Annotated in this window: 33 protein-coding genes (2 of these 33 cut by a window edge); 5 read left to right on the top strand and 28 right to left on the bottom strand. The window is 41.0% G+C overall.

The window, feature by feature from the left end:
• Positions 1-4,618, bottom strand: the 5' portion of a protein-coding gene (locus EZ444_RS04770; protein ID WP_165503529.1) for an MBG domain-containing protein. The gene continues 98 nt to the left of window position 1, outside the view; 4,618 of the gene's 4,716 nt are visible here — the first part of the coding sequence; the start codon lies at positions 4,616-4,618; the stop codon falls past the left edge of the window.
• Between the two features lie 87 nt (positions 4,619-4,705).
• Entirely contained in the window at positions 4,706-6,172 is a 1,467-nt protein-coding gene (locus tag EZ444_RS04765; RefSeq protein ID WP_131607574.1) for a tail fiber domain-containing protein, read from the bottom strand.
• 524 nt (positions 6,173-6,696) lie between these two features.
• Here EZ444_RS04765 and EZ444_RS04760 point away from each other — a divergent pair.
• Positions 6,697-8,301: a solute:sodium symporter family transporter gene (locus EZ444_RS04760; protein WP_131607573.1), complete on the top strand. Its 1,605-nt coding sequence runs from the start codon at positions 6,697-6,699 to the stop codon at positions 8,299-8,301.
• A 26-nt stretch (positions 8,302-8,327) separates the two neighbouring features.
• Here the strand turns inward: EZ444_RS04760 and EZ444_RS04755 are convergent, their stop codons facing one another.
• The 12 genes from EZ444_RS04755 to EZ444_RS04700 all read right to left on the bottom strand — a co-directional run bounded on the left by EZ444_RS04755 (position 8,328) and on the right by EZ444_RS04700 (position 30,005).
• On the bottom strand, positions 8,328-9,557 hold the full coding sequence (locus EZ444_RS04755; RefSeq protein WP_131607572.1) for a glycoside hydrolase family 27 protein: 1,230 nt from the start codon (positions 9,555-9,557) through the stop codon (positions 8,328-8,330).
• A 9-nt stretch (positions 9,558-9,566) separates the two neighbouring features.
• Entirely contained in the window at positions 9,567-11,576 is a 2,010-nt protein-coding gene (locus EZ444_RS04750; protein ID WP_225874637.1) for a sialate O-acetylesterase, read from the bottom strand.
• Between the two features lie 21 nt (positions 11,577-11,597).
• The gene (locus tag EZ444_RS04745; protein ID WP_131607571.1) at positions 11,598-13,808 is read right to left on the bottom strand and encodes an alpha-galactosidase; all 2,211 of its coding nucleotides are present in this window, start codon (positions 13,806-13,808) and stop codon (positions 11,598-11,600) included.
• A 28-nt stretch (positions 13,809-13,836) separates the two neighbouring features.
• Positions 13,837-15,852 (bottom strand): alpha-galactosidase, encoded by a 2,016-nt coding sequence (locus EZ444_RS04740; RefSeq protein WP_131607570.1) that lies wholly within the window; start codon positions 15,850-15,852, stop codon positions 13,837-13,839.
• 43 nt (positions 15,853-15,895) lie between these two features.
• Complete coding sequence (locus tag EZ444_RS04735; protein WP_131607569.1) at positions 15,896-18,235, bottom strand: glycoside hydrolase family 95 protein; 2,340 nt, start codon at positions 18,233-18,235, stop codon at positions 15,896-15,898.
• Positions 18,236-18,237: 2 nt separating this feature from the next.
• Positions 18,238-20,421: a glycoside hydrolase family 95 protein gene (locus tag EZ444_RS04730; RefSeq protein ID WP_165503528.1), complete on the bottom strand. Its 2,184-nt coding sequence runs from the start codon at positions 20,419-20,421 to the stop codon at positions 18,238-18,240.
• A gap of 7 nt (positions 20,422-20,428) precedes the next feature.
• Complete coding sequence (locus EZ444_RS04725) at positions 20,429-21,643, bottom strand: DUF4998 domain-containing protein (protein ID WP_131607567.1); 1,215 nt, start codon at positions 21,641-21,643, stop codon at positions 20,429-20,431.
• Between the two features lie 36 nt (positions 21,644-21,679).
• A complete protein-coding gene (locus tag EZ444_RS04720; protein WP_225874636.1) occupies positions 21,680-22,900 on the bottom strand; it encodes a DUF4959 domain-containing protein in 1,221 nt (406 codons plus the stop codon).
• A gap of 23 nt (positions 22,901-22,923) precedes the next feature.
• The gene (locus EZ444_RS04715) at positions 22,924-24,861 is read right to left on the bottom strand and encodes a RagB/SusD family nutrient uptake outer membrane protein (RefSeq protein ID WP_131607565.1); all 1,938 of its coding nucleotides are present in this window, start codon (positions 24,859-24,861) and stop codon (positions 22,924-22,926) included.
• Positions 24,862-24,881: 20 nt separating this feature from the next.
• Positions 24,882-28,070: a SusC/RagA family TonB-linked outer membrane protein gene (locus EZ444_RS04710; RefSeq protein ID WP_225874635.1), complete on the bottom strand. Its 3,189-nt coding sequence runs from the start codon at positions 28,068-28,070 to the stop codon at positions 24,882-24,884.
• A 488-nt stretch (positions 28,071-28,558) separates the two neighbouring features.
• On the bottom strand, positions 28,559-29,581 hold the full coding sequence (locus EZ444_RS04705) for a GntR family transcriptional regulator (RefSeq protein ID WP_131607563.1): 1,023 nt from the start codon (positions 29,579-29,581) through the stop codon (positions 28,559-28,561).
• Positions 29,582-29,783: 202 nt separating this feature from the next.
• Positions 29,784-30,005, bottom strand: a complete 222-nt coding sequence (locus EZ444_RS04700) for a hypothetical protein (RefSeq protein ID WP_131607562.1) — start codon at positions 30,003-30,005, stop codon at positions 29,784-29,786.
• Positions 30,006-30,296: 291 nt separating this feature from the next.
• Here EZ444_RS04700 and EZ444_RS04695 point away from each other — a divergent pair, with 291 nt between their 5' ends.
• Positions 30,297-30,824, top strand: a complete 528-nt coding sequence (locus tag EZ444_RS04695; protein ID WP_131607561.1) for a DinB family protein — start codon at positions 30,297-30,299, stop codon at positions 30,822-30,824.
• A gap of 37 nt (positions 30,825-30,861) precedes the next feature.
• Here the strand turns inward: EZ444_RS04695 and EZ444_RS04690 are convergent, their stop codons facing one another.
• Positions 30,862-32,097, bottom strand: a complete 1,236-nt coding sequence (locus tag EZ444_RS04690; protein WP_131607560.1) for a winged helix-turn-helix domain-containing protein — start codon at positions 32,095-32,097, stop codon at positions 30,862-30,864.
• Between the two features lie 20 nt (positions 32,098-32,117).
• Positions 32,118-32,243 (bottom strand): hypothetical protein, encoded by a 126-nt coding sequence (locus EZ444_RS27725; RefSeq protein WP_262711240.1) that lies wholly within the window; start codon positions 32,241-32,243, stop codon positions 32,118-32,120.
• Positions 32,244-32,429: 186 nt separating this feature from the next.
• Here EZ444_RS27725 and EZ444_RS04680 point away from each other — a divergent pair, with 186 nt between their 5' ends.
• From EZ444_RS04680 to EZ444_RS04670, 3 genes are all read left to right on the top strand, one after another.
• Positions 32,430-32,720 carry a helix-turn-helix domain-containing protein gene (locus EZ444_RS04680; protein WP_317130111.1) on the top strand — a complete coding sequence of 97 codons (291 nt, stop codon included), beginning with the start codon at positions 32,430-32,432 and terminating at the stop codon, positions 32,718-32,720.
• A gap of 114 nt (positions 32,721-32,834) precedes the next feature.
• The gene (locus tag EZ444_RS04675) at positions 32,835-33,296 is read left to right on the top strand and encodes a LemA family protein (RefSeq protein ID WP_225874634.1); all 462 of its coding nucleotides are present in this window, start codon (positions 32,835-32,837) and stop codon (positions 33,294-33,296) included.
• An 8-nt stretch (positions 33,297-33,304) separates the two neighbouring features.
• Positions 33,305-35,248: a DUF2207 domain-containing protein gene (locus EZ444_RS04670; protein WP_131607558.1), complete on the top strand. Its 1,944-nt coding sequence runs from the start codon at positions 33,305-33,307 to the stop codon at positions 35,246-35,248.
• Positions 35,249-35,253: 5 nt separating this feature from the next.
• Here the strand turns inward: EZ444_RS04670 and EZ444_RS04665 are convergent, their stop codons facing one another.
• From EZ444_RS04665 to EZ444_RS04610, 12 genes are all read right to left on the bottom strand, one after another.
• The gene (locus EZ444_RS04665; protein ID WP_131607557.1) at positions 35,254-37,674 is read right to left on the bottom strand and encodes a glycoside hydrolase family 3 N-terminal domain-containing protein; all 2,421 of its coding nucleotides are present in this window, start codon (positions 37,672-37,674) and stop codon (positions 35,254-35,256) included.
• Positions 37,675-37,694: 20 nt separating this feature from the next.
• Positions 37,695-38,933, bottom strand: a complete 1,239-nt coding sequence (locus EZ444_RS04660; protein ID WP_131607556.1) for an endo-1,4-beta-xylanase — start codon at positions 38,931-38,933, stop codon at positions 37,695-37,697.
• A gap of 73 nt (positions 38,934-39,006) precedes the next feature.
• Positions 39,007-40,557: a RagB/SusD family nutrient uptake outer membrane protein gene (locus tag EZ444_RS04655; protein WP_131607555.1), complete on the bottom strand. Its 1,551-nt coding sequence runs from the start codon at positions 40,555-40,557 to the stop codon at positions 39,007-39,009.
• 24 nt (positions 40,558-40,581) lie between these two features.
• Positions 40,582-43,722 (bottom strand): SusC/RagA family TonB-linked outer membrane protein, encoded by a 3,141-nt coding sequence (locus tag EZ444_RS04650; RefSeq protein WP_131607554.1) that lies wholly within the window; start codon positions 43,720-43,722, stop codon positions 40,582-40,584.
• Positions 43,723-43,838: 116 nt separating this feature from the next.
• A complete protein-coding gene (locus EZ444_RS04645) occupies positions 43,839-47,957 on the bottom strand; it encodes a hybrid sensor histidine kinase/response regulator transcription factor (RefSeq protein ID WP_131607553.1) in 4,119 nt (1,372 codons plus the stop codon).
• 160 nt (positions 47,958-48,117) lie between these two features.
• Positions 48,118-49,236, bottom strand: a complete 1,119-nt coding sequence (locus tag EZ444_RS04640) for a TlpA disulfide reductase family protein (protein ID WP_225874633.1) — start codon at positions 49,234-49,236, stop codon at positions 48,118-48,120.
• 34 nt (positions 49,237-49,270) lie between these two features.
• On the bottom strand, positions 49,271-50,743 hold the full coding sequence (locus EZ444_RS04635) for a RagB/SusD family nutrient uptake outer membrane protein (protein WP_131607551.1): 1,473 nt from the start codon (positions 50,741-50,743) through the stop codon (positions 49,271-49,273).
• Positions 50,744-50,753: 10 nt separating this feature from the next.
• Positions 50,754-54,125 (bottom strand): SusC/RagA family TonB-linked outer membrane protein, encoded by a 3,372-nt coding sequence (locus EZ444_RS04630; RefSeq protein WP_131607550.1) that lies wholly within the window; start codon positions 54,123-54,125, stop codon positions 50,754-50,756.
• Between the two features lie 116 nt (positions 54,126-54,241).
• Complete coding sequence (locus EZ444_RS04625; RefSeq protein WP_131607549.1) at positions 54,242-55,357, bottom strand: FecR family protein; 1,116 nt, start codon at positions 55,355-55,357, stop codon at positions 54,242-54,244.
• A gap of 74 nt (positions 55,358-55,431) precedes the next feature.
• The gene (locus EZ444_RS04620; protein WP_131607548.1) at positions 55,432-56,019 is read right to left on the bottom strand and encodes an RNA polymerase sigma factor; all 588 of its coding nucleotides are present in this window, start codon (positions 56,017-56,019) and stop codon (positions 55,432-55,434) included.
• Positions 56,020-56,124: 105 nt separating this feature from the next.
• Positions 56,125-57,165, bottom strand: a complete 1,041-nt coding sequence (locus EZ444_RS04615) for an aldo/keto reductase (protein ID WP_131607547.1) — start codon at positions 57,163-57,165, stop codon at positions 56,125-56,127.
• Between the two features lie 67 nt (positions 57,166-57,232).
• Positions 57,233-57,671 carry the 3' portion of a glycoside hydrolase domain-containing protein gene (locus EZ444_RS04610; protein ID WP_131607546.1) on the bottom strand. It continues 1,604 nt past the right edge of the window, so only the last 439 of its 2,043 coding nucleotides appear in the window; its start codon lies beyond the right edge, outside the window; the stop codon is at positions 57,233-57,235.

The raw sequence follows: 57,671 nt of genomic DNA, 5'->3' as shown, positions 1-57,671 counted from the left end.
ACATACCATCCCAGCTGTTGTCGTAGCTTTTCTTACTATAAATTTGTCTTCCGGATCGATCAAAGATTTTCACCTCATTATTTGGATAATAATCAAGGTTATCGATCAACCATTTGTCATTATAACCATCACCGTTTGGTGAAAGGATATTGAGTGCTTTAACCTTAGCATAATCATCCAGAATGGTAATGGTAAACTGCTGAACCTGCGTACAACCACTTACATTGCTTACCGTCAGGGTGTACGTCGTGGTTTGTGAAGGTCTGACCGTAAGGACCGCAGTGTTGTGCCCGCTAATAATTCCTGAGGCATTTGCCCATACATAGCTACTTCCTCCTGTCGCACTCAACACAGCGACTTCTCCCTTGCTCATCTGTGTCCCTTTATCACTGCTGATGGATGCAACCGGAAGAGGGTTGACGGTGATGACAAATGACCTGCTAAAGGTATCTGTTCCACCATTAGCCGTCCCACCACTGTCTTTTACCGTTACGGTTATGGTTGCCGTTCCGGACCCTACCCCCTCCTTAATGCGGTAGGTTAGGTTTCCTGTAGCTCCGTTACCGCTTACATTCAGATTTTCAAATAGCGAAGAATTACTGCTGACGCTTAAAGTCGTACTTTGATTGGTCTCAGGACCAGCAGAAATGCCGGTCAGTGGCAAGACTTGTGTAGTTGTGGCATAGCAAATCGCCTGACTGGCAATGGCAGCCAGCGTTGGTACTTCATTGACATCATTTAGGGTAATGCTAAGTTCCTTTTCCAACCATAATCCATAGACGGAGTTTGATCTTACCCTGATGTTGTAGTTGGATTTATTCTCGAAATCAAGACTGGCAACTGTGCTGATCTTGTTTCCGCTGATTGCAAACAAGCCATTGTCTGTATCACCAGTTCCAGCAACCAGGCTGAAGGTAAAGGTATCCATTGGATCTTCGGAAACACTACTAAAAGTACCTGCATCCGCTCCCGCAGACTGGTTTTCAAATAAAGGTATCGCAGCTAATGTAATCACATTTGGCGCAGCCGGTTTGATTTTCAGTACCCCAGGAGCATAAGTAATGCTATAGTTGGCAGCAGCAGCCCCTGAGACCGTAATGGCATAATCGCCAATTGGACTATTGGTTGTTGCGGTGGTACTTAACACTGGCTGAACCGAAAGTGACGAATTGTCCTCACCATTGGCAAACCCGGTATATCTGGCTGTTAAGATCGGATTGTCCCTCCCTGAAAATTTCGCTTTGTCTTCTGCTATAACGACAAGTGCCTTTTTTCCAATGCTAAGCACACCGTTGGTATAGGTGATGGCATAATTATCGAGGCCTATTCCGGTAGCTGCAGCGGGAGTAATGGAATATGCGGCTCCTGTTACACTCGCTGTAGCCGCTGCACCACCACTAGTTAAGGTAACTCCCGTAACGGTATTTCCGTTAACTAATCCTACCGGGATAAATTCAGTTCCTGTAAAGGTTACAGCATCACCATAAGTTTTACTTTGGTTATTTGCAATAATGGTCAGCACTTTTTGAGCTATAGTAAGGAGCCCATCTGCATTGGTTAAGGTATAATTGGCGAGTTTACTGTCCGGATCCGTCAGTGTGGCGACAATCGGATAGTTGGTTCCTGCAGTAGCATTAGCCGTAGCGCCTGTACTATTACGGGTTAAGCTGATATTGTCATTGTTCACTTGTCCGGTAATTGAACCGATAAAGTCAAGATTGGTCAGCACCTCACCATAGGCTTTTGAGCGATTGGTATTGACAACGCTGAGGGCTTTTTTATCCACATTTAGCACACCATTTACATAGGTAATGGCATAGTTTTCCAATCCCGTTCCTGTTGCGGCAGCCGGAACAATAGGATATGGGCCGGCGATCACAGTTGCGGTTGTGATGGCACCTGTACTGGTCAAGTTGACACCTGTAACGGTATTTCCGTTGATGAGTCCTGTGGTGGTAAATTCCGTAACTGTAAAGGTTACTGCATCACCATAAGTTTTACTTTGGTTAGTTGCAATAATGGTCAGCACTTTTTGATCTACAGTAAGGAGCCCGTCTGCATTGGTTAAGGTATAATTGGCGAGTTTACTGTCTGGATCTGTCATTGTGGCGACAATCGGATAGTTGGCTCCTGCAGTAGCATTGGCCATAGCGCCAGTACTATTACGGGTTGAGCTGATATTGTCATTGTTCACTAGTCCGGTGATTGAACCGATAAAGTCAGGATTGGTCAGCACCTCACCATAGGCTTTTGAGCGATTGGTATTGACAACGCTGAGGGCTTTTTTATCCACACTTAGCACACCATTTACATAAGTAATGACATAGTTTTCCAATCCCGTTCCTGTCGCGGCAGCCGGAACAATAGGATATGGGCCGACGGTCACAGTTGCAGTTGTGATGGCACCTGTACTGGTTAAGTTGACACCAGTAACGGCATTTCCATTGATGAGTCCTATGGTGGTAAATTCAGTTCCTGTAAAGGTTACTGCATCACCATAAGTTTTACTTTGGTTATTTGCAATAATGGTCAGCACTTTTTGAGCTACAGTAAGGAGCCCGTCTGCATTGGTTAAGGTATAATTGGCGAGTTTACTGTCCGGATCCGTCAGTGTGGCGACAATCGGATAGTTGGTTCCTGCAGTAGCATTGGCCGTAGCACCTGTACTATTACGGGTTAAGCTGATATTGTCATTGTTCACTAGTCCGGTGATTGAACCGATAAAGTCAAGATTGGTTAGCACCTCACCATAGGCTTTTGAGCGATTGGTATTGACAACGCTGAGGGCTTTTTTATCCACGCTTAGCGCACCATTTACATAGGTAATGGCATAGTTTTCCAATCCCGTTCCTGTTCCGGCAGCCGGAACAATAGGATATGGGTCGGCGGTCACAGTTGCGGTTGCGATGGCACCTGTACTGGTTAAGTTGACACCCGTAACGGTATTTCCGTTGATGAGCCCTATGGTGGTAAATTCCGTAACTGTAAAGGTTAGGGCATCACCGTAAGTTTTGCTGCGGTTATTTGCAACAATGGTCAGCGCTTTTGGGGTGATAGCAAGGTTTACAGCCTCATATGTTAACGCGTAGTTACTGCTCAAGGCCACTGTACCCTGTGTAATTGCATAGGTGTTGATGGTCTCGCCCGGGGTACGGGTCAGTGCACCCGTGAAGGCATCAGAACCAACTAATGAACCGATAGTAACCGCATAAGTCAATGCTGGGTCAGCATCACCATAGATCTTACTTTTCGCATCTGCTGTTATAGTAACGGGTTTTTTGCTGACAATAAGATTCTGTTCCACCAGACTGGCGGCATCATAATCAGCATCGCCAGCTTGACTAGCTGTTATTTTTGCTGTGCCTGCACTTTTTATCGTTACGGTATTTCCGCTTATGGTAGCAACTAATGTATTGTCAGATATATAGCTGATGGTTAGTCCGGAACTTGCAGTCGCAGGCAAAGTTATGTCAGCATCACCATATATAGTTGCCGAAGGTGCATTAAAGGTAATCGTTTGAGCAGCTAAACGAATTATCGATACCGTATAGGTTTTCGTCGTTGTACCGTCCTGGGCAGTGACCAACGTGGTCAGTGTATTACTGCCCACATTCAGCGCGATAGCACCCGATGCGCTGCCGCTTGTTGCCGCAGCCCCGTTCACCATAATGGTTGCATTAGCTTCCTCAAGAGCCGCGGTCACCGTAACCAAGGTTATACTATTGCCAACCGTAGCTGAATAGCTGGTGGTCCCGGAAACAAAAACCGGCGACAAAGTACCTTCGCTGAGCGACAGTGCAGATAGGTTGGCATTGGTAGAGGGCGCTGCCTTAGTTGTAAAGCTTAATACCAAGCCAGAGTTGTCTCCAACACTATTGGATCCATTAACTTTATAGTAATAAGTAGTAGATGCACTTAAGCCTGTTAAAGCCGCGGATACAATTGTATTACTTATTCCTGAAGCCGTACCAGGTGTAGCAGCTATAATTGTTCCTCCCCCGGCGGAAACCACAGATTCATCCGTACCATAGGCAAATGTTATGGTGGTATTCGCAGAATTAGCATTTACTGTTCCATTTAATGTTGCCTCTGTAATGGTAATCACAGTAGCAGCAGCAGTTGTAGTTATTGGTGCCGAAGCAGGAGGTACAAAAATTACCGGATCGGCTGCAGACAATGTAGAAAAAGTGGTACTGGTAAAGGTGTTTTCCAGATACTTATCAACAGTATTTATTGAAGTCCCCGTTGTAACGGTATAAGTAACGTCGGCTTCAGCGGATTTATAGAAAAGTTGCAGCAGGCTTTCAGTGTTGCTATTAAGTTCTGCTGTAAAATAACTAAAGCCCAGGCTTCCCGTAAAGGTTAGCGGGACACTAAATTTATAGCCCCTGTTTATTCCTGATCCCGCATCACCCGTAACAGGTGTGGCTGATTTCTCTAAACTCAGATCAATTAATGTAAGATCAGCTGAAGGCTTTAATCCCAAACCATCTGATGAGAACATCGATCCCGTTTTTATATATATGCCCTCTGTTCCTGCTTTTAACTGTGCTCGTGCGCCTGTTATAAAGGAGTGACTTAAGAGGACTAAAGCTATTATTTTATAATACTTTTTCATTCCCATATCATTACATAGTGATCAATTACTCATCTCAAATGAGCCATAGTATATATGGATTTTCAATAAGAGAGTTTGCTTTAAGTATTACCTCGCGGTAGCTATCATGACTTGCTCCAATGCGTCGAGACGCTGCTTGATCTTTCTTAATTCTGCAGCTTCGGCAGTTAACTGTGTAATTTTTTGAGATTGCTGATCAATTACTATGGTTTGATTTTGGATGATCTCTTTGAGTGCTTTTGGGTCGGCGCCTTTGGCAACCTTCTCCTGCAGTATTGAATTTTCCAGTTTCAGCCCGGCCATTTCTGAGGTCAATTGCCTGGTAAGCGTCAATTGTTCTGCAGAACGTTTCTCTAAGCCTTGCAGCATGATCATCATGATACCGTCCATATCGGCTGTATTCAAAGTCGTATCTGCTCCTATTGTACCTAACTTGTCTTTTCCGAACGCTGAGAAAATTTCCTGTGCCATCGGACCATAATGGCGTATGCTTTTATCCTGAACTTTATAGTTCCATGAACCGATGCGCAATTTGCCTAGCTTTGCTAAAAAATATTCATGATCTGGTTTACTGTAATTTTCCTTCCTGGTAGAATCTGAGACTGAAGCCCATGCATTTCCATTAGCCGCCAAACTAACGCCTATGGTTTTCGTGGTGTTTGTAAATAATCTATATCCGTTTGCGTATCTGGCGCTGAATTGATTATTAAGTGTAGATAACAAACTGTCTGTATTGGATGCATCATTCATTATCATACATCCGGTTCTTCCACCATTAGAAGCCCGATGTCCGAGCGCCACAGAATAATCCGCGTTTGCCGTACACCTGTAACCTATTGCTACAGCAGAAGTACCATGGGAAATACTGGTATAACCCATTGCAATGCCATAAGCACTCATCGCACTACATTGATAACCAAGGGCTACGGTATAGTTGCCAGCGGCTTTTGTATTATAGCCGGTAGCTAAGGAGTAAAAACCGTTATAAGTCTCATCCCAGCTATCACTGCCCACTCCCACACCACCTGCCCTGAAAGAACCTTTATATGCATGGAACATCATGCGTTCACCAGATCCGCTTGCTGGTATAGTACCAGTACCAAGAACCCCTTTAACTACGAAGCCCCCCGACTTATCCAGCTGAAGGTTTAAATCTGGAGTAGTAGAAATTGAAGAATTTCTTACACCATATACAGCCACTCCTCCTTCAGACAGGAGTTTCATCCCATTAGCTGTACCATCAAATGATAGCGTCTGAGTATTGGTATTCAAATTGGATGTAAGCGTACTCATACTGCTTATATTTACCCATGCAGTACCGTTGTAGTAATAAAAACCGGGAGTACTATCAGTTTGATAGATCATGAGGCCGGTTGCCGGAGCAGCTGGCCTGCTGGCTAGCGCAATCCTGGGAATTAACAGGCCTTTATTGGTCGAAACAATCTCAAGCTGTGCGCTTGCATGAGGCGTAAGCGTGCCAATGCCCGCCTGCCCTTTAACTAAGCATGTGTTTAAAGTAAATAAAATTGCGAAAACGAAGTAGAGTTTTATCATGATGATTTAATTAATAATTAACAAATAGGGTTAGATTTTTTAAATCCAAATAAAAAATTGGATTTACACAAAATAGCGAAATAATAGTTAAATTCTACACATAAATAGTTAAACTATCAATTTATTATTCGATAAAAAATTTAATCACACATCTATCTAACCCAATCTAAAAATTTTCAGGAGTCAAATATTATTAATAACAAAAAATCATTGATAATTAAGAAGTTAAACCAAAACAAACAAGAAATATCAGTCACAAAAAATAGGGTTTATTTTTATTTAACACCTAAAACAGCAATGAAACGCAACATAAAACAAGACCCATTATTATCTTTAAAAGAAACAACAATTACCCACATAGATACATTATACTCTTTAAAGATTAAAATACCCACATCCCAGCTGTTCACCACTGGCTCGCCCCTGAAACGTTTGTGGAAAAAATCGTGCTTTCCATCTTTATAGCACTCATTAGGACACAATTTACTATCTTGTAAAAAAAGCAGCAAGAATTTAAACTTATAGTGAACTTTACAGCCTTTGTCACCTTTATAATTGTAACCCTTTTGGTTGCACTGATTTCCTGGTTTAAAACCCGCAGACATAAAATAACCACGTCTGCAGGACTGTTTTTGGCTAACCGCAACCTGAGCTTCACCGCAGTCGGCAGCGCCCTATTTTTCACAAATATCAGTGCGGCGGAATTTGTAGGCAGCAGCGAATCTGTATACCTCAATAACATGACCGTAATGGCCTGGGGAGTAAGTTCTGTATTTGCCATGCTTGTAGTGTCTGAATTTGTAATCCCTGTTTATTTGAAGGGGGCCATGTCTACCACACCTGATTTTTTGGAAAGCAGGTACGATCCACAAACAAAAAAACTGGTATCTCTTCTTTTCCTGATCGGTTATATGGTCAACCTCTTGCCAATTGTATTATACACCGGTGCAATCGCATTAAACGGTCTGTTTCATTTTTCAGACATCTGGAACATCAGTTATGGTAGCAGCATCTGGATCCTGGTTTGGTGTATTGGACTTGTCGGCAGTTTATACTCCATACTTGGCGGACTGAAAGCCATAGTGATTTCAGACCTCGTATTAGGGATCTGCATGTTTACCGGTGCGTTGTTACTGGCCTACTTCGGAATAAGACACGTCGGAAACGGCGATTTTCAAAATGGCATACATACCATTCTTAACTCAAAAACGGAACATTTCAATTCCATAGGAACGGCCAATGATGCTGTTCCCTTTTCGACCATTTTTACGGGTATGATCCTAATGAATCTTTTCTACTGGGGTACAGAACAGGTCATTGTGCAGCAGGCACTGGCCTCGTCCAATCTTGAGACCAGTCAGAAAGGCATTGCGCTCGCCTGCGCAGGAAAACTACTTGGCCCATTGCTTTTTATTTTACCTGGGATTCTCGCCGTTCACATGTACAGCAATATGCAAAATACTACTGAAGTATTTTCGAGGGTAGTGAGCGATGTTTCCCCTCCTGTGCTCAGCGGCTTTATTGCTGCTGTTATCTTCGGTGCGGCAATCACCTCTTTCTCTCCCGGACTTAACAGCGCAAGCACACTGTTCATCTTAAATCTTTACCAGCCGTTTAAAGAAAAAAAGGGTGTACAGCTTACCGAAGGAAATTTGCTCAAAAGCTCCAAACGATTTGAAATGTTCGCCTCCTTACTGGCCATGTTTATCGCTCCGTTATTCATTTTTTCTACTGATAGCTTTTACACCTTTATGCAAAAGATAAATGCTGCATTCAGTATCCCCATCTTTACCATCATGTTTATTGGATTTGTAACCAAAAAAGTTCCACCTATTGCAGCAAAAGTGGGCCTGTCATTTTGTTTTGTCGGATATATACTCACACAAATTGTTTTTGATACCGGCATCCACTTCCTGCACGTACTGGCTATTCTTTTTGTAGTCACTTCAGCCCTTATGCTGATCATTGGAAAACTATACCCGCTGGAAATGCCTTATGTAGCGCAGAACAAATCGGTTGTTGATCTAAAACCCTGGAAAAATCGCCATTGGGTAAACGGCCTCCTCTTACTCATCATGATCCTTTTGTTCCTGCTGTTCTCTCCAATTTATCTTTCATCAACAACCTAATAGCGGCAAGATCGGGAAGGGCAATTTTATTTGGTTTTGCTTAAACGGAACAGTTTGGTTTCGTGTGCATCCACACTGCCCCGCCATTTTTTACCTTTTCCGATGACCTTATGTTGCCATAAGTCCCGGATCTGATAATGGTCATTCAATCCAAATCCAGAAAAATCATAATCGGCAATTTGAGTGGTCCCTGCCCGGTTCAATATGGCCAGTGCATAATCCCCATTTTCTAATGGTTTCAGCAATACAGTCCAGGTATCATTATCAACTTTACGGATAGCTTGCTTACCCAAAGGATCCTGATTAATGGCAATCACCTCCTTATTTAATAAAATACGTTTGGTTTCAGCATTCATATTTCTTAAATCATTAGTAGCAGCCAAAGGCGACACCATAATGCTCCATAAGCTCATCTGACTTTGATATTCTGTATTTGTACATCCGCTTCCACCCAGATCACCTGAAGGTCCCTTTTTTCCATTTAAGCCAACCACAAGCATATCCATATCGTTCCAATGTCCCGGGCCTGCGTATTGATCAAGCGATGCATTTAAATCCATGATGTTTAATATTCCCTCTCCACCTTCTTCAACACTTCTTCTTTTCCATTTGTCCCTTACATCATTGGTCGTACGCCACAATTGTCCACCAGCCTGGGCGGCCCATAACCAGGGTTTACGTCCACCCCATTCACATATCCCAAAAGCGATGTCCCGACCGCTGTTCCTTAATGCATCAGCCATCGTTTTATACCGCTGTTTAGCAATTTCCACATCATCTGGAGCACCACAGTAATCATATTTCAGGTAATCTATCCCCCAGTTAGCAAATGCTTTCGCATCCTGCTCTTCAAAACCCAGACTGGCGGTATAGCCTGCGCAGGTAAGCAAGGCAGCATCAGAATAGATACCCAATTTTAGTCCTTTACTGTGCACATAATCAGCAAGGGCTTTAATCCCAGAAGGAAATTTTTGAGGATCGGCAATGATATTGTTCCTGTTGTCCCTTCCCCCCTGCCACCCATCGTCTATAAAAACATAATTATAACCTGCACTTAGCATACCAGTACTTACCATGGCATCCGCCATCTCCTTGATATCCTTCTCATTGATGTTATCCGCGAAATAGTTCCAGGTCATCCAGCCCATCGGAGGTGTCAGGGCTAAAATGGTCCCGTCCTTAGATTTCACCTGGGCACAAATTTTAATACTGAACAGGCAGCATAGTATCAATATATAGTATAATCTTCTTTTCATCTGTGTTATTTATTTTGAAGGGGAGGTACTATCTTCCCATTTATCTGTACGAAAAGGTGATGCAGGCAGACCCGCTCCATTTACCAGGTTACAAACCGGGTTATTGGCCCAGGCATACCTTACCGCAACGGGGTTAAGAACCTCAGTGCTACTTACCACTACCTGGTTTCCTTTTATTTCTGCCTTGGCCCAGTGAAATTTCTGATCAGCACCGGCAATAGCGAAACCTTTCAATTCTGCGCCATTACTGGTTTTTAAGCCTTGAGTGGCATAAAAGTTCAACTTAATGACATTACCCTCTGTTTTAGCAGATTGGTAAACAGGGCCAGTGTAAAGCGTTTTAACACCATAGTTTTTTGCTAGTGCGATTAAAGCCAGTCTTTTACCTACATCTTGTTTGTTTTTCGGATGAATGTCTGTCGCATCACCAATATCAATAGCCACTGCCATTCCTGTATTTGGTAATGAAAGCGCCCCAGATTGTGCATCTCTTAATTCTGCCCATGCAGAAGCCCCAGGTTCTGCATCTGCCTTCATAAAGTTAGCCAGCTGTACAAAATAGAAGGGAAAATCTCCAACTCCCCATTGCTTTCTCCAATCAGTGATCATTGCAGGAAAAAGTGTACGGTATTGATGTGCCCTTCCTGCATTGCTCTCGCCCTGATACCATATAGCCCCTTTGATTGGAAATTGCAAGTATGGATGGATCATTGCATTGTATAATACTGTAGGTCTGTTAGGGCCATTATCTGACATCGGCATAGGTGCAATATCTTTCAGGTTCATGCCTGTTTTATATTGCCAATCTCCGTTCAGGGAAAGACGCGTTCCGTCCGGAGCGACAAGGGCCATTGTATTCTTATCGCCATATATCCCGCCACCACCGCCACTATCAAATACCCTCACAACCAGTGCAAACGTACCTGCTTTTACCTTAGTTGCGGGAATAGTATAATTACGTGGCACGTTGTAACCCTCTGTTTGTCCTATTATTTCACCATCAAAAAAAGCAATGTCATTATCATCAATAGGACCTAGGTTAAATTTTAAGGCTTTACCAGCCCAGGCTTGCGGAATGGTAATATTTTTTCGAAACCAAACCACCCCATCAAACTCTGGCATCCCTGCTTGTTCCCACACCGTTGGCAACGACATGACTTTCCATGAAGAAGCATCCAGTGAATTTGCATTCCATGCCGGTTTACCCTGTACCATACCTGCATCTTTTTTGATTACTAACTTTTGCCACGAAGCTAATTGCTCCTCAAAGCTGGAGCCGGTTTTATCCTTGTCAGCATTTTCAATTTTATTTACGGCCTCTACAAAATCAGGTATTGTTTTAAGGGTGGGCGCACTAGTCCATGCTTCAGCTACAGTGCCACCCCATGAAGTATGGATTAATCCAATCGGCACTTTAGTCTTATTATAAATTTCTCTGGCAAAAAAATAAGCCACAGATGAAAACTCGGCAACATATTGTGGAATGCAGGGTTTCCAGCCATTGTTCGTTACTTTAACGTCTTCCAAAGCCGAATTGCTGGTGACATGTTCAACTTGCAAAAGCCTAATGTCTGGATATTTTGCATCAGCAACCTCTTTTTCATAATTGTTGATCTTTCCCCATCCGGCCAAAGGCATCTCCATATTAGATTGTCCTGAACAGACCCAAACTTCACCAATCAGGACATTCATTAAGATGAATGGTTCTCCGTCAGAAATCGTCATCGCATATGGTCCGCCGTAAGATGGCGTAGCCACCATGATCTTCCAGTTACCAAATTCATTGGCTTTTGATGTATAACGTGCCCGGCTCCAGGTTGTGCTGATGGTTATCGTTTTGCCAGGATCAGCTTTACCCCAAACAGCAGCCTTGGTTTTTTGCTGAAAAACCATGTTATCACTAAATACAGATGGCAACTTTACTTTGCCTAGCACATCACAGCTTATACAAAGCATTACGGCAAATGCTATAACTGATAAAAGTTCTTTTTTGATTTTAAGATTAAACATCATGTTCATTACAGGAATTTGGAATATTGTTTAATTTACGACATCAATTTTTAAAATCACACTTGTTCTCAATGAATTTACATCAGGATTGAATCCTATTTTCATTAAGAAATCGCCAGTATAACTTGCTTCCTCTTTAATGCTGGATTTTGTACCAGGATAAAGGTTTATTTCCTGGATCTTGTATCTTTTTGCCGGATCAAGCCCCTTTAAAAGAATAGGAAAACTGCTGTTCGCACCATACCTGTAATTGACAAGGTAGTTGAAGATTACGCCGGATGATTTATTTTCATCAAGATAAAGCATCGAAGCAACATTGGATTCTTTTGGATTGGATAAGCGGTATTGATCTCCCTGCCAAATGACATCCTTGAGTTTATTGTAATTCTTTATCGCCTCCTGGCAATATTTAAGATCAGCAGCACTTAGTTTGCTCACCACAATATCAAAACCCAGTTTGCCCATCATAGCTACATCTGTCCTGAATTTTATAGGTTGTTTGCCCCAGTCGGTCACGTGGTTTGACGTAGCTATGGCCGGATAAAAATAAGAATATTCCCATTGCATAAAAATGCGCTCCAGTGGATCTGTGTTGTCACTTGGCCAGAATTCTGTAAAATACTGCAATGCGGCATAGTCAACCCTGCCACCACCACCTGAGCAAAGCATCATCGGTACCTTAGGGTACTTTGCCCTGATCCGTTCTAATACTTTATACAAACCCCTCACATATTCAATGTAAAAATGGGATTGGTCTTTAATTGTCGCAGAATGGGCATTAAAAATTACAGCATTACAATCCCATTTGATGTAGGCCAGATCGGGGTTCTTTGAAAAAAGTCCATCCACCACTCCATACACAAAATCTTGCACTTCCGGATTGGTCAGATCAAGTACCAGCTGGTTCCTGAAATAATGCTCAGCTCTGTTGGACTGTTTAACTACCCAGTCGGGATGCTTTTCGTACAATTCACTTTTGGGGTTAACCATTTCAGGCTCTATCCAGATACCAAATTTAACCTGGTTATTTTGAGCCTCTTTTACCAAGGAGGCGATACCATTTGGCAATTTCTTTTTATTTTCCTGCCAGTCGCCTAATCCCGCGACATCACCGTTACGAGGGTATTTGTTGGCAAACCAGCCATCGTCCAGTAAAAAAAGATCTACCCCCAGTTTCTTTGTGTCTTTTAAAAGACCTGCGAGCTTATTTTCATTAAAATCGAAATAAGTAGCTTCCCAATTGTTTAAAAGGGTTAAACGTGTACCCTTTCCGTCTAATAATTTGTAGTTTCTGGCCCATTGCTGCAGATTCCTGCTGGCCACTCCTTTACCATCCGTAGATAACGTATATAGGAATACCGGAGTTACAAAAGCCTCATTTGGTTTTAATGTATAGGTTGAAGCATAATTATTTATCCCCGAAACGATCCTTAAGTTTTCCTGGTAATCAACTTCCAGATCGGTACGAAAATTACCGCTCCATTCCAATGAACCAAATAAAACAGTCCCCTCGTCTTCTGTTGCAGGTTTACCTAGTGACACCATAAACACTGGGGGCTGGAACAAATTAGCCCTTGTGCCCAATTTGCTGTCCAACGTTTTAATGCCATGTGTGAGTTTCGATTCTTCAGCTTGCATCTCTTTAGCCCAATCACCATGATATTGGTTTAACCAATAACCCGAACTTTTTACATACAGGTTTGCTGAAGCAAATTTATGTAAGGTAACATTGCCATTTTCCTGATGTTGAATGGATGACCATTGTTCTACCACGTCTTCTTTAAAATAAGTTTTATAGTAGAGTGTTACAGAGAAATCGTACACAGGATCTTTTAAAACAATGCTAAGCAGGGAAACATTATCGTCAATTTGTTTTAAAGTATGACTTACATATTTCAGATCCAGCGAATTGTTACCATCAGCATGGGTCAGACTGAGCGCAGGTTCGACCAAATTTCTGGAACCAGATGGGGTATAGGCAGAATTGAGTATCCCCGTATAATCTGAAGTTTGCTTATACAAGGCCGGAACCTGCGAGTATTCGCTGTTGTTTGTTAATTTTTTACCAAAATAAATAGTCCCCAGATCCTTATTGACATCGACTTGCAGTACAAGTGCATTACGCTGTGTTTCTATAGGGATAACAACAGATTGTGCCGCTGACCTGAAAGAAATGGCAACAGAGAAAAGCAACAGTAAACAGAAAGGGATAAGGGTAGTATGTAATCGGACTTTAAACATTATAAAATGGTTTTATAGCTTATATAATTTATTTCGTTATTTTAATCAGTGTCGCGTCACCGGCTGCCAGTACAAATTCGGCGGCGCTAACAGGAGCGCTTGATTTATGTGTAAAAAGATCTTCCAATTGATACCCGATAAAAGATTTTAACCCGATGGCAGTTGCGTTGACCACAAACTTTTTTTCTTTATCCCCATAATTGAAAATAGCCAGGTAATGCGTATTACCTGATTGTTTAACAAACATTTCTGACGCCTCTTTATTTGCTTCAATTGGCATAAAGGACTTTCCATCTCTGATTACAGCTAACAAAGCCTTATTTTGGAACAGCTCTGCTGCACGTTCTGTCCAAGCCCCTTTCGCTGAAAAATCATCGCCAACTATAAAAGTACCGGTAACAATTGCAGAAAGTGTCCTAGCTCTATTGGCACCTATGCTTTCGGCACCAAGCACCACATGATCTGCATCCATATAATCATACAAATGGGTTTGCCACCAGCCATAGGTAAGGCTGTTGAGTGTATACTTTGTATCTTTTATAGATTTAAAGGCATCACACGCGATCCTTCTCATATGGATGTACCTGCCTGAGGCCATGGTTGGAGAAATAGCCGCATAGACCAGCATTTTATCATCAAGCTGTTTGAGCAGAAAGGACATCCCCACTTCATAAGCCTGCATTCCCGTACTGATTTTCGGATCATAAAAATGATCTGATTCTATGGCAGCATGCCCCAGAAAATCGATTTTGATCATTTCATATCCGCATTCTTTTAGCTTTCCAATAACCAATGCGATCCTTTGTTGTGTACCCGGATGCGTTGGATCAAGTGCCCTCGCCCCATCAAGATCATGGTAACCCGCCCCGACTTTAGTCCAGAGTTGAGAAAATTTGTAATTCCCGCCTTCTGCTCTTCTATCTCCACCCGACTTAAAGCCCCAATCGGTAAAAGGGGCCCAGTAGATGCCAGGTTTTAATCCCCGCTTTTTAACATAATCCGCAAATTCTTTTAGCTTTGAATAATCACCTTCCAATCCGCCTTTCAGCATATTGTCCCAATAAGAATCTAAATCTATATAAATGGTACCCTCACTTCTGAAAGCTTTCAGGCTGTCAGCAAAAAAATCGGTGACCTTTACAATTTTATCAAAGGAAATTTTTTCCTGCATAGCGCCCCAACTGTTCCATCCCAAAGGGGTTGGATGCTTCCACTTAAAAACAATCGGTGGTTCTGCAATTCTGTTTGCTTTTGCATAAGCGTTCATCCCTATTCTCCAATCCTCAAATAAGCCATAAAAAATCATAGGTGACTTCACAATATGACCTTTTAAAGCCCCATGAGGGATGACATCCCTTGTAATATCTTTTTCCGTGAAGCCGGCTTGTACTTTGATAAAAGTGTTACCCCCGGTATCAATCCCGGTAGTGACGCCAGTTTTCCATACGCGATGATTTACTGAGCCAGAAATTACGCCTTTGAATGAAGTGTTGTCATAGATTACACCAACCTCTGCGCTGAGCTGCTGCTCATTTTTTGACAATTGTTTCGAGTTATAGCTGATAAAGGTATCGTTATCGAAAGGAACAAATACACTTCGGATCTCTTTGATCCCATTCAAAATAGGAAGCCCGCCCTGAACAGGGATCATTTCATTGCTGCTGACACTAGCACCTGCAATCTCAATTTCACATAAAAAATAAGGTAACTGATCATAGGCATAAAATATCTGCTTCATATCAGGTCTTCCAGCTCCCTTAAGTTCAATAGTGTGCTTTACACCTTTTCCGAATTGATCCGAAATCTTAGTACTGGAATAATTCCGCTGTAAATAATCCTTTGAGCTGTAGAGTTTGTTATTTTCTTTAAAGGTTGAAAATCCGTCTTTTAAAAACTCGTCGGAATTCAGATAGGCACTAAAAGTTCCGGACTTCAGGTCGTAAATAATTTTTCCAGACCTGCCAAACTTAAAAGTAATGGCATTGGCATGGCTCAGAAAAAAGACCAGGAAGAACAGACATGAAAGTAATTTAATTTTTATCATTTTATGGTTTCATTTGTGTGTGTTTTTGCAGGCTGCTTATCAATTATAGACGCTGAGCCAGTATTTCTTTTAGTTCGCCATTTACTTTTATTTTTACTTTTTGTGGCTTTGGCGAAGCGATACGGTAGTTCACAATTTTGCCATCCTTCCAAGTCATGTCTACTGTAAAATTACCCCTGGCTTTGAGGCCTTTTATATTTCCATAGCTTTTCCACGCATCAGGTAGTGCCGGCAACAGCTCGATAAAGCTGTCATGGCTTTGCAAAAGCATTTCGGCAATACCAGCAGTAGCACCAAAATTACCGTCAATCTGGAAAGGCGGACCTGCCGACAACATGTTGGGATACACCCCACCGCCTGCGCCGTAATTGATATCCGTCCTTAATGTTGGTTTCAAAATCTCTTTCAACAATTTAAAGGCACGGTTCCCATCCTGCAGTCTTGCCCAGAACAATAGCTTGTAGGCTATTGTCCAGCTTGGTCCGTCATCGCCCCTAACCTCCAACGTTCTCTTCGCGGCTGTAGCCAGTTCTGGTGTAGCAGTTGGTGTGATCTGCGAGGCGGGATACAAACCATATAAATGAGAAATATGTCTGTGTTGGAGATCAGTTTCTTTGTAATCTTCCAGCCATTCCTGAATGCGTCCGTCTTTACTGATGATCCCAGCAGGTGGTACTGATTTTAATTTCTCCTGGAGTTCTGCTCTAAATGCAGCATCGGTATTTAACAGTTTTGATGCTTTGATCACGTTTCCGAATAGTTCCCTTACTATCTGGTTGTCAATAGTTGGTCCCATAGAAATACTCGCGGTTTTTCCATTGGGAAGATAAAACGAATTCTCGGGCGACACCGACGGTGAGGTAACCAGCCATCCCGATTTCGGATCTTTGATCTGGGCGCTTTTGTAAAATTCCGCAGAGCCCTTCAATATCGGATAGATACTTTTAAGGTATTTTAAATCCTGACTAAACTCATAATGTTCCCATAGGTTATTACACAACCATCCCGATCCGGCATTGGAAGCTCCCCAGGAAGCACTTTCTCCTGGCTCTGTAAAACCCCAAACATTGGTGATCACATGCGCAATCCAGCCATCTGCATTGTAATAGGCTTTCGCTGTCCTTTCACCTGGTTTCACCAACCCCCTTACTAGTTCTGCCAAAGGCAGGTTCAGTTCAGAAAGATTGGCCACTTCAATTGGCCAGTGGTTCATCTGTACATTTACGTCCAAATGGTAGTCCCCGTTCCAAGGCGTATTTATTTCTTTGGCCCATAACCCTTGCAGATTTGGGGGCAGCAACCCTATCCTGGTACTACTGATGCTTAAATACCTACCGAACTGAAAAAACAGTGGAACAAGAGATGGGTCTCTATCAAAACTTTTATAAAAACCTTCCAGCCTTATATTGGTAGGAAGATTTGCAGATGCTCCTTCGCCGAGGTTGATGCTAACCCGTTTAAACAGCTTGCCATAGTTTGCAATGTGTTTACTTTTCTGTAACTCATATGGTTTTTTAATGGCTGCAGCCAACACCTGTTTTGTTTCCTCTTTAAAGGGGCGATTTTTGAAATCTGTTGCCGCGGAAACATAAATAATAATTTCAGTAGCATTTTTAACAACCAGCGCATTGTTTTCAGTGCTCAGTGTTCCACCTTTTAGTTTGGCATTAACTCTGGCCAGGTACTGCATCCCTTTACCATCTGTCCCATTATCCAGCTGCCCTGACATCTGTAATTCATTGCCTTCTGTTTTTACCACATATCTTTCAGGTCTGTTCAGCATAATTCTGCAATTCAGCTGGCCCGGCCGATCGGCAGTTAACCGGATCACACTTACATCATCGTCAAAACTGGTAAAGTATTCCCTTTTATAGTTTACTCCATTTACATTGAAGCTGCAAACGGCGATAGCTTGTTCCAATGACAATTCCCGGTGATATTGTTTTGCTTCAGGTTGGTTTGAACCGATACCATTATAATTGAATTCAAGTTCCAAAGCCCCCAGGGTTTGGTATTTACCCCATTGCGCCCCCCCTGAACCAGGGCCTTTACAAACAAAATCCCTGTTTACCAAATCCTGCGCCTCCTCATTTTTTCCCTCAAGAATGAGCTGTCTTATTTTAGGCAAACTTTTATAAGCTTCATAATTGTTGGCATCCTGTGGCCCACCGGACCACAGGGTAATGTCATTCAGCACTATTTTCTCTTTTGATACACCTCCATCAGGGGTCATCCCCAAACTTCCATTCCCTAACGGAAGTGTCTCCTCCCACATTTTTGCGGGTTCATTATACCATAATCTTAGTTTCTGTTGTGCAAACATATGGTTTGCATAAAGCATTAAAATCAGCGTAAAAATATTTTTCAAGAGTTTAATAGTCATTATTATTTTTTCTTTACGATCACGTCTTTAAAAGAACCATTTACTTTTATTTTCATTGTTGAAGCTTTTGGGCCGCTTAAATTATAGCTGGTAACCTTACCGTTCTCCCACTTAAAGCTTACAGTAATGTTTCCCCTGGCTTTTAAACCTTTAATCTCCCCATAACTCTTCCATTGATCAGGAATCGCGGGCAAAAATTCTATAAAACCTTCATGACTTTGTAAAAGCATCTCAGCAACTCCGGCAGTATAACCAAAGTTACCGTCGATTTGAAAAGGTGGGTGGGCGCAAAGTAGGTTTGCATAAATACCACCGCCCTGATTGTAATCAATTCCATCGCCACCAACAAGGGTGATAAAGTTTTTTAAGATTTTATAAGCATGGTTTCCATCGTGCAGCCTAGCCCAAAAATTCATCTTCCAGGCCATGGACCAACCCGTGGATTCATCGCCCCTGGCAGTTAAACTTACTTCTGCCGCCCGCGCTAGTTCCGGTGTTTTGCTTAGGCTAATTTGCCTGCCTGGATGCAATGCAAATAAATGCGAGGCATGCCTGTGTTTATCATTCTGATCGTCCTTGTCTTCCTCCCACTCTTGTAATTGCCCCCATTTACCAATCTTAGGTTTTAAAAGATGATCCTTAAGGGCTGCGATGTGATTGCGATAGTCAGTATCTATTTTTAAAGAATCCGCAGCCTCAATGTAATTGGTAAACAAGTCGTACACAATTTGCTGATCGTAACTTACACCATCTTCTTTTGGCCCATGCTCCGGCGACCAGCCATTTGGCGCTACAATTACACCATCAGCCCTGCGCTTTAAATGGTCGTCCCAAAACTCAGAAATCTCTTTTAAAATAGGATAAGCAAATTCCTTCAAGTACGTCTTATCTTGGTTAAAAGCATAATGATCCCAAAGGGCTTGTCCATACCAGGCACTACCGGGTGTATTCCATAAAAAGCTCTCCCCGCCAAAAATATTATTTTCAGTTTTCACCGTCCATCCACGTACCCCGGGATACTCCTTTTGCGTGTTTTCCTTTTTAACCTCACGCATGCTATTGATATAATCTAAATACGGGATATTACTCTCGGCTAAATTAGCAGGCTCTGCCGGCCAGTAATTCATCTGAATATTAATATTTGAATGGTAATCTGAACGCCATGGCGGATTGTTACTATTGTTCCATAAGCCTTGTAAATTAGCGGGCAGTCCTCCTTTTCTCGAAGAACTGATGAGCAAATATCTGCCGTACTGAAACAAGGTATTTTCTAAACCGGTATCTTCGTCTTTCTTATAGTTAAGAATCCGCCGAACCGTGGGAACTTCCGTTTTTGAATTGTTCTTTCCAATTTGTAAAGCAACCCGGTTAAACAAATTCTGATAATCCTTAACATGGTTATTTTTTAAAACATCATATTTTTTAGCCGTTGCGTTTACTAAATTTCTGTCTACAATTTGTTCGGGATTTTCTCCCTTCCAATGTTTCGCCCGTTGATTGATATAATCAGTTGCAGCAGCTAAAAACAGCGTAAAAGCATTCGCATTTTCCAAGTGTATCTGGCTATTTCCATCGGCATCTTTATCAATCGTTAAGGTGCCCCCATCATGTTTTATTTGTAAGGTTGATGCGTATTTAAGCCCATTTTCCAAAACGCCACTTACGGTCAGCCGGTTTGCATTTCCTTGTGTTTTACTGGCATGAGCATCTTTAAGCTTTATTGTGATCGAATACGCATTTTTTGCTTTTGAAGTATAATTAAAAACAAGAAGCTGATCTGGATAGCTTGAGAAATATTCCCTACTATAAAGTAGATTATCATATTGATAATCTACTTTATGAAGCGCATTACTTAAATCTAAAACCCGCTTGTATTGTGTTGCTTTACTTGGGTCAATATTTTTAAATTTAATAAAAAGATCACCAAAGGCCTGGTAAGCACCGGTTTCATGTTCATCACCAGTCCACAAACTGCTTTCGTTAAACTGAATGTGTTCTTCATCTACTCCAGCAAAAACCATTGCTCCCAGCTTACCATTACCAATCGGATAGGCCTGGGTCATCCAATCTTTAGCTGGCTTGTCGTCCCAAATTCTTAAGTTATTATTTATCTGAGCTTGTGAGAAACTATATGTTAACAACAGAACAAAAAATAGTTTTAGGGTCTTTCTTTTAAAATTCATCATCAAGTAGTTAATTATACACTTGCTTATTCCAGAAAGTAATTTCAGACATGTTACTATAGTTACCATCATTCGTTGTTACATGCTTAATTCTAATTCTAATATACCTAACTGGAGGAGGGTTACTAACTAAGTTAGTTTTGTAGGCATTTTTGCCATCGTCAGTTCTGGTTACTTCTTTTAATAAAGTCCAGCCTTTTGCAATTGACTCATCTTTCCATCCTCCATTATTTGCCGGTAACGTGGTAGCTGCGTTTGTAATGTCAGCTATTCCCCATATCTCAAAACTATCCGGATTATTGCAGCAATCCCTACCTGTTTCTTCTACTTGAGCAAGATTGGGATACACTTTTCCCAAGTCAAACGTAAGTGTATGTGGCATACCACCGCTTCCATTACTATGGAAAATATTTGGATAACCTTGTGGTCCAACGCTTCTATCCCAAAGCTTACTTACACTTGTACCAGATTCATATGTACCCACATCATTAGGCAGCGGATGTTCACGGAATAATGATTTATCACATGGAAATAATAACATCTGTGGAAAAACGGAATAATCTGATGTTGTAAAAACATCAAGAGCTCCACTTGTGGGCTTATAGGAAGACCTATAGGTCACTTCTGTTCCAGGTTTATAGTCCGTCAATTTTAAAATGTTGTCGGCTGGAGCGAGATCAACCTCTTTAATAATGTTTGCAGTATTCGTATACTTTACCTTAGTAGTTACATTTACAGTGTCCGGTTTGTTAAAATTCAACTCAACATTTCCATTTTCCATGGTCACATACGGTACATCTGCATTATATGCTCTGTTTAATAAGCCTGCTTTATATATTGGACCATAAATTTTCACACCATTTACGACTTTAGGAACAGATTTATTACCTTTTGCATCATAAGAATAAATGGTAAAAGAGTACACAAATTCCTGAAGGTTCGGGATGGTCACAAAAACGCTATCGGTTTTACCATTAATAGCTACAACCTGAGAATCTACTTTATTATTCCAATAAATAACATACTTTATGATACTTGGATCAGCGCTCGATTTCCACTTTAACTGTGTCCTTAAATTTCCAGCCCTGCTGAGTACTTCACCTGCACTACCTGTATAGGTAACTTCATGGCCATCAAGAAAGTCACGGAAATCGGTTTGTTGCTTTTCACAGCCCGCCGCGATAACGAGCAGAAAAAGACCAATAAAAATTATAAGATTTTTCATCTTTATATAATTTGATATTTAGTTCAATTGATATTTTTATTCAGGGATTCCATATGGAGTAACCTCTATAAGATGGGCAGCAGCCTCATTTCCCCATATAGTTGCTACGGCTATTCTTAAATACTTAACCGAAGGCGCAGTAAAAGGAACTTTAAAACTCACTCCTTTTTTCACGAAATCCTCGTCTGCGGAGTTACTTGCACTAGGAAGATTACCTGATGGTGGATCAGGAAAGCGGAAGTTCCCTAAATTTACCCAGTTTCCTATCACAGCACCTTCATCAGCCCTTACGGGCAGCCTAATATTATCCGGAGTGGATGAGTTTGTGCCCCATAAAGAAAATTCCTTTGGATTTCCAAATTTATAAGTGTAACGATCTCCGATTCTTTCGTATACAACAAATCTACTCAGTTTATACGTTTTGCCAATACCAAAACTGCAGGAATATGGTAGGGGTACTCCAGATGCAGTATGCCAGCCGTCCCCATCTAATTTTCCATCCCATAGATAACGTGTAAACCAATCATAAGCTATTTGACTATCCGTACTAAGATTTAGTAGATTGAACTTAGTTTTATCCATTGTTTCTTCATACAAAGGAATAATTGGCTTTTGCAGTGTATCTGAAATGTTGCCCCATTTATCGGTAATATATACACCAAACTGACGTTCAACAGAAGCAAAACCCGTAACTGAATAATTAATCTTAGCATCCTTAGTAAAATGCTGATCCTCAATCTCCATGGACTGGGTATTCTTATTGTAACTCATCACTACGATGCCAATTTGCTTCTTCAACGGATTATCTGCGATTACACTTACCCCACCAAAATCAGGAGACAAACTTATTGATGGTCTTACCGCAAGATAAACTGGTGTTAAAGGATTAACCGTTACCGTTACAGGATCAGACATTACATTTGCCCTTGAAACCGTATATAAGGTTACTTCATAAGGCTTTTCTTTTGCAAATCCTTCAACCACAACTGTATCCTGATAATAAGAGGATTTAGTTTCTCTTGCTGTATTGTCATTGATTTTATATTTAGCCAATACGTATAAAATATTTGGAGAATTAGGAAGGTCATAAGTAATATTCGCTCCGCCATTAAAATTATCTATTTTGATATTGCTAATGGCTAACGGTTTGGTTTTATCTTCGGAAATAATGGCATTGAAACCATTATTTTTCTTGCATGCTGTGATACCGGCTATCAGCACAATCAGACAAGGCAAGATATATTTTTTTATGTTCATGATCATATTGTCGTTATATAGGACTACCAAAAAGGATTTTGAACTAAATTCGGGTTTACTGCCAGATTATCAGCCTTAATAGGCCATAGATAGTCTTTTGTATTAAATACAGGAACGAATAAATTACGTGGACGGTAATAATTCAGCGCCTGATCATCATAGATGCTCCATCCTTGCATCGGCTTAGTCATTACTGTCTGTAATTCCTTCCAGCGACGCAAGTCCCATCCAGGTATACATTCAAAAGCAAGTTCAATTCTTCTTTCCTGATGAATGATTTGACGAAGACCAACCTGATTCGCATATTTTGAAGGAGTTGTAGAAAGCTGAGCGGTCCATGCTTCAGTTACAGTTGGAATTTTGGCTCTTTTTCTTACTTCATCAATATACGGCAATATCTCTCCATAACTTTTCCCTTGTTCATTCAATGCTTCTGCATATAACAAATAGAGATCAGAAAGCCTCATTAAAGGAAAATGAAAATTTTCGTAGGTCAATCGGTCATTATAAACAGTTAAATAATTCACTAGTTTCTTTGGCCAGTATCCTGAAATATTGGTATGACTTTGATCTTTAGGTCCGGCATAACTTGTAGTACCTCTTGCTTGTATATAATTTGCATTCGCTGGATCTGATAACTGACCATTTCCATACCAAACACCTCCGTCAAATGCAATAGAAGCATAAAATCTTGGTTCACGTTTAAAATGTGCTTTGACTGTTTCATAACCATTGTGCACGTGATACTGATCTTCAGAAGTTCCGGTTTTTAAGGTATATCTATTTCTATAATCCCAGGTTTTATCTTCATCAATCGGAAGTCCGTTATTTGTATAAAACAGCTCCTGTTCGGCAATTGGTACAGCAAAAAAACCTTGAGCACTACCTATATTTAACGCCGATGCTGCCGTTAAACGTGGTATAAATCTTTCTTGCCTTCCAAATCCAAAATTAGGTGCCATTCCCCATATCAATTCTGTATTTAATTCCCACTTTTCAGTAATAGCTGTTTGAAACGTTAAAACATTTACTAATTCCTGTGGAAGATTTGCAGGCATATTTGCTGTAGGCGTAAAGGTGTGCAGCTTTAAACCACTAGCCAAGCAAGCGTTTAAGGCTACAGAACAGGCTTCTGCTGCACGATCCCATTTCTTAGGATCTTTTTCCTGACTAAATAATACCTGTCCATCTTTATTAGTAAATCCAGTATAATCAGAATTCCCATTAAATAGCGGGCTTGCTGCTGTTACCAGGATTTGAGCTTTTACAGAACGCGCAATGAGCCCCGTTATTCTTCCCAGTTCCTGCGCCTGATTTTGAATTTGATTAGGCAAATTCGGAGTAGCTTCATCAATCAAACGGACCATGTAATTAACTACTGAATCTACAGGATTTCTTTTAACTCGAGTTTCCTCAATTGAACTGTTAATGGGCAGATTGACATTAGTAATCGGTATAGGACCGTACATCCTGAACAAATAAAAATGGTAGTAAGCCTTTAAAAACTTAACTTCCGCAATCCACCTCTTCTTTTCCGATTCTCCAAGATCAATAGGTTTATCAATATTTTCAAGCATGGTATTACAACGCCTTATGGCTTGAAACAGAGCCTGTCCTCCTTCATTGCCATCCCAATAATTTAATCCTGGCGTGCCGCTAGTTTGCGTACCTCTCATCATATTGAAGCCCACAGCATTGATACTCTGTGTATCATCTATTTCTTTTGGTCCCGGGAATACCAACTCTCCAGATGTAGCGAATCCTGCATCCATCCATGGCTCCTGCATCTTCTGTAAGGTAGAATAACAACTAAACAAGTAATTTTCAGCCTCATTACGATTTCTAAAAGCATAATCTATGGTACCTACGTTATCTGGTGTAACGTTCAGATACTTTTTACACGATGTTAAGGACAATCCCAGAATCACTGTGTATAAAAATTTTGAATATAATGACTTCATGTCTTTATTCTTTATATTAACTATAAACTAATATTTATTCCAACATTATATACCTTTTGCAAAGGATAAGAGAATCCATTCCCACCTATTTCAGGATCCCACATGGTGAAAGGACTCCAGGTAATCAGATTAAGTCCACTGAAATAAACCCTTAGGTTTTTGACCTTAATCTTGCTTAGCAAAGTACGTGGAAGCGTATAACCTATTTCCATGGACTTCATCCTCAGAAAACTGCCGTCACGCAACCACCATGAGCTATTTTGCCGGTTGTTTTCTATCACCGCACCATTTATTCCAAGCCTTGGATACAAGGCATATAAATTTTGATTATCCTCCGACCAATGGTCATCTGCAAATTGTTGAATTACTTGCGTATTGCCCGGTAGCCAGGAGTCAGGGCTTTTAATAAACGGACTTGTCCTCCCTGGATCAATTACAAAAGAAACCCCAGTTTGTCCCTGAAAGAACACATTAAAATCAAAGTTCTTGTATCCAGTAGACATCCCAAATCCATAAACTATCTCAGGTACTGATGGATTGCCAAACCAGGTCTGATCTTTACCATCTATTATGCCATCGCCATTTAAATCACGATATTTAATATCTCCGCCCATTGGCGCGATACCATTGTTACTAAATATTTGTTTCGGTGAATTTCTAGCTTCATTATCGTCAACAAATAACCGTTCAGCTATATAGCCATAGTTTCTGTTAAGCGACACCCCATTATGAAGACGATATTTTTCATCAAAGTCAGGTTCTTCATATTGAGTATATTTATTTTTGGCGAAAGTAAAATTAGCCATTGAAGCTATCCAAAAATCTTTACTAAAGTTTTGCTTTCCATCCAGCGAGAACTCTATCCCCTGTGACTCTACTTTTCCGATATTTGCAGATATACCTGATTCTAAGCCCATTGAAGTAGGGATATCCTTTCTCTCTTGCAAAATATCAGATTTATAATTCTTATAAACCTCTGTGGTGAATCTTATATTTTTAAGCAGGGTAAGTTCCAATCCCAAATTAATTTGCTTAGATACCTCCCAGGTAACATCTCTATTTTCATAATTATTAATCTTCACACCATTGTGTGAATAGTCAAGATTTGTTCCAAATGAAGCAGAATTCCCCCCATTTAAATTAACATCTGACAAATAGAAAAACCTCCTGTCACTAATGGCATCGTTACCAACAAGACCATAACTGGCCCTTAGTTTCATTCGATCAATCACATTGGCTAGGTTTCCATAGAATTTCTCACCAGATACAATCCATGAAGCGCCAATGGTTGGAAAGAACCCAAATCTATGGTTTTCAGAGAATCGCTCAGATCCATTGTAACCAAAGTTGAACTCAAGGAAATAACGACTTTTATAGGCGTAAGTAGCACGTCCAGACAAACCTAAATTCCTAAATGGTAATGAATTGAATAAATTATCTGCATTTGCGTTTAACTGCTGTTGCTGCGTTCCAATTAAAGCTGCACTTACATTATGATTCTCGTTAAGGTCAGCAGAATAATCTAGCACGCCTTGCAGATAAAGAAAGGTGTTTAGTGTACTTTTGCCCGCATAATAATTTAAATATTCCCTTGCCTGATCCGGTTTATTATTAATCCAGTTTAAAGTGTATTGATTTGAAGCTTTATCATACGACTGGACATTATAAAAATAAGGCGCATAAGCCAATTGAGATTCAAACCGTGCGTACCTGTTCGTACTGAATATCCCTTTAAAATTTAACCCTTTAGTCAGGAAATCTAATTTTTGGTTCACCTCCAACTGAGCAAGCATTCTTGATTCAGAAAACCTTCTATTTCCTCTAAGTAAGGCAGCATAAGGATTGATGTTTTTCACATCAGTTGAAGAACTAGGCGGCGTAGTCCCATCAGGCAGAACAGTAGCACTTGTATTGTTACCAAAAAGGATATGCTGTACACCTGCATTAGCAGCATCTGGCTCATAATAAGCTGGAAAATCAACCGGACTGGTATGCGTCGCGATGTTATAAAGATCTGTCGCAAAAGAAGGGTCATTGGTCATAGGCCCTGTATATTCATTAAAATTACCAGACAAACGAACTACCAGTTCAGTACTGCTCGTAAGGTCGATATTAATGTTTGACCGAAGTTGATAATTTTTAAAACTTACATTATTATTGTTGTTGTTCCTAATGTCTGTTCTTAGTATCCCATTATCATTTGAATAGGAACCAGCAATATAATAACGAGCAACTCCCCCACCACCTGAAACATTCAAGTTAGCCCTTTCTGTACTTGTACGCTTTTTAAACAGCATATCCATCCAGTTAACAGCAGGATAAACATAAGGATTACTACCTGGTGCGCCGTTTATGGATGCCTGAGTATTCATTATTTTATTCGGCGTATAAAGTGCTCCCGGTGAATTTCTGGTTGTCAAGGCTTCATTATAAAGCTTCATGTAAGTAATTGGATCTGCAATTTCCAGGGATTTAACCGCCTCAGAAGCTGAGCCTTCCAGTCTGAAATTAATTTGAACTTTTCCTGGTTTTCCTTCTTTGGTTTTAACGAGGATCACCCCATTTCCACCCCTAGCCCCATATAAAGCCGTTGCACTTGCATCTTTTAGAATAGAAAAGCTTTCAATATCATCAACCTGTAAACGTGCCAGATCAGAAGAAGTCATCTCCACATTATCAATCAAGATCAAAGGATCCCTTCTATAACCGAATGTGGTCACGCCTCTGATAAAGAAATTTGAATTGTCCTGTCCAGGCTGTCCGCTTGGCTGAAAAGCAATAACGCCAGAGATTTTACCAGCCATTGCTCCGGTTAGATTACTGGAAGGAACCTTCAGGTCTCCGGGACGCACGGTTGATACTGCTCCAACAATTGCTTCCTTGCGTTGTTTCTGCCCCATTGCCGTAATGACAACCTCATCAGCTTGAATACTATTTTCAAGTAACTTGATATCGATCACATTGGTATTAGCCCCAACGGTTACTCTTTGTTCAATATAACCGACGTAGGAGAAACGCAGTATTATACCTGGGTCTACATCAATTATAAACCTTCCGTTATTGTCGGTTTGCGTACCATGTTTTGGTCCACTTATGGTAGCAACAACAACACCCGGAAGTGGTAATCCGGTCGCATCAGTAACTTTACCAGTAATTGTTTTTTTACTACCCGTTTGAGCGAAAGCTTCAGACGTATTGAATATGGTCAAGAAAATTATTAAACAGCTAAGTATATGCAGGCAACTTAACTTTTTAGGTACCAGAAAGCACCTATAAAACCAGTAAAAATGTTTCATCAATTATTAAGTTTTTAAAGTAAATGAGTTCTGTACAGATTAAACTCTAAATGTGATAATTTAAACAAATGCGTCAATTGCATTATTGACAATAAATTTGTCAGGAAGAATTACACTTAAATAACAGTTGATAGTTGATTTGCGGTGTGGGGCCATTAGATCCCATAGATGCGAACACATTCATAATCTATATTTGGTTTGGTTGTTTCGAAATAGTTTGTATAATCACCTGTACTATACTACACTATCCTACTATCAAAAGTAGGAAAATATTTTATATTCCAAAATTTATTTTTTCAGAATTATTTTTCATAGCGAATTAACACCCCTAATTGACGCATCTATATAAACAGATGGAAATCAATGCTATAAAAAAAACCAGAAATTGATAGCGCTTAGTTTTATAAAGAATTTCTTCTGATCAGCTTATTCTTCATGATGTGTTTTATGGGTTTTCTTGACAATACAAATTCTGCAGCCATTTCACCCATTTTTTCAAAGTCAATAGAAAAAGTAGTTATTCCATCAAAAATTATTTCCTTAACATTATCATCATTATGGGAAAGTATACCCAAATCTTTCCCAGGTTTCAATCCTTTAAGTTTGGAATCCTTAAGAATTTCCCATAATTCCAGGTTATGAATTGTAAAGTATACCTTATTTGATTCTATACTACCAGATTCATATTTGTTCTTTATGATGCCGTTAACCTTATAATCCTTAATAAAACGTTGAAACGAATCCAGTACATCGTTTGGTTCTGCTGATTGTTGTTTAAAAAAGAAAACAAATTGGTCAAACTCTTTAATACGGTCTGCAAGCTCCACAAAGGCGTTATAGGATGATTGTTTAAATTCCTGTACAATATAGGAATGCTCTTCATTTAGGTCTAATTTCCGATCAACAATCAACAGTTTATTCATAGGAAATTGTTCTACCAAAGGTATTGCTTCAGGAACATCAATCGGAGCGATAACATACATACCGTATTTACCTTTAATGTTATTTATAGTACTCTCAAATACCGAAAAATTATTATGGTGAAAAAAAATATCCAGCTGAATGTTTTCCCCTATTTTGTTTCTGAAACTCTGATAAAATGTCTCCTGAAAGGTATCAAATGCATATAACAACAGGCATACCCTTAAATGCTGTTCGGTATCCTCTGTAGCTACAAAATATCCCTTTCTATTTTTAGATTCGATGATACCCCTGTTTACAAGTTCCTTATAAGCCCTTGAGATTGTTTCACGCGCAAAACCAATTTCTTTTATCATCTGGTTTACAGATGGCAATATGTCACCCCTCACTAGTATCTTTTGATTCAACGCATTGATGATCCCTTGAACCAGTTGTTCATGTTTCGAAAATGTAGATACATCTTCTAAAACCTTAATTTCATTAAATAATTGAGATAGCTTCATGGAGAAAATGAGATAAACAGCAAAGATGAATGTTGGCCGTTAATAATTATTCTGCGGTGAATATATAAAAGTTTTTACATTTTTAAGGTTTCACTAATTTCTTTACCGCTATTTTGGACCAGGAAATTGAAGACTAAAAGTTGTGGATGCTAAAAATTGTGGATATAAAATTTTGAATAGCTATTATACGCACAGACCTAGACTAAGTGTGATCTGATTTTTTTAATGCACTCATCTTTTCAACCAACAATTCCTGTACAGGCTCGCTGGCAATCACATTAAAACTCCAGATATCATCGGTTATAAAAATATAATTACCCTCAAAACTGTAAATATAATCCCCTCCTTCCATTCCAATAAACCAGTCTTCTTTCTTTAGATCAGGAAATGTTCGCAATACTCCAGCAGTATTCCCTGATTTCATCCTCATCTTTAAAATCATCCAGCAAGGGCAAAATGCTCGTTTCTTTGCTTAGCTTGTACTTTGATAGCATTTCATCAATCTCATTTGCCATAGTATGCTAATATAATTGATTTGGACAATAAAAACGCCAATACGCCAGACACCGTCCAAATCGACCCGCTACATTGTCTATTTCAACCTCTCCTAGAAGCATAATTTCTCTGTAAATTTGTCTAAACATAAACCAGACATGAAGGTTTAAAACCATAGAAAAACGTTAAATTTATTATACTAACCTTAAAATCTAAAAACATGAAACTTAAAAGTTTAGCACTTGTACTATGTTTAATCATAGGTGGTCAATTGGCAAAGGCACAAGAAAAAGTAGCAGATATCGTAAAGGAATGGGAAAGAGCGAAGGCTTATACTAAAGAATACTTAGAGACAATGCCCGAAAGTGGTTATGCTTTAAAGCCTACTCCAGAAATGCGATCTTTCGCGGAACAACTATTGCACCTGGCAGATGCCAACTACGGTTTCGCTTCGGCAGCTATAGGTACGAAAAGTCCATATGGTCAGGGTGAACTGGAGAAAACTGGCGATAAATCAAAATCTAATGTGAGTACATTAGTGCTGGCTAGCTATGATTTTGTGATCGATAATATAAAAAAGATGACAGAGGCACAACTGACTGAACCCATCAAATTGTTTGGACGTTTCGATATGACTAAAGGAATGGCTTTAGAAAAAGACTTTGAACACCAAACACATCACAGGGGCCAAACAACAGTATATCTTCGATTGGCCGGAGTTAAGCCTCCGCAGGAAAAACTGTTTTAATATCAAATAATTATAGATATCCATATTATAAACATAACTAGGAAAAACTTTTACTGATCGCTTCCAGGTAAGTTTGATTATTGGATCGCTTGAAGATAATATCCTGGCATTGGTTGAATTGGACAAATGCTTTTAAGGCTTGAATAAACTTTTCAATAATGATTTCCTCAAGATCGATGGGTTCAAAATGAATGTTATGGACGATCAGTACTTTTTGTTTACGGTCGGCTTTGGCATCCATCCTTGCGATAAAAGTTTCTCCTGCGAGTACAGGTAGTGAAAAATAACCATACAGGCGTTTGGGAGCGGGCACGAAGCATTCGATCTGGTAATCAAAATTGAAAAAATCCTTTAAGCGCTGACGGAAGACGTTGAGGATATCGAAGGGCGAAAGGATGAAGACTTCATTCGATAGTTTAATGTTAATTTCCTGATTGTGGAGCATATAGAACGGACCTTTCAGGCCATCGACAACTACAATTTTTACTTTGCCGCTCTGAGCCATTTTTTCCAGCTCCTTTTTGACGAGGTTACTTTTCACACGACGGGCGCGCCAGGCCATTTCCTTAACGGAAGCAATGCCCAATGCACCTAAGGTACGGCAGATGACAAAATTGGCGTATTCTTCATCGGTGGGTATGGTTAAGTCTGTTTCCTGCGGCACTAAGTTGAGCGGCACATCGTAGACTTTCTGGAAAGCTTTGGTGCGGGTAATCATCAGCGTCCCATCAAGGTAAAGCCTTTCGAGCGCAACCTTGGCTGGTCGCCAATCCCACCAGCCCGAACTGGCTTCCAATCGGTCGTTCTCAAAATCCCCAACCATTAATGGCCCTTCACGTTCCACCCGATCCAGGATCTCCTTCATTAAATTCATTTCCGATTTGCTAAGCGGTTTCCCTTGCGTTTCAAAAGCCTTTTTTACAGGCAGTGAAAAGCGAAAATCGCGCATGGGAAGATAACCTGCATCCGAACTGAAGTACTCATAAATACGACCATCTTCGCAAAGCTCGGCCAGCCATTCCGTTTGATAGTCCGGTACACGCGCGGCCATGACATGGTGATGGGCACGTTCCACGACGTAATTCGTATCCAGCTGCAGAAAACCCAAATGGTCAATCACTCGGTAAACAGCCTCAATTCCCGTCCCGAACTGTACTTTCCGGGCGAGTCCGGCGGCTTCAAGGATAATCTTCCGTGCTTGCTGTTTCGTAAGACTTTCCCACGCTATGGCCTTGCCTTGAATTAAATCTTCTTTGTTAAATGGTTGCGACATTAAAACAAAAATACCCAGAATTAAGCATTAACCAAAGGTCCCCCTTGACTAAACCCAGAGGGTATTCTTACAAACGCTTTTCCAGTGAAATATTCCGCAAGTGCGGGTTTAAAACCTTCAGTTTCTATTTCTAATTTTTTCTCCATGTCTTTTTATTTGCCAACCCTCTTTTGCAAATGCTCAGGATAACGACCACCTTGTATCTGTATTTCCGTAGCAGCGGCTTCTATTTGATTCAAATCGGTTTCACTAAGCTGCAAGTCTACCGCGCCAATATTTTCTTCCAGGCGATGTAATTTAGTGGTGCAGGGAATCGGTGTGATCCATGACTTTTGCGCTATACTAAGATCAGGTATGAACTAGAACGCGGTATCGACAAGCCCGATCAGTTAAATTTATCGCCGAATTATTTCGGCGATCTCATCAAGAAAGAAACCGGTAAATCCGCGCAGGAATACATCCAATTGAAAACGATGGATATTGCGAAAGAAAAGATTTTTGATGTTTCTAAGTCTGTAAGCGAAATCGCTTATGAGTTAGGTTTTAAATATCCGCAACATTTCAGCCGATCATTTAAACAACATGTGGGATATACTCCGAATGAGTATAGAAACCTGAATTAGATTTAATTCCCTATCTTTCTCCTACCTATGTTATATATTTTAATCGCCCTAATTTGCTTGCTGATAGTTGGCAGCATATTTTATTACAACACACTTGTGAACAAAAAAAACAGGATGAAAGAAGCCTGGAGCGGAATCGATGTGTATTTGAAGAAACGGTATGAATTGATTCCTAACCTCATTGAAACGGTTAAGGGTTATGCCAGTCATGAACAAAAACTAATGCAAGATCTGGTTCGGCTGCGTAATCAAGCGATTCAGGCTCAACAAAATCAGGAGAAAATTAACACCGAAAACCATCTTTCAGAAAACATCAGCAGATTGATGCTTATTGCTGAAAATTATCCTGATTTGAAAGCAAATACCAATTTCCAACAGCTCCAAACTCAACTGGAAACTATAGAAACTGAAATTGAACTCTCCCGAAGGTATTACAACGGCACAGTGAGGGAGAATAACATTCAGGTTCAATCCTTCCCTTCCAACCTTATCGCATCCATCTTTGGGTTCGAAAACGGCATTTTCTTCGAAATAAACAATTCTGCAGAACGCGAACCGCTAAAGCTTTCTTTTTAAATCACCTTATGAAACTTAAACATCTATTTTCGCTGCTCAGGCTGTCACTGATCGTATTGCTCATTCCAGCTTTGTTCACAAAAACATTAGCGCAGGAACCACTTACAGAAGCAACTGAGCAGAATAACCAATCTGAAAGAATCATTTCTTTTCACACCGACATCAGGATTGATACCTCCGGCATGATGTATCTGTCTGAAAAAATCAAGGTTTATGCATCTGGCGATCAGATTAAACGCGGTATTGTTAGGAGCATCCCAGTATATCGTAAAGATATATTTGGCGACAGAAAATCTGCAGACTTTAAAATAACAAGCATTTTAAAGAATGGAAAGAAGGAAAACTACAAGACCAAAAGCGATGGTAGCATTCGCAGTATATACATGGGAAACGAAGATATTATGCTTAAGCCAGGTATCTACACGTATGAAATCAATTATCAAACTAAAGGGCAGGTTGGTTTCTTTAAAACCTATGATGAAATTTATTGGAATGTTACCGGTAGTGAGTGGGATTTCGAAATAGAAAAAGCCTCTGCTACCATTGTACTTCCTAATGGCGCACTAGCTGGCAATACGGCTTGTTATACTGGTCCTCGTGGTTCAACCAGTAAAAACTGTAGCATCAACATCAATCCCGACCAGTCTGTAAGCTTTCAAACTACTGAAAGTCTGCCATCAGGAAGTGGATTTACCGTCGCCTCAGCTTTTACCAAAGGGATTATACACAGGCCATCTAATTTCGAACTTTTTTACCAGGATTATCTGAAAATAACCTTGACTCTTCTGTTGCTCATCGGTCTCGGAACTTATTATTACATCAGCTGGTCGCGTTATGGACGGGATCCGGAAGAACCAGTCATCATCCCCAGTTTTAACATTCCAAATAACTGGTCCCCAGCCCTACTCCGCTATTTTTATATCAAAAAAATAGATGATAAGTCTTTTGCCATCTCGATCATCAATATGGCGGTTAAAAAAGTCATAAAAATCAGCAAAGGAGCAGGCCTCAAAAAAGAAGATTACGCTGTTGAAAAATCAACGGGTTTAACAAATGTGCTGTCGAAAGAAGAAGATGCCATTTACGTCCGTTTCTTCAACAAAAGAAATAGAATATACATCAATAAATCAAATGGTTCGACCATAAATGCAGCAAAAAATGCACATCAGGATAGATTGAAACCACAGCTAGACTTAAAAGGTTTTTTCATTAGTCACAAAAAATCTTTAATCAAATCAACCCTAATTACGCTGGCTGTATTTGTTGTATTCATGGTTTTTGTGGAAACTGGCACTCCTTTGATGCTCCTTTTTCTCAGCCCCTTTGTCGTGATCGGAGGATTTTGCTTCTTTGCAGGATTCAAAATGATAGGCGAATCTTTGCCCGTAGGAATTTTTCTGATCATTTGGGGAGCTGGCTTCGGTGGGGTTCCGCTGTATATGCTCCTTTCTAACCTAAGCAAATTACCTATAATTTCGCTTATATTCATCGTAGCCAGCACCATCATGTATGCACTATATGTCTACCTGATTAGGGCACCTACAGTAGCAGGAACTGATGTTATAAGTAAGATCAAAGGATTTAAAATGTATTTGGAAACGGCAGAGGAGCATCGCTTAAATATGTTGAACCCGCCGGAACACAGCCCAGAATTGTTTGAGAAATTTTTGCCTTATGCGCTTGCCCTTGATGTAGAAAATGCCTGGGGAGCCAAATTTGAAGAGCTGCTCAATGAGGCAGATTACAGTCCTGATTGGTATGAAGGCGACAAGTTTTATTATCCTCGTATTGCCAAAGGTTTTATCGTACCATTTAGTAGCGCGGTCAGCGATAGTAAACCAGATACAGGCTCTTCCTCTGGCTCATCAGGAAGTTCAAGCTGGAGCTCTGGAAGTAGCAGTAGTGGTTCTTCTGGTGGAGGAGGTGGCGGCGGCGGTGGTGGTGGCTGGTAAGGCTCTTAATTGTTCACAACAAATACTTTTTCTAGCCTGATATCTTCTGAAGAACTCCCGATCATCACCTTAAATTTCCCCGGCTCTACTGTCCAGTTCATATTTTTATCCAACAATGCCAGATCATCTGGCTTAAGCACAAAATTTACAGTTTGCTTTTCACCAGGGTTCAACCTGATACGTTCAAAACCACGAAGATCAAAATCGTAAGTAGTCACACTGCTTACAAAATCCTTTACATAGAGTTGAACCACTTCATCACCCATTAGTTTACCCCTATTGGTAATATCTACAGAAACATGAATATCAGCACCGGCATAAATAGAATCTTTATCCAACCTTAAATTACTATATTCAAATTTGGTATAACTTAGGCCATATCCAAAAGGATATAAAGCCCCATTAACACTCGTCTTACCATAACCATTCGGACCACTGGAAGGCTGTCCGGCTTGAGAAGCGGGTTTAAAAGGAAAATTATATTCAATTTGCCCTACAGATTTAGGAAAAGTAACAGACAGTTTTCCTCCCGGATTGTTATCGCCAAAAAGCGTTTCGGCAATAACCTTACCACTTTGTGGGCCGGGAAACCAGGCTTGCAAAATAGCAGGTAAATATCTATTTTCCCAATTGATGGTTAATGGCTGCCCATTTATGCCAACCATAACCACTGGTTTACCTGTTGCATACAGCGCCTGTAAAAGCTGCAATTGCCGCCCCGGCAATCCCAAGCCGGTTCTCGACAAGCTTTCACCAACACGCTTTTCATCCTCACCCACTACAGCAATAATGACATCGGCCAATATTGCCTTTGATACCGCTTTCTCTATTCCGGCTTGTTCTTCAGCGGTTAAAGGACTGGCAATGATTTCGCTTTCCGGCCAATTGGCATCCGCGATATCGCAGCCTTTTTCATAGGCTACCGAAGCATGGCCCTTTAGGTACTGTTTTATACCTTCAAACACAGAGGTCACGGGATTATTTGAAGGCCCATAACGGCTTGTTGCATAATTTTCTTCCGTTGCCAGAGGGCCTGTAACCAATACATTTTTCAGTTTATGTTTGTCAAGTGGTAATAAGTCACCTGTATTTTTCAGCAAAACCATCGCCTGCCTGTTTATCTCCATGGCAAACTCTTCATCCTTTTGGGTGTGCACAACTTTGTCCGCAGCCTTAGGATCCTGAACATAAGGTTGATCAAAAAGTCCAAGTCTAAATTTGACCCTAAGTACACTTGCTACCCTTTCGTCCAGTGTTTTCATTGATACCTGGCCTTCCTTCACCAAGGCCCTTAACGGTAAAATATAATCGTCAGGATTTGTAAAATTAGTCCTTACATCAAGACCAGCTTCGACGGCCTGTTTAACAGCCCCTTTATAGTCAGACACCACATTGTGCTTGGTGAAAATATATTCAACGGCTTCACTATCCGAAACCACATAACCATTGAAGCCGAATTTCTGACGCAGTAACTCTGTCAAAAAAAAATGGCTCCCGGTTATCGGTACTCCATCCCAATCGTTATAACTGCTCATTACCCCCATCGGCGCGGCTTCTTTAATCACCTTCATAAACGGATACAAATAAAGCTGGTACATTTCACGTGGTGCCACGTGCGGATCAGTACGGGCATCTCCATCACGCCCGCCTTTAGGAACGCTATAAACTGCATAGTGTTTCAGTGTGGAAGCCACACCCTGATCCTGTATGCCCAAGACCATCTCCTTACCCAGTGCCGCAATGTGAAATGGGTTTTCTCCATAACATTCCACTACCCGTCCCCACCTGGGGTCACGGGCCGGATCTAAAATCGGCGCATACACATTTGTATAACCTAGTGCTTTCGCCTCGCGCCCTGCAATTGCCCCTGCCTGATAAACCAATGCTTTGTTCCAGGTACTTCCAATCGCAATAGGCGATGGCAAAGGGGTCGCCCGGTCGTGGTTCAGCCCATGAATCCCCTCATTCGTAAAATCAACGGGGATACCCAGACGAGTTTCCTCAATAAACCACTTTTGAACCTGGTTAATCGCTTCAGCATGTTTACTAAATGGATAAGAATAGGCGGTCTTGGATTTCGGGTGATAAGCCAGACCATTCAAATGCTCATCTATATTCGCGATCCCATCTTTCCATATTTTATGCTTCCATTCCGGTGTTGGAAGCTCATCCTTTAAAACCCTTCCGTAACCATATAAAGTGGCCGTCTGGCAGGTTTTTTCTTCCAAACTCATCAACGACAACAACTGCTGCACACGCTTTTCCACAGGTTGCAGAGGATCTTCAAATACATCCTTTCTGCCATTTTTATCAAAATCAATCCAGCCTTTGTGATAAATAGAGGTATTTGTTTTTTGAGCAAAAGCTGAGATGCTACATACGAAAAAGGGGAATACCAGATAATAAAAAATGAGCTTAAGGTTCATGTAAAGTATAATTGTAATTGTTAATATGAGGATGGTATATCCAGGTACAAGCCATCGTAAAAAGTAAAAAAAGCCGGCTTTTTAGCATAATTCAAATCAAATAAACAAGCCGCATCCACCTGCGTACTACCATTGTAAGTTAACCAGGAATCCTCATCCCCGACATTCCAAAATGTAATGCCCCAACGCTGGTTTGCAGGTACATATTTGCGGTATAACATGGCAACATCTTTATATTTCTGCTTTTGAATATCCAGTACAGCAGCAGAAAAAGGCAATCCTGGTTTATTCAAACCCAGATCCAGTTCAGACATGTGTACCAACAGACCTGTAGATTTCATTTTTATAAGCGCCATTTTAACATTTGTCATGGAGGTATTTACATTGATGTGGAACTGCATGCCTATACCATCAATAATAGGTTTTCCATTTACCTTAATTTCTTTTAGCGCCATAACCAGCTTATAAATAGAATCCAGCTTTTTTGCGGAGTAATCATGTCCGTAATCATTGTAAAAAAGCTTCAATTCTGTATCTCCCCTGGCTTCCGCAACCTGACGGGCATAAGTAAATGCTTTTTCTACATAGGATTTACCAATCGTTCTATACCAGATGCTACCCTTGTCCTCGCCATTAACAATATCTTTTGCAGCACGGTAATTGCCATTGTCATCAAGTGCTTCATTTACTACATCCCATGATTTCATGAGTGGTTTTCCCCCATTATCTTTATAGATAGATGAAGGGTTATCGTAATTAGCGACCACATTTCTAATATGCCTGCTCATAATAGAATCCATCTTTTGGGATCTTGTAGTCCCAGCGGGCAGACTTGCCGTTTCCCAGTTTTTTACCCACTGGGGCAAACCGCGGTGCCACAAAAGCGTATGTCCATGAATACGTTTTTTTCCGAAATTAAGCGCCAGGTTTTCAATGGTTTTGTCCGAAAAGTTAAAGTTCCCTTCCTGAGGTTGTAAGCTTGTCATTTTCATGGCATTTTCTGCCGTCAGACTATTGTAATGCTTTTTCACCAAATCACAATAGCTCCCTCCCTGGGCCAATAAATTGATGTTCACCCCGGCGCCGATCATCACGTTTGGATTGGCAGACTGCAAAACTTTTCCCGTGTCGGCCAATGTTCCAGTCTGCGAGGCTTCATATTCTGGATTATGATCAATAGCATGAACCTTAAAAGGTTCTTTAGCGCAGTTTAAATAAAGTACTCCCGGTAATAACAGAGAAAGTATATAATTTTTCATCAATGTATTTATTGTTCAATTGTCCTCAATCTGCTAAATTCAAATTGAGGACAATGAGGTGTGCATTTCCCGATTAAGGGTTTGGAATTATTTTAGGATTTAACTGGATCTCTTTAAGTGGTATCGGAAAAAGCTTATTATTGGCGCCAATGCTGATTACCGTCGTTCCAATCTTAATTTGATCTGCTATAAAATGTGCGTTCATTACTTGCACAGCACGATCTGTCCTTACCAGGTCGAACCAGCGGTGGCCCTCCATATTTAATTCCAGTTTACGCTCTGTTTCAATCGCTGTTCTTAAGCTGGCAGGGTTTAATATTTGTGCAGCTGTCAGGTCACCCGTGGTGTTACCATAAGCACGGCGACGTACTAAATTCACGTAATCTTTTGCAATTGCAGGACCGTTGATTTCATTTTCAGCTTCAGCATACATCAATAGCACATCGGCATAACGGATCACGATCCAGTCATTGTCGGCATCTAAACCTATCGACATCTGATCATCTACATACTTTTTAGAATAATAAGTGGTTACCGCATTTTCATTGGTAACCGCAAGTGGAAATCGTCCAAAGGAGGCATCCCTGCGTTTATCCAATGATGTTGTTAAAGCAGTTGCGGGATTTGATGGCAACACTTTTGGATACTCGTTAAACAAACTTTTACGCGGGGTATTAAAGCCATTTGAACCGCCTACTTTCGCTATTGCCGATCCACTTTCAGTAGGTGCAAACCAGTTGAAAAATGCACTTCCGGTGCCCAGCCCGGTTTTACTATAGCGTACTGAAAATATAATTTCCTTGTTCAGTTCATTAGAGATGCTAAATACATCAGCAAAGTTGGGCAGCAGATCGTATCCATATGGATTGGATCCTACAGGAAGCAACTCTGCTAGTTTTGCTTTACACAGGTCAAACTTCCTTTGGTTAAGATATACTTTACCCAACAATGCCTTTGCCGCGCCACGCGTAGCTCTTCCAAGTCCGGAGGTTGGTGTTGTTGCCGCAGGATAGGAAATTGGAAGTCCAGTAGTTGCACTTTCCGCATCTTTAAGATCCTGTTCTATCAATGCATACACATTAGCCTCAGTTTCCCTTCCATACGCCAAAGCCTCGTTTACTGTTTTCAGTTCTTTTGTGATTAATGGAACACCGCCCCAAATCCGAACGGCATTGAAATAAGTTAAGGCACGTATAAATTTAACTTCAGCCTTATACCTGTCTTTCAAAGCCTGGTCCATTGTTACTGCATCTATCCTGTCAAGGATGGTATTACAACGGGCAATGCACTTGTACATTGACCTCCACATGGACAGTAGGTTTACGTTTTCAGGTGCAGTGATAAAGAATTCAAAATCACCTATCCCCGCTCCTGTTGATACTGAAGTACTGTTATCAGAAGCTACATCGCCAAAAATATACAATCCGGTTCCTCCGGTAGCACTTCTGCCATATATATCCTGCAGCGAAGCATATGCACCGTTTACAGCCAGGTTAATGCCATTCGCATCTTTATATAAATCCTCCGAAAATACGCGTGTAGGATCATTCAAGTCCAAAAAACCTTTATTACATGAGCTCACAGCAATCAGTAATAAAATTGATAATGCCAGATATTTTTTCATAAAAAACTCCTTTTCTTTTATACGTTAAAAACCTACGTTTAATCCCAATGAGAATGTTCTAGCTACAGGATAAGTCCCCTGATCTACTCCAAATCTTGGCTGACTGGCGCCATACCAAACGTTCACTTCCGGATTGTACCCGAAATAATCTGTGAAGGTATATAGGTTTTCGCCGGTCAAATACACCCTGGCATTGCTCAGTTTAATATTTTTAAGAAATGCTGTAGGTATGGAATAAGCCAGGGTTACATTTCTTACCCGTAAGAATGAGCCATCAAAAATATTACGGGAAGAAGCTACCTGAACCGAGGAAAGAATGGTTGTATTTGCCCGCGGCGTCATTCCATCACCCGGCTCTTCAGGAGAACGCCATCGGTTTACAGCATTGGAGCGTACGTTAAATGATCCATTATAAGTGTTGACATACCGATCAGACGCATTAAATATTTTATTACCGGATACACCTTGCAGCAAAAAGCTCAGTTCAAACTGCTTATAGTTAAACCTATTGGTTATACCATAGGTAAATTTAGGCAGTGGGCTTCCGATATTGGTGATATCACTTGCATCGATCTTACCATCGCCGTTAACATCGTCGTACTTGATATCACCTGGATTTGAGCCCCCTGATACCCATTTCGGACTGGCGGCCACATCAGCTGCATCTTTATAAACCCCAATCTGTCGATAACCGTAAAAACTGCTCATTGATTCACCAGGAACCAAACGGATTGCATTGTCATATCCAAAAGCAGCCTGGTAGCCCAAAAATGCACCATCATCAGATAAGGACAATACTTTGTTCCTGGCAAACGCAATGTTCAGATCAGTAGTCCATTTCAATTTGCCAGTCAGGTTACTCGTTTTCAAAGCCAGCTCCAGCCCGTTATTCCTCACTTCACCTACATTGCTTAAAATTGAAGTAGCAAAACCCATGGTTAAGGGAACATCTTTAGCAAAAAGTAAATCGCTGGTAATACGGCGGTATACATCCGCAGTTAAATAAACACGATCTTTAAAAAGGCCGATTTCTACCCCAAAGTCAACCTGTTTGTTGGTTTCCCAGGTAAGGTCCTTATTTTCAAAGGCACTTGGAGAAAAACCAAATGTTTGCGTTCCTGCATTTGAACCAAAGATATAGTTAACCTGCTGAGCATAACTTTGCCAGGAATAATCTCCAATATTATTGTTCCCTGTTACACCATAACTCGCCCTAACCTTTAATTCACTGATATAAGGATGATCTTTTAAAAACGGTTCCTCACCTACTCTCCAGGCGGCCGAAAAAGCAGGAAACACCGCATATTTATTATTTGAGCCAAAACGGGATGAACCATCTGAACGTATAGAGGCAGAGAACAAATACCGGTCTTTATAGCTATAATTCGCCCTTCCAAATGCGGAGACCAGGGAATTATCACTATAAGAGACGGTACCTAATATCACACCTGAAGCATTCGGATACTCTACAATGGAATTGGTTATGGTACCATTCTGGCCAAACTGACTCCCTTCATTGTACGTATTTTTCTGCAGGGAATATCCTGCGAGTAACGACAGATTATGGTCTTTACCAATAATCTTGTTATAAGACAAGGTATTTTCTGATACCCAATTGTAATTGGTTCCGGTGGTAATCCTCGACCTGATATTTCCGATTAAAGGATTAGATAAATTTGCCAAGGGTGCATTATCAGACATTAGTGTAGCTGGCACATACCATTTACGGTTGGTCTGCAGCGCTTCGAACCCAAAGCTTGTTTTAAACTTCAAGCCTTTTATAATTTCATAGGTTAACCCGAGGCTAGATAAAATACGACCTACAGAAGTCCTGTCTTTATATAGATCAAGAACAGCAAGCGGATTAAAAGGGTTCCCGTTAAAAACCTGTGTAGCTGCTGACTGGATAGCCTGAATATTTGAATAGTCGCCATTTGCAAACCTGACAGGCAATGTTGGAGGCTGCAACAGCGCACTTAACACAGTACCACCAACTCCTGATGGATTGGTTCCAATCCCATTGATTGTAGCATTATTTAAACCACCGCCTGTTGCCGTCTGATCGTTTATGGTATACGAAGGAGCAACATTAAAGCTGAGTGACAGCTTTTTGCTCAATTCGGCATCAATATTTGCCCTTAAGGTATACCTGTTAAAATTTGTGGCTTTAATAATCCCTTCCTGAGTATAGTAAGAACCCGTAATGTTGAATTTAAATTTATCGCTTCCTCCTGAGGCAGAGAGTGCATAGTTCCCTTGCATACCTGTTCTGAATATCTGGTCCTGCCAGTTGGTATTTGCGTTGGTATTTTGATTATTAGGGTCGCTATAGGTAGTGGGTATTGTTTTCCCGCCATTCTTAAATGCATCTGTCAGGTAATCGATATACTCGTCTCTGGATAAAACATCTGTTTGTTTGGCTACATTTTGAAAACCTGTACTGGAAGTAAAATTGAACTTGGTAAGTCCAGAAACTCCCTTTTTGGTGGTTACAATAATGATCCCGTTTCCTCCTCTGGATCCATAAATTGCTGCCGCCGCCGCATCCTTCAACACATCAATAGATTGAATGTCCGCCGGATTGATCTGGTTAAAGTTATCCGCATTGTTTAAGGGGTATCCGTCCACTACAAATAAAGGACTGTTACCGGCACTGATAGAACCGATCCCTCTTACCTGTATGATGGGTGCAGATCCAGGATCACCCGATACCTGTGCAATATTCACACCTGCAACCTGGCCAGCCAGAGCTTCCGCTGGTGTGGCAACCAGTCTGTCTTCGATCTGCTTTGCAGTTACCGAACTGATAGCGGTTGACAACAACTTCTTTTTCTGTTCGCCGTAACCAACGATAACCACATCACTTAAGGTTGTGATGTCATCTTTTAAAGTAACATTTATTATACTGCTTGTGGCCGCCCGTTCTTCAGTCACAAAACTAACGTAGCTAAAAACAAGTACAGCCTGCTTATTGGGTGCCGTGATGGTATAGGCACCAGATGTATTGGTGACGGTTCCCGTTTTTGAATCTTTTACCTTTACTGCTACCCCCACCAGAGGGCTGCCTTTCAAATCGGTAACAATACCTTTTACTGTTATATTCTGTGCGTAGGCACCAGTAAAAAGCATAAATAATAAAATGAGTAACAGGTACAATTTTTTCATACGCTTGAAATTTATAAATGGTTTAGACAAATCTGCGCATCAACACTTCAAAAGCCGGTGAAAAATGGTTTTTTTAAGGGGTAAAAAATGACTTATTTACTTTTAAGGGCAGATTTTCATTTAACCTCCAAGTTTGAAGGCGAAACACCATGTTGCTTTTTAAACTCTCTGCTAAAGTATTTCCGGTCATTAAAACCAACCAATGAAGCGACTTCATTTACACTCAGTACATTTTGTTGTAGTAAAAAGGCTGCCTTTTTCAGACGCATAGATTTGATAAAATCAGATGGAGACAGATCAGTAACGGCACAGATTTTTTTATACAAAACCGTTTTGCTCATCCCCATTTCATTTCCTAAAGCAATAACCCCGAACTCCGGATTTTCCATATGGTCTTCAATAACCTGCATCAGTTTTTTAATGAACCTTTCATCAGGGGAGCTGATGGGCAAATTTTGCGGCTGTAAGGTGATTTGCTGGGCAAACTTTTTTCGCATCAATTCTCTTGATGCGAGTAAATTGTGCACATTCAATTCCAGAATTTTAGTACTAAAAGGCTTGGTCAGGTAGGTATCGGCCCCTGTCTGGAAACCATTTACCTGGTGGATATCTGCTGCTAGTGCAGTTAACAGGATCACAGGAATATGACTCGTCCTTTCATCCGTTTTTATTTTCCGACAAAACTCAAGACCATCCATAACCGGCATCATAATGTCACTGATGATCAGATCAGGGATCGTCGTGATGGCTTTCTCAAATGCCTCCGCACCGTTAACACAGGAGATGATCCGGTAACCGGGCAAAGATTCAGCAATAAAGTTCCTCAGCTCATCATTGTCTTCTGCCAACAGTATGGTATAAGCTTTATTTTGCCCTTCAAAAACGCTATAGGTAAGTACATCCATTTCTGACTGAAGCTGAAATGAGGTTACATTTTCATTATCGACCCCATTCTGTACAATGTGCACACTTTCTGATGCCTTAAGGCTGAAGGGCAATTTTACCGTAAAGCTGGTGCAACCTGCTTTGTCAGTTGTAGCAGGCCTGCTATCCACAGAGATAGAACCATTATGCAGTGCTACGATGTTTTTGGAAAGAGCCAAGCCCACCCCCGTACCGGGTTGCGATTTGTTTGGTTGTACCTGGTAAAAATTGGTAAACAGCTTATCCTGGTAGGCTAAGGGGATGCCCTTCCCATTGTCTGTGATCTTTACCGTTAAGTAAGCATCATCTTCTGTAAATATTTCCAGTTTGATGTTCCCACCCTCAGCGCTAAACTTAAAGGCATTGGAAAGGAGATTGAAAAAAACCTTCTCTAGTTGGTTCCTGTCAGCATACAGCATAATTTCTGTTTCGGCCGAAATGAACTCGTATTTGATTTCCCTGCTTTCGGCAAGCGATTGGAAAGACAGGTAAATTTCCTTTATGAACGGTACGATATTACTTTTTTGAAGATAAAGCACCATATTTCCGGTCTCTGCTTTCCTGAAATCCATCAATTCTGTAATCAGGCGCATCAATCGTTCCGCGTTATTTTTGATCTGTAAAACCTGCCCCTTCAGCATCACATCAGCTTCTGTTCGTTTATAAAGGTTTTCCAGTGGGCCCAGAATTAAAGTAAGGGGGGTACGGATTTCATGAGAAATATTGGTAAAGAAATCCAGCTTCATCTTATAAAACTCTTCCTGTCTTTCATTTTGCAGGTGTTCGTTATACAGATCCCTTTCTAACCTGGCCCTTATTTTAAAAAACTGAATAACCTTATAGGAAATAGTGCCAATGATGACCGCATACAGCAAATAGGCCCACCAGGTTTGCCACAGTGGCGGTAAGATTACAATTTCAATACTTCTTACTGCATCATTCCAGACACCATCATTGTTGGCTGCCTTTACGCTAAAAGTGTAGGAACCAGGTTCAAGATTGGTAAACCCCACCTCTTTCTTGTTACCTATAACGAACCAGTCGTCGTCCTTTTGGAGCCCAGCCATTTTATAAGCATAGGTATTCTTTCCAGGGTTGATAAAATTTAAAGCAGAGAATCTGATGGCAATGTTATTATCCGCATAAGAAAGGGTAATCTCATTTGTTTCATTTAAAGGAAGTTTTAAGGCAGAATGCGCTCCAAAATCAAGTGGTTTGTTATTTACTAAAAGCCCCCTTAGCAGTATATCAGGCTTATAACTGTTTTTAACAATCCTTTCTGGGTAAAAAGCGGTAACCCCATTCATTCCACCAAACAGAATTTCACCCGAACGGGTTTTGGTACCAGCATTAATTAAAAACTGGTTGCCCGACAACCCATTTGCTGCCGTGTAATTAGCTATCTTATAATCCGATGGTTTTAAGGGAAAATCAAAGCTGTTAAAACTGATTTGAGATAGGCCATTGCTTGTACTAACCCATAATTTACCCGAATTGTCTTCCACAATTGAGTTGATCACTTCATCAACAAGTCCGTCAACCTTTCTAATGATATAAATTTTATCTGTTTTAGTATCCAGACAGTTTAGTCCTCCGCCATCTGTTCCTATCCATAACCTTTGTCGCGAATCCTTAAAAAGGCAAAGCACATTATTGTTACCAAGGCCAACCTGGTTTTTCCTTTTAAAAAGGGTAAAAGCACCATCAGTTTTATTGTACCTGTTTAAACCATTCTGTGTGGCAATCCAAAGGTTATCCCCGTCATTCAACAAGGCATTAATATAATTATCGCCCAAACTATTTTGCGCGTTTGGGGTATTCATAAATGACTTCAGCTCCTGCCCATTGTAACCTACAAAGCGTAATCCACCTCCATTTGTTCCAACCCATAAGCCAGTCTGATCAGGAACAATTGTATTGATCAGCTTAGCACCTGTTTTGTTGTTTAAAATTTCAAGATCAAAATATTTAATTGCCTGGTTAGTGGTATTAAAAGTGCAGAGACCATCCAACGTTCCAATCCATAGGTTTCCGGGGCGATCATTGACAATGGCTTTAACCTCATTACTTAATTTCCCGTTTTTTACATCTACAACTGAATAATATTTTGCAATGCCTTTGTTCCTGTTGATGTAATTTAATCCACCCCCAAAAGTTCCAATCCACAATCCCCCTTCCTTATCTTCAACTATAGCATTGGCCAAAGGTTTATTTAAACCTACATTGTTGCCAATACGTTCTCCTATATTAGAGAAATTACCATTACCAGGGTAATATATATTTATCCCCCCTGCGTAGGTCCCAATCCAGATGTTTCCCGCCTTATCCTTCGTTAAGCTCCACACAGAATCGTCACTGATGCTACCGGGTGCTGCACTGTCGTGATTATAGTTCGAAAATGTATTTTGCTTAGCGCTGAAAATCGCCAGCCCATTCCTTGTAGCCACCCATATTTCCTTATCCTTTATTAAAATATCGTTTATCCAGTTTGAGGGTAAGCTGTTTTGATCATTTGCCTGGTGTACATACCGGGTACATTCGTTTTTCTTTGCACTATACCTAAACAACCCGCTTTCTTCTGTTCCAAACCAGATGTTTCCCTGCCCGTCCTGGTTAATCGCCACAATTTTGGAAGCAACCAGCTCTTTATTTTTAAGCAAGACTTCCGGTAAGGGAATTACTTTTTTTGTCTTGGGATCAAATCGTTTCAGACCATGTTTAATTCCGACCCAAATGGTGTTTTGATCGTCCTGAAATAAGGAAAAGGAAACACCCTGATATAAATCTTCTTCCCCTGTTTTTTGCCATAAAGAGACGTTTTCAAGGGTATGTTTTGCTTTATTAACAAACTTTAGCCCTTTAAAGGTCGACACCCAAAGTCCCCCCTGGCGATCCTCTTCAATGGCTGCAATAAAATTTTCGCCTCCTTTTCCGGTTGACATGCCAACATGAAGAAATGTCTCGGTCTCTTTATTATACAGATTAAGGCCGCCTCCTGTACCCACCCACAGTTTCCCATCACGGTCTTCATAGAGCTTGTTAATCCTGTTGTGGCTAATATTTTTATCAGTAGCATCACTTTGCCGAAAATTCCTGAATTCCACCCCATCATATCTTGATAAACCATTCCAGCTTCCGAGCCATACATAACCACTTTTATCCTGTAAAACAGATACCAGTGGACTTTGAAATAGTCCGTCTTTATAGGAAATGTGCTTAAATCTGATCGCAGTCCTTTGTGCAAAAGCAGCAGAAATGCCGTTCAGTATGATGCTGACACTGATAATTATTAAAATAACCCTAATCTTCATTATTCTATTAAGATAACCGAATATTTTCTATTTGTATAATAATATAAAAGTTCAGCGCTTTCGCGCTGAACTTTACCTGCTAATCGCTACCACGAAGGAACAGTGTAGAAAGCGATAGCATTCTTAAAAGCAGGCCCGGCGGATGCCGGCCCTGACCCCATTAAAACAATTTTTCCAGTTGCTTTTCTAATTTATCTCCTCTAAGATTTTTCGCAACGATTTTACCCTGCGGATCAATTAAGAAATTAGCAGGTATACCCCTTACCCCGTATGACTTGGCTACTTCATTTGCTGCTGCCTTGAGATCGCCAACCTGTGGCCACAATAAGTTATCGTGTTTAACGGCGCTGAGCCAGGCTTTTCGGTCACCATCCAAAGAAACAGACAATATGGTAAATCCCTTATCCTTAAACCTGGCATATGCTTTTAGTAAATAAGGGTTTTCGGCTCTGCAAGGCGTACACCAGCTTGCCCAAAAATCAAGTAGTACATATTTGCCTTTCATTGAAGAAAGAGAAATGAGCTTACCTGCGGTATCAGGTTGCAGGAAGTCGGGAGCCTTAGACCCGATTGTCTGACTCAATGTAATGTTAAGTTGTTTTCTGAGCTCTTTTGTCTGCGTATAACGCCCCGCAGTAGTTTGTTCGACCACTTTCAACAAGCTGTCTGCGGTATGATTTTCCTGGAAAGTGGCCACGAAACCTATCAGATCCACCGACATCACAGAATTGGGGTATTTATCAACGATGGTTTTGATCTTCTTAATCAAATTTTCTGTATATCTCATCCCCAGCTTTTCTTTCTCCAGCTTCATAGCAGCGCTATCCTTTCGCTCAACAGCTGTATCATAGTCTCTGCTAATCTCATCTGCCCATTTTTTTTGTGCTACAGGATCATTTAATTTCATCCATTCCTGTCTGATCGCTTCTTCTTTAGCCCCTTTAACCCGTACATTTGTTAATGAGTCTGCATTCCCCTCTATTAGAATATTAGCATTTTCCATGTAAATGATAGCGCCTCTTTTTGCATTTTTAACCTGCAAAAGAAACTGACGAGGCTCGGCAATAATACCTTTGAAAGTAAACCTGCCCATAGCATCCGTAAGCGTTGAGTCCATGTAAAACACTTTTTCGGCAGTATTTCTTCCATCAGAAAAGTAAACCATTTTACTAGCTGCGTTGGCTAAATGACCGTTAAGTGTAAAGCCTTTGGGTTTCTTTACCTGGGCTGCTAAGGTGCCCGTTAAAAGTAATAAGGATAATATCGTTGTCGTTCTCATCTGTTTAATTATTTTAATAAAGCTTGTTTTTTGTTTAAAGACCATATCCAGGGTTTTGATCCAGGTTAGAATTCTTTCTGATATCGGCAACTGGAATAGGGAACAAGGTTTTGTAAGCGCTCCAGGTACCTCCTTTCTCTGACATCACCGTTGGCATCACTTCATCAGCACGGTTAACCCCGGGATTGGCAAAACCTTTCCAGCGCCTGATATCCATCATGCGGTTTCCCCATTCAGTAAATAACTCTGTCTTACGCTCATATTCAATGGCAACCATCATCTCGGTCAAAGTGGTAGCATTGGTTACTTTTAGTGCAGGTGTATCAAAAGCTCTATTCCGTATCGTATTGACATCTTGTGCTGCACTGTTAGCTCCTGTCAGTTTCCCCTGCATCGCCCTGGCCTCGGCCCGGATCAGGTATTGCTCGGCCAATCTGAATGCCATCAGGAATTCAGGAGTTGCCGTATTGCCAGGATTCGATTTATACTTGCTTGCAAATCTAAAAGTGCCTGCAGGTACGGTAAGCGTTCCTATCCAATTGGCCCTTCGCTTATCTGTAAGCTCAAACGCATTGTAAAGTGACTGTGTAAGCACAGAATTGTTTGTAAAACCGAAACTTGCGCTTGCAGGATTTGCAGTGACAAGTAGCGCCGCCCCGTCCTGAGTATACATAGGTGTAACGGCAGGCTGCAGATGCCAAATGGCCTCTCTGCTGCTGGCCTTAAACACATTAAGCAGATCTGGTTCAAGCACGTAAGTGCTGTTTCCAATAAGGACTGATGCCTGCGCCTCTGCATTTGTCCAATCCTGCATATATAAATAAACCTTAGCCAGCATGGCCGTTGCAGCCGCTTTATTTGGTCTGATACGCAGTGTAGTAACGGTATTTGTTCCGCTTAAATACTGATCTGACAACAGTGACTGGGCATCTTTTAAATCAGCAACAATCGTACTGTAGACTTCCGTTAGTGGTTTCCGTTCCAGTCGGGTATTGATGTTATAATCCGTAGTCATTGCCAGCGGAATTTTACCAAACAGTCCTGAGAGATAAAAATGCAGGAAGGCGCGCATAAACTTGGACTCTCCAATTAATTGGTTTTTAACCGCATCTGAAAGTGCGGGCGACTTTGCAATATTTTCTATTACAGAATTTGCCCGATAAATATTGGTGTAGGCATTGCTCCACATTTCATAAAGACTTATATTATCCGGCAATATCGCATTGGTATTGATCTGTGTATAGTCCACTTGTGAAGAATAGGTCTTCAATTCATCTGCTGCCAGTCCCCCTACCATACTGATGCCCCTATAGCCCTGTGCAAACGCATCTGTAGCCACCATATCGTAGTAAATATAGCTTACTGCTGCCGTTGCCTTTTCGTTGCTGGAATAGACCTCGCTTTGAGTGATAGAAGTCTGCGGACCATCCACCTCGATGAATTTCTTGCAGGATATGCCTACTATAAGGCATCCAATTGCAATGATATTTATATTTCTGATTTTCATGACTTAAATATTAAAAGGTGAGCTGTAAACCTGCTGTTAGTATTTTCAACGGAGGCAAACCTCCCGACTGGTTTTCAGGATCCATTCCCGGATAGTTCGTAAAAGTCAACAGGTTTTGACCCTGAATAAATATCCGTGCATTCTGCAACCTTAGTTTTTTCTGAAAACTTGAGGGCAGTGTATAGGAAAGCGATACGTTCTTTAAGCGTAAATAGGAGATATCCAAGTAGTATGCGGGATCTAATGACGGTTGAAGTTGCGCTGCTATAGCTGCTGGTTGCGCAAAAGTAAGATCCTGCGTTAACCGCTGAAACATTGCTCCTGTCTGCCCGGGTGTGGTCCACCTGTTTGCATACTTGTCCGACGCCATATTTCCGATAAAACCAGGTAAACTGAACTGATTAGATCTGAATGCTGTACTGGTGGTGTAGTTGCCCCTCTGCTTTGAGAACTGTAAGAAAACATCCAGGGAAAATCCTTTATAACTGAAACTATTATTCAATCCACCGTAATAGTCCTTAAAAAGATCAACAATGTTAACCACATCCTTAAGTGTCAATTCATAAGGCGAGATGACCATGCCTTGAGCATTTTTAAATTCTCTAACCCCGGTTTGTGGATTTACATCGTAAGGCAACACAGTTTTGACCATACTCAGCGGATGCCCAACCACATACGTATCCTTATAGCTGGAATTCTCGATTCCGTCAAACCTCACTAATTTATTCTTAGGCAAGGTTAAATTAAAGGAACTGGACCAGGTAAAATTTTTACTTTTTAGGTTTACCGTATTCAATTCAAATTCCCATCCGGAGTTTTGTATCAGCGCAGGCAGATTACTTATAATTCCGGTAAACCCGGTAGTCGCTGCCAAGGGATAATCTACCAGCATATTAGAGGAACGGTTATGGTAATAGTTTGTGCTGAATAAAATCCTGTCCTTAAAAAATCCAAGCTCCAGGGCTGCTTCTGCCTTCTTGTTGGTTTCCCAGCCAAACTTGTCATTTTCCAGTTTGTCTGGGGTTAATACCCCGTCACCACCATAGCCAGCAGGTCCATATCTTAAATTGGTGCTGTTATAGAGCTGAAAGTAAGCGTAATCCCCAATCATATCGTTACCCGTAATGCCATAGCTTCCCCGTAGCTTTCCATAACTCAGGAATGGTAAGGAGTTTTTGATCCAGGATTCTTCTGCGAAGAGCCATGCAGCACCAACAGCACCGAAATTACCAAACTGCTTGCCGCGGGCAAACCTGCTTGAACCATCTCTTCTACCTGTGAAGTTTAAAATGTATCTGTTAGCGATGTTGTAACCAATCCGGCTAAATATTGCATTATAATTGTATTCGCTTAATGTCCTGCTACCAGTAATCCTTGATGCGGCCGACAAGTTACTTAGAAGGTCATCGTCCTTATATCCATAGCCAGTATTTGTCAAAGCATTTGTTCTTGTTCGCTGAAAAGTTGCCCCTGCAAGCACATTGATTATTCCAGGCCCAACTTTAGTCGTATAGGTAAGCTGGGGTTCGATATTCCAGGTACTGGTATTGGTTATTGTATTATTAGATTTGCGGTAGAATTCAGCCAGACTGGCAGCCTGTGATGGATTGAACACTGTAGATGGCTGAAGATCGAGGGCATTGTTGTTATTATTGTTAAAGCCGAATAACGTTTTCAATGCAATTCCTTTTGGCAGCTCATAGCTTACTGTCGCATTAGAAGTGAAGGTGTTGGTTTTGCTGTGAGTAGTCTGCTGGAGTTTTGCCATGGGGTTCTCCCAAAGCAAGCGGCTATTGTCCCAGTTCAGCTTACCTTGAGCGTCATACAGATCCGGAGCATTCGGCGAAAGCGTAAGCGCAGCCGAAACAAGATCAACTGCTGGCAGCCTGTTGTCTTCAGAACCATACGTGGCTAAAAATTGTACTTTAAACTTCTGGTTCGTTGCCGTATGGTTAATGGCCAGACGTCCATTATATTTTTGATCTGCATATTTGATCGGGTAAACGCTGGTTTGACGGAGATACCCCGCACCAAAATTATAATTGGTTCGTTCATCGCCTCCGGTCATGGAAACCTGCATATTAGAAAAACGCGCCGTCCCACCAAGCAGCTTGTCCTGCCAATCGGTATTCCTGGTAGTATCCCAATCATTAAGATCCCAGGCATAAGCAGATTTTTCGAAATCGGCACCATCGTTTCTGAATGTTTCATAACGCATATCCAGGTATTCCCGGAGATTGAGCACATTTGCCTTTCTGGCGATCTTGCCGGCACCAGAGGAGATATTAAAATTTACCGCAGTTTTGCCCGCTTTACCCTTTTTGGTGGTAATCAGGATAACCCCATTAGCTCCCCGGCTGCCATATATGGCAGTTGCATCTGCATCTTTAAGCACATCAATGCTTTCGATGTCAGCGGCGTTCAAACTGCTTAATGGACTCATTTCCTTGACTGTTGCTATGCTCGCCGGGGTCAACAACGATGTTGTTTGGAAAGGAATGCCGTCAATCAGCACTAATGGTTCATTGGCGTTTTGTCGTAAACTGTTCAATCCGCGTATGCGAATGGTAAACGCCGTTCCCGCCATTCCGCTTTGCTGTGTTACTTCCAGGCCCGTAATTCTGCCAATAAGAGCTTCGATGGGATTGTTAACCACCTGTTTTTCAATATCAGCCGCTTTAATTCCGGCCTGAGAACCTGTATTAGCACGCTTGGTGGAAGTACCATAGGCAATTACCTGAACCTGGTCCAACTGGGAGGTACTGACCATAAGTGTGATGTTCCCCATATCCCGTTTTGCTGGGAGGCTTACACTATTATAACCGATGTAATTGATGACCAGAATGGCACCTTCACTTACATTATTTATTCTAAACTCGCCATTTATATTTGCAAGCGCGATGATATTCGTCCCTTTAATTTTCACGGTAGCCCCCGGAAGCGGCGTTCCTTTATCATCCAAAATACGGCCACGCAAATCAATAACCGTAAAACTATTGATAATCTTGTCCAGAAAGGAAGGCGTTTTCTCCTTCACAATAACCGTATTACTCTCTATTGAATAACTCAGTTGCTGGTGCGCAAACAATTGCTCCAAAACATCTTTAAGCTCCGCATTTTGAACACTTATGGTTACAGGAGAGGCTTTTAGCATACTGTTACGGTCAAAAAAGAAATCATAACCAGTTTGCTTGCGCAATTCCTTAAATACGCTTTCAAGCGAAGCTGATTTTTTTTCGAGGGTTACTTTCTGTGCATAGGAAGCTGCGCTTACCTGTACTACTGCTGCGATTAAAATGATAGTGGTTAGTTTCATCACAAGCAAGAATTTATGGAAACAGAATATGCCTATACCCGGTTTCCTGATATAAATTTTATACATTTGTTTTGTTGGTTAAGTTGATATGATCTTCAGAAATTTTATTAACGTAATGCCAGCTATTGGCCAGAAGTGTTCAAGCACTTTTGGCCTTTTTTGTTAAGCATTTTGATGTGTAACTATCGCGTCACAGTGATCCTCCTTCCTTCTAATTTAAAGTGAACTTTTCCAGTTGCTTCCATAATTTTCAATACAGCAGAGATGTTTTTTGATCGGGAAACCCAGCCACCAGGTGCCAATATAGCAGGGGCAGAGGCATCATAAATGATTTCGACATCATACCACCTGGCTATTTTACGCATGGTTGCTCTTAGGTCATCTTCTTTAAAAATGAACTCCCCGTTTTTCCAGGCAATTTCATTTTCGGTATCTACCTGTCGAACTTTGATGTCATTTCCGGTTAGCAGTGATTGCTCATTGGGTTTTAATATGATGTCGTTTATTTTTACGCTACCTTCTAATAAGGTGGTTTTAATCACCGCCTCATCATCATAAGCGTTGATATTAAAATGCGTCCCCAATACTTCGACATGCTGTCCCCTGCTTTCAACCACAAAAGGATGTCTCTTATCTTTTGCTACCTCAAAGTAAGCTTCTCCATTAAGCTTCACCCTCCGCTCTCCTTTCTCATTTAAACCCGCAGCATAAGTTAAACTGGAAGCTGCATTAAGCCATACCTTTGTTCCGTCAGATAAAGTGATTTGATAGGTGCCCGCTCTGGGAGTGCTGATGGTTTGAACACCAAAGGAGTTCTGAACAAGACTGCCATCATTGTAAACTATTTTGCTGCGATCTACAACAACGCCGCTCTTGCTGCCACTCAAGTTAATTGTTTTGCCATTGGCCAACGTTATGGTCGCCTTATTTGAACCTGGGGCTACATCATTACGTACAACAACACTCTTTACTTCGGGATGGCGGACAGATTTAAAGAAATAAACACCAACAAAAATCAACGTCATTGCTGCGGCAACCATTGCAATACGTGGCCACAAGCGAACTGTCCTGCCTTGATCTTTTGCTGTAATAAATCTTTCCATTAAATCAGCTTTATCTGCAGGCATATCTTTAAGATCGGCAGGCATAATCCCTTGCCATGTTGCCGTCATTAACAATTTCAGCGGCTCTTCCTGTTCCGGATCATTCAATAGCTGTTCCCACTCCTTAGCCTCTGCCTCACTAAGCGCATCATTAAGGTATTGTTGGTGCAAATATTTTATGTTATTCTGATCCATATAGTAGTCCCTTTTATATATGGACGCGCGAGATGGAAAAGAGGGGCAATGGAAAACGAAAAAAATGATTTTATTTACAATAATTTCAAAATAACCAGCATGGCGGCTACATCGGTATGTTTACTCAGGTAATCCCGCAGGAAATGCAGTGCCAGTTTCATATGTCGCTGCACCGTTTGCGGAGAAAGTTTTAGCTTGGCTGCAACCTCATCATATTTCAATCCCTCCTGATGGCAAAGCTGGTAAACCTGTTTTTGTTGTGGCGGTAATAATGCAATGCCATCGTTCAGTACCTTCCGGGTATCATTAAGCAAAACTTCTTCCTCAGTATCATTGGTAAGCCTGTCCCAATCTCCAAGCGGTTCCATGCTCCTGGCCTCCAATTTCATTCGTCGAAGCATATCGAAGGACTTGTTTCTGGACAAAGTGAGGAGGTAATTTTCCAGGTCTTTTATAGTAGTTAGGCGGTCTTCCAATTTCCATAGTTTAAGGAAAACTTCCTGCACAACTTCCTCGGCCTGTAATTCAGATTTCAGGTACTTCAAAGAAAACGTATAAATCTGTGGTCTGTAATGGTCGAATACTAATTTAAACGCGCGCTGGTCTCCAATCGCTATTTGTTTAAGCAATTCACTTTCGTTGACAAAAGATTTAACAGCCATAAAGAAATTACCCCCGCATTAAAGTTACAAAAAAACGCAACCAAATGTTAACAAATAATTTTGACGATTATATAGAAAGGCCTTGCAGGGCTATCATTTGATGATCTAGTAAAAGTCTGGGGTTGGATTCAGGCTTTTGTTTTGCCACTGATGCCAATAAGGATAAATTGGCGGAACAGTACTCGCTTCGTCCAATTTTTTAACCTGCGCGACAGTAAGATTCCAACCCACCGCACCCAAATTCTCCTTCAGTTGCGTTTCGTTCCTTGCTCCGATAATGATACTTGAAACCGTCGGCCTTTGAAGTAGCCAGTTCAGGGCCACTTGCGCCACACTTTTGCCGGTTTCTTCCGCCACTTCGCTCAGAGCATCTATTGTATTGTAAAATATTTCTTCATTTACCACCATTTCTGGCACGGGGCTACCACCCTGAGCTACACGACTTTCTGCTGGAATAGGCTTATTACGACCGTATTTACCGCCCAGTCTTCCGGCCGAAAGTGGCGACCAGATGATGGCACCTACTTTCTGATCGAGTCCTAAAGGCATAAGCTCCCATTCATACTCACGGTTAGCCAGTGAATAATACACCTGGTGAGCAATGTAACGGTTCCATCCATATTTTTCTGATACCCCTAGCGATTTCATCAAATGCCATCCGGAAAAATTAGAGGCCGCAATGTAGCGTACTTTCCCACTTTGTATCAGGTCATCAAGGGTACGCAGGGTCTCTTCGACTGGTGTATTGCCATCAAAACCGTGCATATGGTAAATATCGATATAGTCCGTTCCGAGGCGCTTGAGGCTACCCTCTATTTGCTTTAAAATATGAAAACGGGATGAGCCCTGATTGTTAACCCCTTCACCAAAGGTGAAAGTGGTTTTTGTGGATAGCAAGAGTTTGTCTCTTTGTATACCAGCGATTGCCCTACCCAATACTTCTTCAGCCATACCATCTGAATAAATATCTGCGGTATCAAAAAAGTTTACTCCAGCATCGAGGCAAATCTCAATAAGCCTTTTGGCTTCTTCAGTCTGTGTGCTCCCCCATGCTTTAAAAAATTCATTACCACCACCAAAAGTGGCTGTTCCAAAACTGAGCACCGGTACCTGTAATCCCGATGCGCCTAATTGTCTGTATTCCATTTTTTTTTTGTTTTAGTAATTCCTCGCAGGCCATTCCATTATCCGGAGTTTTACATAAAGATAAACATTATGGTATCCACATATTTCCGCTACCAAAAGCAGAGGGTACTGAACCCGCTTCGATTTCAAGTATTCCTCCCTGTTGAATTTCGTCATGACGGATCCATAAACGATCCAATTTATTTCCATTTAACGTTACCCCCTTGATATACCGATTTTTATCCCCAAAATTTGAAACCTTAATTACAAAAGGTACTTTTCCACCATTCAGTGTAACCGTAGAAAATAATGGAACATTAAGATAATAAACGGGCTCCCCTACAAGCGGTTGCTGTAAACCAATCGCAGTCATTACAAACCATCCAGACATCGCACCCGCATCGTCGTCCATTGTCCTCACAAATGCTTTCGGCTCATTCTTATAAATTCTATCTATATGTGCACCGATCCCCCGACTATTGTCATTGAAATAATACTGAATAACGGTATCCAACGCAATGCTCTGT

Source organism: Pedobacter hiemivivus, assembly GCF_004331685.1.
In the GTDB taxonomy this organism is placed as follows: Bacteria; Bacteroidota; Bacteroidia; order Sphingobacteriales; family Sphingobacteriaceae; genus Pedobacter; species Pedobacter hiemivivus.
The sequence above is the reverse complement of the archived record's forward strand: the minus strand, read 5'-3'. Positions and strand labels throughout refer to the sequence as shown.

Bases quoted from the DNA above. Each gene is read 5' to 3' on its own strand.
- EZ444_RS04730 (WP_165503528.1), bottom strand. From the start codon at position 20,421: ATGATGAATTTTAAAAGAAAGACCCTAAAACTATTTTTTGTTCTGTTG.
- EZ444_RS04650 (WP_131607554.1), bottom strand. From the start codon at position 43,722: ATGAAAAAATTGTACCTGTTACTCATTTTATTATTTATGCTTTTTACT.
- EZ444_RS04750 (WP_225874637.1), bottom strand. From the start codon at position 11,576: ATGAACATGATGTTTAATCTTAAAATCAAAAAAGAACTTTTATCAGTT.
- EZ444_RS04635 (WP_131607551.1), bottom strand. From the start codon at position 50,743: ATGAAAATCAGAAATATAAATATCATTGCAATTGGATGCCTTATAGTA.
- EZ444_RS04735 (WP_131607569.1), bottom strand. From the start codon at position 18,235: ATGACTATTAAACTCTTGAAAAATATTTTTACGCTGATTTTAATGCTT.
- EZ444_RS04765 (WP_131607574.1), bottom strand. From the start codon at position 6,172: ATGATAAAACTCTACTTCGTTTTCGCAATTTTATTTACTTTAAACACA.
- EZ444_RS04630 (WP_131607550.1), bottom strand. From the start codon at position 54,125: ATGTATAAAATTTATATCAGGAAACCGGGTATAGGCATATTCTGTTTC.
- EZ444_RS04615 (WP_131607547.1), bottom strand. From the start codon at position 57,165: ATGGAATACAGACAATTAGGCGCATCGGGATTACAGGTACCGGTGCTC.
- EZ444_RS04740 (WP_131607570.1), bottom strand. From the start codon at position 15,852: ATGATAAAAATTAAATTACTTTCATGTCTGTTCTTCCTGGTCTTTTTT.
- EZ444_RS04755 (WP_131607572.1), bottom strand. From the start codon at position 9,557: ATGAAAAGAAGATTATACTATATATTGATACTATGCTGCCTGTTCAGT.
- EZ444_RS04745 (WP_131607571.1), bottom strand. From the start codon at position 13,808: ATGTTTAAAGTCCGATTACATACTACCCTTATCCCTTTCTGTTTACTG.
- EZ444_RS27725 (WP_262711240.1), bottom strand. From the start codon at position 32,243: ATGGAGAAAAAATTAGAAATAGAAACTGAAGGTTTTAAACCCGCACTT.
- EZ444_RS04670 (WP_131607558.1), top strand. From the start codon at position 33,305: ATGAAACTTAAACATCTATTTTCGCTGCTCAGGCTGTCACTGATCGTA.
- EZ444_RS04665 (WP_131607557.1), bottom strand. From the start codon at position 37,674: ATGAACCTTAAGCTCATTTTTTATTATCTGGTATTCCCCTTTTTCGTA.
- EZ444_RS04675 (WP_225874634.1), top strand. From the start codon at position 32,835: ATGAAAGAAGCCTGGAGCGGAATCGATGTGTATTTGAAGAAACGGTAT.
- EZ444_RS04640 (WP_225874633.1), bottom strand. From the start codon at position 49,236: ATGAGAACGACAACGATATTATCCTTATTACTTTTAACGGGCACCTTA.
- EZ444_RS04625 (WP_131607549.1), bottom strand. From the start codon at position 55,357: ATGGATCAGAATAACATAAAATATTTGCACCAACAATACCTTAATGAT.
- EZ444_RS04655 (WP_131607555.1), bottom strand. From the start codon at position 40,557: ATGAAAAAATATCTGGCATTATCAATTTTATTACTGATTGCTGTGAGC.
- EZ444_RS04705 (WP_131607563.1), bottom strand. From the start codon at position 29,581: ATGAAGCTATCTCAATTATTTAATGAAATTAAGGTTTTAGAAGATGTA.
- EZ444_RS04700 (WP_131607562.1), bottom strand. From the start codon at position 30,005: ATGAAATCAGGGAATACTGCTGGAGTATTGCGAACATTTCCTGATCTA.
- EZ444_RS04725 (WP_131607567.1), bottom strand. From the start codon at position 21,643: ATGAAAAATCTTATAATTTTTATTGGTCTTTTTCTGCTCGTTATCGCG.
- EZ444_RS04690 (WP_131607560.1), bottom strand. From the start codon at position 32,097: ATGTCGCAACCATTTAACAAAGAAGATTTAATTCAAGGCAAGGCCATA.
- EZ444_RS04715 (WP_131607565.1), bottom strand. From the start codon at position 24,861: ATGAAGTCATTATATTCAAAATTTTTATACACAGTGATTCTGGGATTG.
- EZ444_RS04660 (WP_131607556.1), bottom strand. From the start codon at position 38,933: ATGAAAAATTATATACTTTCTCTGTTATTACCGGGAGTACTTTATTTA.
- EZ444_RS04645 (WP_131607553.1), bottom strand. From the start codon at position 47,957: ATGAAGATTAGGGTTATTTTAATAATTATCAGTGTCAGCATCATACTG.
- EZ444_RS04720 (WP_225874636.1), bottom strand. From the start codon at position 22,900: ATGAACATAAAAAAATATATCTTGCCTTGTCTGATTGTGCTGATAGCC.
- EZ444_RS04695 (WP_131607561.1), top strand. From the start codon at position 30,297: ATGAAACTTAAAAGTTTAGCACTTGTACTATGTTTAATCATAGGTGGT.
- EZ444_RS04620 (WP_131607548.1), bottom strand. From the start codon at position 56,019: ATGGCTGTTAAATCTTTTGTCAACGAAAGTGAATTGCTTAAACAAATA.